This window comes from Tsukamurella sp. M9C, assembly GCF_020169415.1.
Lineage (GTDB): Bacteria > Actinomycetota > Actinomycetes > Mycobacteriales > Mycobacteriaceae > Tsukamurella.
This window is the reverse complement of record NZ_JAIULG010000021.1, coordinates 1-56,431: the sequence shown is the minus strand read 5'-3', so window position 1 is coordinate 56,431 and position 56,431 is coordinate 1. Positions and strand designations below refer to the sequence as shown.

Sequence of the window (56,431 nt, the reverse complement as noted above, 5' to 3'; positions counted from 1 at the left end):
TCATGGGGTCTCCTGGGCTGAATCGAGCAGGGCGGGAAGCGCGGTGAGGAAGCGGTCGGCCTGCTCGTCGGTGAGGACGAGGGGCGGGGCCAGGCGGACCACGTCGGGCTGGGCGGCGTTGAGCAGGAATCCGGCGTCGCGGGCGCCGGTCTCGATCGCCTTGGCGACCGGCTGCGCGAGAGTGATCCCGAGGAGCAGGCCGGAGCCGCGGACGCCGGTGACGAGCGGGTGGCCGTACCCCTCGACGGTGGCCGCGATGTGCTTGCCGAGCGCGTCGGCGCGCTCGGCGAGGCCCTCGGCCTCGATCACGTCGAGGACGGCGTTCGCGGCGGCCGCGGCGACGGGGTTGCCGCCGAAGGTGGTGCCGTGCTGGCCCGGGGTCAGCAGCTCTCCGGCGGCGCCGACGGCCACCGTCGCGCCGATGGGCAGGCCGCCGCCGAGCCCCTTGGCGAGGGTGAAGACGTCCGGGGTCACGCCGGCCCGCTGGTAGGCGAAGAGCGTTCCGGTGCGGGCGATCCCGGTCTGCACCTCGTCGAAGACGAGGAGAGCGCCGGCCTCGGTCGCGGCGGCGCGGGCCTCCGCGAGGTAGCCCGCGGGCGCGACGACGACGCCGCCCTCCCCCATGATCGGCTCGAGGAAGATCGCTGCCGCACCCTCGGCGGCGGCGCGCAGGGAGGCCGCGTCGCCGTACGGCACGTGGGTGACCGACTCGATGAGCGGCGCGAAGGGCTCCCGCTTGGCGGGCTGGCCGGTCAGCGCCAGCGAGCCCATGGTGCGGCCGTGGAAGGCGCCCTCGGCGGCGACCATCGCGGTGCGGCCGGTGCGCCGGCCGATCTTGATGGCGGCCTCGTTGGCCTCGGCGCCCGAGTTGCTGAAGAAGACCCGGGTGCCGGGCACGCCGACGGCCTCGGTGAGCCGCTCGGCGAGGCGCACGACGGGCTCGCTGATGTACAGGTTGGAGACGTGCCCCAGCGTCGAGACCTGCTGCGTCACGGCCTCGACGATCTTCGGGTGGGCGTGGCCGAGGGCGTTGACGGCGATGCCGCCGAGCAGGTCGACGTACTCCTTGCCGTCGGCGTCGGTCACGGTCGCGCCGCGGCCGGACACCAGCGCGATGGGCGGGGTTCCGTAGGTGTCCATCACCGCGGCGTTCCACCGCGACTGCATTGCTTCGTTGCTCATGTGTGTCAAATCCAGGTCTCTGAAGGAGGTTTCGGCGGGGTCACCATCGTTCCGATGCCCTTGCTCGTGAACAGCTCGAGAAGCACGGAGTGCGGCACCCGCCCGTCGATGACGTGCGCGGTGGGGACGCCCCCGTGCACGGCTCGCAGGCACGCCTCCATCTTGGGGACCATGCCGGAGTCGAGGCTGGGCAATAGCGCGGTCAGCGCGTCGGTGTCGATCTCCGAGGTCAGGGACGAGCGGTCGGGCCAATTCGTGTACAGGCCCTCGACATCCGTGAGCACCACCAGCTTCTCGGCGCCGAGGGCCTCGGCCAGCGCCGCGGCCGCGGTGTCGGCGTTGATGTTGTGCACCACCCCGTCCGCGTCCGGCGCGATCGTCGAGATCACGGGAATGCGGCCGGCGGCGATGAGATCGTTGACCGCCTCCGGGTTCACCGCGGTCACGTCGCCGACGAGCCCGATGTCGGTCGGCGCACCGTCGACCACGACCTGCCGCCGCGTCGCGGTGAACAGGTGCGCGTCCTCGCCGGACATGCCGACGGCGAAGGGCCCGTACGAGTTGATCAGGCCGACCAACTCGCGCCCGACCTGACCGAAGAGCACCATCCGCACGACGTCCATCACCTCGGGCGTGGTCACCCGGAAGCCGCCGCGGAACTCGCCCTCCATGCCGAGCCGCTTGAGCATGGCGTTGATCTGCGGGCCGCCGCCGTGCACCACGACGGGGTGCAGGCCACACGTCCGCAGGAAGACCATGTCCTGCGCGAAGGAGCGCTTGAGCTCGTCGTCGATCATGGCGTTGCCGCCGTACTTCACCACCACGGTCTTGCCGTGGAAGTCCAGCAGCCAGGGCAGCGCCTCGGCGAGCACGCCCGCCTTGTCGAGCGGCGTGAGATCGGGTGCGCTCATGAGGAGTACGCCGAGTTCTCTTCGACGTAGGCGTGCGAGAGGTCCGTGGTGCGGATCGTCGCGGTGCCCCGCCCGAGGCCCAGGTCGACGGTGACGTCGATCTCCGGCCCGGAGAGGTCCACGTCGCGCGCACCCGGTACGCCGCAGCCGTTCTCGGCGATGGGCTGCCCGTTGAACGAGACCGTCAGTTTGTCGTGCACCAGCTCGATGGGCGCGATGCCGATCGCGGCCATGACGCGGCCCCAGTTGGGGTCGCTGCCGAACAGCGCGGTCTTGACCAGGCTGTCGCGGGCGATGGCGCGGGCGCCGATGAGCGCCTCCTCCTCCGAGGCGGCGCCGGTCACGGTGATGAGGATCCGCTTGGTGACGCCCTCGGCGTCGCCCTGCAGCTGGGCGGCGAGGTCGTCGCAGACCTCGCGCACGGCGGCGTTGAGTTCCTCCTGCGTGCAGGTCTTCTCGCTCGCGCCGCTGCTGAGCAGGAGCACGGTGTCGTTGGTCGAGGTGGAGCCGTCGACGTCGAGCCGGTCGAAGGTGTAGCTCGTGGCGTACCGCAGGGCCTCGTCGAGCTGCTCCGGGGTGGCGTGCACGTCCGTGGTGAGCACGACGAGCATCGTCGCGAGCGAGGGTGCCATCATGCCGGCGCCCTTGGCCATGCCGCCCACGTTCCAGCCGCCGGAGTGGTGCAGGGCGGTCTCCTTGGGCACGGTGTCGGTGGTCATGATGGCGTGCGCGGCGTCGGTGCCGCCGGTGAGGCCGCCGCCCATCTCGTGCACGATCTCGGTGACGCCGGCGAGCAGCTTGTCCATCGGCAGGCGGTCGCCGATGAGGCCGGTCGAGCACACGGCGACCTCACCGGCACCGGTCTCGGTCCCCCAGTGGCTCAGCGTCTCCGCGACCTTCTCGGCCGTGGCGTGGGTGTCCCGGAAGCCGCCGGGGCCGGTGCAGGCGTTGGCGCCGCCCGAGTTGAGGATCACCGCGCGCAGGTGTCCGTCCTTGATCACCTGCTCGCTCCAGAGCACCGGCGCGGCCCTAACCTTGTTGCGGGTGAACACGGCCGCCGCCGCGTAGTGCGGTCCCTCGTTGAAGACCAGGGCCAGATCCGGCTTGCCGGAGGCCTTGATCCCCGCCGCGATACCCGCGGCCTTGAAGCCCAGCGGCGCCGTGACGCCCTGGTTCCGAACGAGTTTGAAGCTCGCTGTGTTGGACGTGTTCGCTTCGCTCACGGTGCGACTCCTACGGTGGACAGGCCGGCGGTCTCGGGGAAGCCGAGCGCGAGGTTCATGGACTGGACGGCGGCGCCGCCGGTCCCCTTGGTCAGGTTGTCGATCGCCGCGGTGGCGATGAGGCGCCCGGCGCGCTCGTCGACGGCCACCTGCACCTGCACGGCGTTGCTGCCGACCACCGACTTGGTCTGCGGCTGCAGGCCTTCGGGGAGCAGGTGCACGAAGGGCTCGTCGGCGTACGCCTGCGCATAGACCTCCCGGGCCTGCGCAGCGGTCACCGTCGTCGGGGCGGAGACGGTGGCGAGGATGCCCCGGGCCATGGGCACGAGGATCGGCGTGAACGACACCGTCACCGGCGAATTCGCGGCCGCCGAGAGGTTCTGGGTGATCTCCGGGGTGTGCCGGTGGGTGGTCACGCCGTAGGCCCGCGCGGAGCCGATGGCCTCGGAGGCGAGCAGGTCGGTCCGAAGGGACTTCCCGGCGCCGGACGTACCGCTCACGGCGACGACGGTGACCTCGGGCGCGACGATGCCGGCCGCGACGGCGGGCAGGAAGGCGAGGGTCGACACCGTCGGGTAGCAGCCCGGGACGGCGATCCGGGACGCGCCGGCGAGCACGTCGCGGTTGCCCGGGAGCTCCGGCAGGCCGTAGGGCCAGGTGCCGGCGTGGGCGCTGCCGTAGTAGTGCTCCCACTCGGCGGCGTCCTTGAGCCGGTAGTCGGCGCCGCAGTCGATGATGAGGGTCGACGGGGGCAGCGCTTCGGCGATCTCGGCGGACTTGCCGTGCGGCAGGCCGAGGAAGACGACATCGTGGCCGCGCAGCGTGTCCGGGGTGGTCTCCTGCAGGACCCGGTCCGCCAGCGGCAGCAGGTGGGGGTGGTGCTCGAAGAGCGTGCTGCCGGCGTTGCCGCCGGCGGTGAGCGCGCCGATCGTCAGCTCGCCGGAGAGGTACTGCGGGTGGCCGAGCAGCAGCCGGAGGATCTCGCCCCCGGCGTAGCCACTGGCGCCCGCGATCGCCACGGAAACAGTCATGCGATGATTATGCACCATCATGCAAGCCTATTCACACGGTGCCCGGGAAATCCGCGCCACGAACACCCACAGGTTCCGCCCAGCCGCTCATCAGGAGCCGTGGGCACCCTGGGTAGCAGTAACGAACCGATCCCGGCACCCGAAAGACCTCATATGCGCAACGAACTTCCGACCTCGAACCCCGACGCCCTGACGCAGCCGCTGTCGCTGCCTCGCCGCGACCGCGGCGTGCGGGGCACCGTCAACCGCGTCCTCGACGGCTTCGCGCCGCGGGTGGAGAACCGCGCCATGCTGGTGAAGATGGGCCGCGGCCGCCCCAGCCTGGTGGGCGATCACCGGCGCGGCAACCACATCACGCAGGCCTTCCACCTGGGCTGACACGCCCCACCAGGTCAGGCGAAGCGCGCGAGCCGCGCCGCGGCGGCGTCGGTCCCGCCCATGCGCGCGATGGTCCGCCGCTCGTCGTCGAGCTGCTCGCCGTAGGTGCGGGCGTACGACGCGCGCACGAGCCGCCGCGCCTCGCCGAGCGCGGGGTGCGGGCCCGCGAGCAGTCGTTCGACGGCGTCGGCGACCTCGGCCTCCAGCTCCTCGCCGGGGACGGCCCGATCGATCAGGTCCCACGCGGCGGCGGTCGGCGCATCGATCCGCTCGCCGTGCAGGAGCATCCGCAGCGCGCGCCGCATCCCGACGGCCTTCGGCAGGAGTGCCGAGACGCCGCAGTCCGGGCTCAGGCCGACGCCCGCGTATGCGGTGGAGAAGTGCGCGGACTCGGTCGCGATCGCGACGTCGGCCGCGAGCACGAGGCCGAGGCCGCCGCCGGCGACGGGGCCCTGGATCGCCGCGACCACCGGCACCGCGAGACCGTTCAGGCCATCGAGCGCGTGATGGATCGTGCCCGCGAGTCGGTCGAGCATCGCGCCGCGATCGTCGGCCACGACCATCGCCTTGACGTCGCCGCCAGCGCAGAAGAACCGCCCCTCGGCGCGCAGCACGACGACACGCACGTCGTCGCTCGCGGCGATGGACTCCACGATCCCGACGAGCGCGTCGGCCAGGGGCTGGTGCAGCGCGTTCGCGGCGTTCGGCCGCTGCAGAGTGATCGTGGCGACGCCCCGCTCGTCGACGCCGAAGCCCAGTCCCGCGTCGTCCGCCGCCGCGCCGCTGCCGATGTCATCCGCCACTGGATCCTTCTTCCGCCGTGAGAACCGTTCGCGCCCAGATTCTCACAGCGCCGATGGGGCCGGCCGCTCGCGTGCGAGAGTTCGTGCATGACCCACGAAGACTCCGGTGTCCGCGTCACCGTCGACGGCGCCGTCGCCACTCTCACCCTCGACCGGCCCGAGATCCGAAACGCGCAGGACCCCGTCCTGTGGGCGGCGATGGCGGAGGCGATCCGTTCCTTCGGCGACGACGTCCGCGTGGTCGTCGTGCGCGGCGCGGGCGGGACCTTCTCCGCCGGCCTGAACCTGCGCCTGCTCGACCCGGCGCGCACCGGCGAGCCCGGCAACCTGGTGGACGTCGTCGCCCTGTCCGACGAGGGCGCCCGGCACGCGATCGGCGTCTTCCAGGAGCCCTTCGCGCTCCTCGCCGACGGCCCTTTCCTCACGGTCGCCGTCGTGGAGGGCCACGCGATCGGCGCGGGCTTCCAGCTGGCACTCGCCTGCGACCTGCGCCTCGCCGCCGACACCGCGCGGTTCTGCATGAAGGAGCCCGCGCTCGGCCTGGTGCCCGACCTGGCCGGGACGAAGCCGCTGGTCGAGGCCGTGGGGTACGCGCGGGCCCTGGAGATCTGCGCGACCGCGCGCACCGTCGAGGCCGACGAGGCCCTGGCCCTCGGCCTCGTCCAGCAGTGCGTGCCCGCGGCGGAGGTCGACGACGCCCTCGCCGCGCTCGTCGGAGCGCTCACGGCGCACGACGCCGTCGCCGTCCGGGAGACTCGGGAGCTGCTGCGGGCGGCGCCCGGGCGGAACGCGCGCGAGCAGCGGCTGGCGGAGCGGACCGCACAGGTCCCGCTCCTGCGGCGCGCGGTGCAGCGGCTGGGTTAAGCCAGGTCGCGGAAGCCCACGGTGTGCCGGAACTCGCCCCGCGGTAGGCACGCGGAGCCGACCTGCACGCGGGCCTGTTCGATGACGGGCGTGACCGGGTCGAGCACCGAGAGGTACTGGCGGTGCTCGGCGAGCGATTCGACGGCCCGCTCGGTGTAGCCGGTGACGTCGACGATGTACTGCGGCTCCGGGGCGGTCTGGTAGGCGGTGACGCCCGCGGCCGCGGCCGCCTCGGCGACCGCGCGGGTGAACTCCATGTGATCGCTCTGGTTCGGTGCGCCGGGCGCCCACTCGGGCCCGCCCCACAGCGTGAGCACGATGTCGGGCTCGTACCGGGCGATGGACTTGCGGATCGACTCCCGCAGTTCGGGCGTGTTGGTGACCTGCGAGTCCGGGTAGCCCCAGAACCTGACCTCGTCGACACCGACGACGGCGGCGGACCGCCGTTGCTCCTCCTCGCGCACGGGCCCCGCGGTGCCGGGCGACATGCCCTCGATCCCGGCCTCACCGGACGTCGCGAGACCGTAGGCCACCGTCCTGCCCTGGGAGGTCCAGCGGGCGACGGCCGCCGCCATCCCGTACTCGGGGTCGTCCGGGTGCGCCACCAGGACGAGCGCCGTGGTCCAGTCCTCGGGGAAGATCTGCGGCTCGCTCACGGAGTCCACGCTAGAGGCCGGGACGGGTCAGCGCAGCAACTCGACCGACACGCCGTCGGCGAACCGGTAGGGCTGCGCTGCGATCACCCCCGACAGCACCCGGCGCAGCCGCGAGATCTCCGCGCGCACGGTGACCACCCGGCCGGGATCGCCGAACAGCGCGTCGGCGAGCTGCGCGGCGGAGTGCCCGGCACCGTCGGCGAGGAGCGCGAGGATCTGCGCGTGCCGGGGCGAGGGCTGGTACCGCCACGATCCCCCGCCTCCCGCGACCGCGACCTCCGGTGCACGGCCGGGCCGCAGGTCCAGGGTCACCCGGGTGACGGTGCCCGGACCGTCGCCCGGGTCCGGTTGCAGCAGCCAGCCGCCGGGCAGCGGGTCGACGGTGCACAGCCCCAGCTCGGGGAGCCGGACCGACGGCCCGGTCAGGTCGGCGGGCAGCGCGATGCGCGAGCGCGCCGGCAGGTCGCCGACGGCGGCGACCCAGCCGTTGACGTCGACGGCGAGACCCGGGCGGCCGAGGCCCGCGAGCATCGGTGCGGCCACGGACCGCAGGCGCTCGAGCCCGGCGAGGTGCACCTCGCGCAGCCGGGCCTCGGCGAGCTTGGCCACGGTGGAGACCAGCGCCAGCGTCGTCGGATGCACCGTCGCGGCCGGACCGGAGACGTCGACCACGCCCAGGATGTGGCCCGTGTGCACGTCGCGGATCGGCGCGCCGGCGCAGGTCCACGCGTGGTGGCTGCGGGCGAAGTGCTCCGCGGAGAAGATCTGCACGGGCGTGCGGGAGGCGATCGCCGTGCCGATGGCGTTGGTCCCCACCTGGTCCTCGGCCCAGCCCGCGCCCTCGACGAAGCCCAGCCGATCGGCGTGCGAGAGCACCCGCGTCGAACCGGAGCGCCACAGCACCCGCCCGAACCGGTCGGCGACCACGAGGATGTTGTCGCCGTCGGCGGTGAGCGGGGCGAGGCCCGCGGTGAGCTCCTCGAGCACGGGGCCGAGCCCCGATTCCTGTCGGCCCAGCTCGACGTCCATCCAGCCGAGCGCCGGCCCGGCGTCGGCGTCGGGCGCGAGCCCGGCGGCGCGCACCCGCTCCCAGGAGTCGCCGATCACGCCGCGCGGCCGGGCCGGCGGGCGCGAGCCGCTCATGGTCGCGTCGTACACCTCGGACAGCAGGCGCGCGTAGCGCCGGGGGTCCTCGCCCGCCGACATCGCCGGTTCGCTCACGCTCGTCCCCTTCCGCGCCCGGATCAGCGGTAGACCAGGCCGCCGTCGATGAGCACGGCCTGCCCCGTCATGTAGTCGGAGTCGGGCGAGGCGAGGTGGGAGACGAACGCGGCGACGTCCTCGGGTGTCTGCGCCCGGCCGAGGGCGATGCCGCCGACGAACTGGTCGTACGTCGCGCCGACCTCGGCGCCGGTCAGGTCGGCGAAGCGGCGGTCGATCTCGACCCACATGTCCGTGCCCACCACGCCGGGACAGTAGGCGTTGACGGTGATGCCGTGCGTCGCGTACTCCTTCGCGGCGGCCTGCGTGAAGCCGCGGACCGCGAACTTGGTGGCGCTGTAGGCGCCGAGCATGGCGAAGCCCTCGTGCCCGGCGATCGAGGCGGCGTTGACGATCTTGCCGCGCACGCCGCGCTCGATGAACGATTCCGCGGCCGCCTGGATGCCCCAGAGCACACCGTCGACGTTGACCGAGAACAGCCGCCGCAGCTCCTCGGGGGTGACGTCCGCGACGGGCCCGACGAGTGCCACGCCGGCGTTGTTGATCATCACGTCGAGCCCGCCCAGCGTTTCGACGGTCGCGGCGACGACGCCGAACACCGCGTCGCGGTCGGCGACGTCGGCCGTGAGCGCGACGGCGCGGCGGCCCGTCGACCGGATCTCCTCCGCGACGGCCTCGACGCCGTCGACGGTGAGGTCGACCAGGGCCAGGTCGAAGCCGTCCGCGGCGAGCCGCCGCGCGATGCCCGCGCCGATCCCTCGTCCCGCTCCCGTCACCAGCGCGATGCGCTCCATCGTGTGTCCCTTCGTCGACGTGGTCGGACTCCGGTCTATGTGCCCCGGGACACACACGGCAAAGGTTGCGCGGGGTTGCGGCCCTGCGACGGGCTCAGCGCAGGGTCTCGAGCACCACCGCGTCGGCGAAGCGGTAGGGCTGGGCGGCGATCAGCCCGGACAGCACCCGGCGCAGCCGCGAGATCTCCGCGCGCACCGTGACCACGCGTGCGGGGTCGCCGAACAACGACGCCGCGACCTGTGCGGCGGTGTGCCCGCGACCGTCGGCCAACAGCTCGAGGATTTGGGCGTGCCGCGGCGTCAGCTGGTGCCGCCACTCCCCCGTCGCCCCGGCGACGGTGACCGACGGGGACTTCCCGGACCGCAGGTCGAGCGTCACCCGGGTGGCGCCGTCGCGGGGCTCGTCGGCGACGGGCCGCAGCAGCCACCCGCCGGGCAGGGGTTCGACGGTGCACTGCCCCAGCTCCGGCAGCCACAGGTGCGCCGAGTCCACGGCGCTCGGGAGGGTGACCCGGGTGCAGGGCGCGAGTTGTCCGACGGCGGCGACCCAGCCGTGGGAGTCGACGACCAGGCCCGGGCCGGCGAGGCCCGCGAGCAGCGGGGCGGCGACGGTGCGCAGCTGGTCGAGTCCGGCCAGGTGGGACTCGCGCAGCGTCGCCTCGGCGAGGCCGGCCACGGCCGCGACCAGCGCGAGCGTCGTGGGATGCACCGTCGACACCGGACCGCTGACGTCGACGACGCCGAGCACGCGACCCGTGCGACGGTCGCGGATCGGTGCGGCCGAACAGGTCCAGGGGTGCTGGTTGCGGGCGAAGTGCTCGGCGGAGAAGGTCTGCACGGCGGCGCGCGAGGCCAGCGCGGTGCCGATGGCGTTGGTGCCCACGTCGCTCTCCGACCAGGCAGCGCCCTCGACGAAACCTAGCCGGTCGGCCTCGCGGAGCACCCGCGTCGACCCGCTGCGCCACAGCAGCCGGCCGTCGGCGTCGGAGACGACCATGATGCTCGATCCGGCGTCGGTGATCGGCGCGAGGCCCGCCGTGAAGTCGTCGATGAGGCCCGCGAGCCCGGACTCGCGGCGCAGCCGGGACAGGTCGGCGGAGTGGATCGCGGGGCCGGCGCCGGAATCGGGGCGCAGGCCTGCGGCGATGACGCGTTCCCAGGAGTCGCCGATCACCTCGCGCGGACGCGCGGGCGGCCGCTCCCCGGCCATCGTCGCGTCGTACACCTCGGCCAGCAGGCGCGCGTAGGTCCGGGGGTCCTCTCCGTGCGCCACCGCCGGCTCCACTGCGTGTGCCACCCCTCGATTCTGCATCGCCGCCCGTCGCGGCAGGGGCGATCGCCGAGAACGGTGCAACGGGACGCAACCCTTGTAACCCCCGTCACACGAGGCGTGTGATTCACACCACAGCACCACACCGAACGTGAAGGAGCACCACATGACCGCGATCGCGGAATCGGCACAGGACGTCGCCACCGGCCCCCAGGACCGGGTCGACGCCTGGCTCGCGAAGTTCGAGGCGGCGCTCGCCGCCCGTGACGTCGCCGCGGCGGCGGACCTGTTCGAGCCCTGCGGCTTCTGGCGCGACCTGGTGTCGTTCACCTGGAACCTGAACACCAGCGAGGGCCGCGACCAGATCGCGGCGATGCTCACCGAGCGCCTGGACGGGACGGCGCCCAGCGCCTTCGCGACCACCGACCCCGCGTCAGGCGACGACGTGGCCGAGGCGTTCATCGGCTTCGAGACCGGGGTCGGCCGCGGCAAGGGCCACGTCCGGATCCGGCGGGACGAGGACGGCGTCGACCGCGCCTGGACGCTGCTCACCACACTGCGCGAGCTGAAGGGCCACGAGGAGTCATTCGGCACCCGCCGCCCGATGGGCGCGGTGCACGGCGCCCACGTCGAGGCCCCGACCTGGGCCGAGCGGCGCGAGCGGGAGGAGGCCGAGCTGGGCCGCTCGGTCCAGCCCGACACCCTCGTCATCGGCGGCGGCCAGGGCGGCATCGCCCTCGGCGCCCGCCTGCGGCAGCTCGGCGTGCCCGCGCTCGTCGTCGACAAGTACGACCGCCCCGGCGACCAGTGGCGCGGCCGGTACAAGTCGCTGTGCCTGCACGACCCCGTCTGGTACGACCACCTGCCGTACCTGCCGTTCCCCGCCAACTGGCCCGTCTTCGCGCCGAAGGACAAGATCGGCGACTGGCTGGAGATGTACACCCGCGTCATGGAGGTGCCGTACTGGTCGCGCACCGAGGCTCTGTCCGCGTCGTACGACGAGGCGAAGGGCGAGTGGACCGTCGAGGTGAACAAGGACGGCGAGCGCCTGACCCTGCACCCGAAGCAGCTGGTGCTCGCGACGGGCATGTCCGGCAAGCCGAACATCCCCGACTTCGAGGGGATGGACGTCTTCCAGGGCGAGCAGCACCACTCCAGCAAGCACCCCGGCCCGGACGCGTACGCCGGGAAGAAGGTCGTCGTGATCGGCGCCAACAACTCGGCGCTCGACATCAGCAAGGCGCTCATCGAGGCCGGGGCCGAGGTGACCATGGTGCAGCGCAGCTCCACCCACATCATCAAGTCCGAGTCGCTCATGGAGCACGGCCTGGGCGACCTGTACAGCGAGCGCGCCCTGGCCAACGGCGTGACCACCGACAAGGCCGACATGATCTTCGCCTCGCTGCCCTACAAGATCATGAACGAGTTCCAGAAGCCGATCTACGACAAGGTCCGCGAGATCGACGCCGACTTCTACAAGGGCCTCGAGGACGCGGGCTACGAGCTCGACTTCGGCGACGACGACTCGGGCCTGTTCATGAAGTACCTGCGCCGCGGCTCGGGCTACTACATCGACGTCGGCGCCGCAGGGCTCATCATCGACGGCTCGATCAAGCTGGCCAAGGGCGGCGTGGACCACCTGACGGAGGACGCCGTCGTGCTCAAGGACGGCACGGTGCTGCCCGCCGACCTGGTGGTCTACGCGACCGGCTACGGCTCGATGAACGGCTGGGCAGCCGATCTGATGGGCCAGGAGACCGCCGATACGTTGGGCAAGTGCTGGGGCCTCGGCTCCGCGACCACCAAGGACCCCGGCCCCTGGGAGGGCGAGCAGCGCAACATGTGGAAGCCCACGCAGGTGCCCGGCCTGTGGATGATGGGCGGCAACCTGCACCAGTCGCGGCACTACTCGCTGTACCTGGCGCTGCAGCTCAAGGCCCGCTACGAGGGCATCGACACCCCCGTCTACCAGCTGGCCGAGGTGCACCACACCAGCTAGGCGGGCCCACCGACTCCGGCCCCGGCGGCAGCACGCGATGCGCCGCCGGGGCCGGCTCCATGTCCGAGGGTCGACGGTGCGTTCAGCGCGCGTAGGCGGCGAGGAAGACGTCGACGCCGGCGGCGACGATGCGCTCCTCCTCGGCGGGCTCGGCGGTGCGCCCCGCGCCGCTCACGCCGCCGACCGCGCCGGCCGTGAGGTTGATCAGGTGCACCGCCGCGAGCTCGCCGTCGCCGATGCGCAGTCGCCCGTCCCGGTCGAGCGCGACGAGCATCTCGCCGATCGCGGCCCGGACCCGGTCCGGGCCGGCGGCGCGCCACCCGGCGAGGACGTCGGGCGCGATGTGGTCGACGTCGGCGTTGATCTGGGCGATCATCCGGAAGTGGTCGCGACTGTCGGGGTCGCGCACCGACCAGGCACGACCGAATGCGATGAGGTCCGCGCGCAGGTCCGCGACCCGGCCGAGGTACTTCTCGGCGACGGAGATCTGCCGCTCGGCCACGCGGGTCGCGCTGTCCAGCACGACGGCGCGGAACAGGTCCTCCTTGTTGCCGTACTGGTTGTAGATGGTCCGCGTCGAGACGCCGGCCTCCGCGGCGAGGCTCTGGATGCTCGCTCGGCTGTAGCCGTCGGCAGCGAAGACCCGCACCGCGCCGCGCAGCAGATCCTGTCGCTTGTCCTCACGCATGACCACACCCTTCCATAGGTACAATCATCATTGTATCTAGTGCAATGTTCGTTGTACATTGAGGTCATGGACACCACACCGCACACCGAGCTTCCCCGCATCGCCGTCATCACCGGGTCCACCCGCCCCGGGCGCCGCACCGATCAGGTCGCCGCGTGGGTGCACCGCGCCGCGACCGCGCACCTGCGGGGCCGGGCCGTCGTCGCCACCGTCGACCTGGCCGACCAGGACCTGCCGCTGCTCGACGAGCCCCTCCCCGCCGCCTTCGGCGAGTACCTGCACCCGCACACGCGTCGCTGGGCCGAGGTCATCGGGTCCTTCGACGGCTTCGTCTTCGTGGTCCCCGAGTACAACCACTCCGCTCCGGCGGCCGTGAAGAACGCGATCGACTACCTCTACGCCGAGTGGAACGACCGAGCGGCGGGCTTCGTCACCTTCGGGATCCACGGCGGCGTCCGCGCCGCCGAGCACCTCCGGCTCGTGCTCGCCGAGACGAAGACCGCCTGTGTCCGGACCACGGTGGCCCTGAACCTGTTCACGGACTTCGACCTGCCCGACATCCGGCAGGAGGGCGTGTTCGCCCCGGCCGAGTTCCACGAGCCGGCGCTGGTCCGGATGCTCGACGAGGTGCTCGCGTGGTCGGAGGCCCTGCGCCCCCTCCGCGCGACGGCGTCGTGACCGCCACCGCCGCGCGCAGCGGCGACCGGATCGACGGCCGCACCTGGCGGCTGTGCGGCGTGATCGCCGCGGGTGCCTTCGCCAGCGGGCTCGATGCGACCATCGTCAACGTGGGCCTCGCCTCGATCGGCGACGCCCTGGACACGCCCCTCTCACGCACCCAGTGGGTCGCCAGCGCCTACCTGCTCGCCCTCGCCGTCTCGCTGCCCCTGGCGGCGCGTCTCGGGAACCACTGGGGCGTCCGGCGACTCTGGCTGACCGCGCTGGCCGGCTTCACCCTCGCCTCCGTCCTGTGCGCGGCGGCACCGACCGTCGAGACGCTCATCGCGGCCCGCGTGGTGCAGGGCCTCGCCGGCGGGGTCCTCATCCCGACGGGGCAGACGATCCTGGGCCTGGCGGTGGGGCCGGAGCGGCTGGGACGCGTGATGGGCACCCTCGGCCTGGCCGTCGCCGCGGCGCCCGCGGCCGGCGGCCTCATCGGCGGCCATGTCCTCGCGGCCGCGCCCTGGCCGTGGTTGTTCCTCATCAACGTCCCGATCGGGATCGCCGCGGGGGTCCTCGGCTTCCGGATGATCCCGCGTTTCCCCACGAAGCCGCCGGCGCCGCTGCACCGGACCGGGCTCGTGCTGATCACCGTCGGGCTGCCCGTCCTGGTCTTCGCCGCCACACGGTGGGGCGAGACGGGCCGCCCCACCCCCGGCGTGCTGGCCCTCGCGGCCGTCGCGCTGCTCGCTCTGGCCTGGTTCGGCGCCGCGAGCCTCCGGACGGACCATCCCCTGCTCGACCTTCGCCTGTTCACCGACCCCGACTTCCGCGCGAGCGCCGTCGGCGCCTTCTTCGCCGGCACCCTGATCTTCGGCAGCGGGATCCTGTTCGCGCTCTACTTCCAGCTCGGGCGCGGCCAGTCGCCGCTCGACGCGGGCACGAGCCTGCTCGGCCTCGCCGGCGCGACGTGCGTGATCTCCCCGTTCACGGGGCGGTGGGTCGACCGGTTCGGCCCCGCGCCGGTGGTCCTCGTGGGATCGGCCGTCGCGACGGCCTCCGTCGCGCCGTTCGCGGCACTCCCGACCGCCGCGCCGATCTGGCTGGTCCAGGCACTGCTCGTGGTGTTCGGCGCGTCGATCAGCCTCGTCGCGACGCCCGTGACGGTGGCCGCGTACCGCGCGGCGGGCGCGGACCGGCTCCCCGGCGCCATCACGCAGGTCAACATCCTGCAGCGGATCGGCGGCTCGCTGGGCGGAGCCCTGTGCGCGGTCCTCGTCGCCTCCGCGGCGGGCGGCCCGGCGTCCGGGTTCCACCTCGCCGCGATCCCGCTCGTGCTCAGCGCGATCGGGTGCGGCGCCGCGGGCCTGCCCCTGTACCGCCGGCGCGGATCAGCGCAGGACGGCGCCCACGACCTCTGACGCCTTCGCCACCGCGGCGTCGCGGGCCGCGGAGGCCTCGTCCTCGGTCAGCGTGCGGTCGCCCGCGCGGAAGCGCAGCGAGAAGGCCATCGACTTGCGGCCCTCCCCCACCTGCGCGCCGGTGAAGACGTCGAACAGCGCGATCGCCTCCAGCAGCTCGCCGGCACCGTCCGCCAGGGCGGCCCTGACGTCCTCGGCGGGGACGGCGGCGTCGACCACGACGGCGACGTCCTGCAGGACCGCCGGGAACGGCGAGATCACCGGCGCGGGGAGGTTCTCAGCCAACGGGATCGCGTCGAGGTCGAGCTCGACGGCGGTGGTGCGCTCCGGCAGGCCCGCACGCTCCAGCACCGCGGGATGCAGCTCGCCCGCGTGCCCGACGACCGTCTCGCCGACCAGGACCTCGGCGCAGCGGCCGGGGTGGAAGGGCGCGAACTGCGCGGACCGCAGGGTCAGCTCGACGTTGCTCGCGCGGCCGATCTCGCGGACCGCCTCGAAGGCGTCCGCCGCGTCGGCGGCGCGGCCCGGTCCCGACGGCCCGGCGAGGATCCGCTGGCCGGTGAAGACGAGCGCGATGTGCTCGGGCTGGCTCGGCAGCGAGGCGTTGAGCTCGGCGACCTGCTCGGCGGTCGGGCGACGGTCGACGGGGATCGGGTCGACGGCGACGGTCGCCGCCGACGGCAGCACCACCTGGGCGATCGTGTACAGCGCGAGGTCGCGCTGACCGCGGGAGACGTTGCGCGCCAGGATCTCCAGCAGGCCGGGCAGCAGCGTGGTGGCGAGCGACGGCCGGTCGGCCTCCAGCGGGTTGAGCACCTTCGTCGTGTTCCGGCGCGGGTCGTCGGCCTCGAGACCCCAGGTGTCGAAGACACCGGCGGGCAGGAACGGGCTGGTGAGGACCTCGACGTGGCCGGTGTGCGCGAGCGAGCGGCTCACGGTGCGGCGGCGACGCTGCCGGGCGCTGAGCCCCCGGCCGCCGGGGGCGGCGGGCAGCACCGGCGGGATCTGCTCCAGCCCCTCGAGCCGCAGCACCTCCTCGACCAGGTCGGCGACCATGTTCAGGTCGGGCCGCCACGTCGGCGGGGTCACCGTCAGGCTGCTCTCCCCCTCGACCTCGCAGCCGATCTGGGTGAGGCGGCGCACCGTCGTGCCCGGGGCGTAGGTGATGCCCGCGACGCGGTCCGGACGGTCCGCGGCGATGGTCACCTGCGGGCGATCGGTGTAGCCGCCGAGGTCGGTGAGCTCGCCCACGACGGTGCCGCCGGCGATCTCGGTGAGCAGGCGGGCCGCCTCGCGGACCGTCCACACGGAGATCGCGGGGTCGACGGTGCGCTCGTAGCGCTTCGCGGCGTCCGAGCTCAGCTTGTGCCGCTTGCCGGTGCGGAACACCTTCACGGCGTTCCAGATGGCGCCCTCGAGGATCACGTTGACGGTGTCGTCGCCGACCTCGGTGGTCGCGCCGCCCATGACGCCCGCGAGCGAGACGGGCCCGGAGTCGTCGACGATGACCGCGTCCTCGGGATCGAGCTTCCGCTCGACGTGGTCGAGGGTCTCCAGGACCTCGCCGGGGCGCGACGCGCGCACGACGAGGCCGCCGCGCACCTTGTCGGCGTCGAAGGCGTGCAGCGGCTGGCCGCTGAGCAGCATGAGGTAGTTGGTCACGTCGACCGCGGCGCTGATCGGGCGCACGCCGGAGGTGAGCAGGCGGCGCTGCAGCCACCACGGGCTGACCGCCTTCGGGTCGATGCCCTCGACGCGCAGCGCGGTGAAGCGGGTGCAACCCGACTCGGGCTCGACGGTGACGTCCACGCCGCCGGGGCCGCGCCCGGCCTTCTCCGACGGGGTGGTGATGTCGGTGAAAGGCAGGTCGTAGCCGCAGGCCAGCTCGCGGGCGAGGCCGCGGACCGAGAAGGCGTATCCGCGGTCGGGGGTCACGTTGAGCTCGATGACGGTGTCGTCCATGCCGAGCACCTGCTTGGCGTCGTCGCCGGGCTCCGCGGTCCCCGCGGGCAGTACGAGGATGCCGGAGTGGTCGGTGCCGAGGCCGAGCTCGGAGACCGAGCAGATCATGCCGTCCGAGGTGTGGTCGTACGTCTGGCGCGTGGCGATCCCGAAGCCGCCGGGCAGCACGGCGCCGGGCAGCGCCGCGACGATCAGATCACCCTCGGCGAAGTTGCGGGCGCCGCAGACGATGTCGCGCGGCTCGGCCTCGCCCACGTCGACCTGGCAGAACCGGATCGGCTTGCGGAAGTTCGTGAGCTCCTCGATCGCCACGACGCGGCCGATCTTCAGCGGGCCGGTCACGGTGTCGAGCGAGTCGAGCTCCTCGACCTCGAAGCCGACGCGCACGAACCCCGCGTCCAGCTCGTCGGCGGTGACGCCCCAGTCCGGGGTGTCGCGGCGGAGGATCTCGGTGAGCCATGACTGTGCAACGCGCACGGTGGAAGTCCTTCTCCTGGTGTGGCTGTGGAAGCGTGGGGCGGTCTAGCCGCGGACGCCGAAGGGCAGGGTGAAGCGGACGTCGCCCTCGACGATGTCGCGCATGTCCGACAGGCCGGTGCGGAACTGGAGGGTGCGCTCGAGGCCCATGCCGAACGCGAAGCCCGAGTACTCCTCGGGGTCGATGCCGCAGGCGCGCAGCACGTTCGGGTTGACCATGCCGCAGCCGCCCCATTCGATCCAGCCGGCGCCGCCCTTCTTGTTCGGGAACCACACGTCGACCTCGGCCGACGGCTCCGTGAACGGGAAGTAGTTCGGCCGCATGCGGGTGGTGGTCTCGGGGCCGAACATCGCCTTGGCGAAGGCCTCGAGAGTGCCGCGCAGGTGCGCCATCGTCAGGCCCTTGTCGACCGCGAGGCCCTCGACCTGGCTGAACACCGGGGTGTGGGTGGCGTCCAGCTCGTCGGTGCGGAACGTGCGGCCGGGGCAGGCCACGTAGATCGGCACGTCGCGCGTGAGCATCGAGCGCACCTGCACCGGGGAGGTGTGCGTGCGCAGGACCTGCCGCGAGCCCTCGGGCGCGACGTAGAAGGTGTCCTGCATGGAGCGGGCCGGGTGGTCCGGGAGGAAGTTGAGCGCGTCGAAGTTGAAGTGCTCGGTCTCGACCTCGGGGCCCTCGGCGATCTCCCAGCCGATACCCACGAAGAAGTCGGCCACCTCGTCGGCGATGATGCTGACGGGGTGGCGGGCGCCCTGCGGCGCGCGCGCCGACGGCAGCGTGACGTCGATCGACTCGGAGACGAGCACCGCGGCGTCGCGCTCGGCGTCGAGGACGGCCTTGCGCTGCTCGTAGGCGGCGCGCGCACGGCCCTGCGCGACGTTGACCCGCTTGCCGGCGTCCTTGCGCTCCTCCTTGGGGATGGAGCCGAGGGCGCGCTTGCTCAGCGCGAGCGGCGACTTCTCCCCCAGGTGCGCCAGCCGGGCGGTGTTCAGAGCCTCCAGGTCGGCCGCGGCGTCGAACGCCTGCGCGGCCTCCGCGGCGAACGCGTCGAGCGCGGCTTCGCTGAGGTCGTCGACGGGGGCGATCTGGTCTTCCGACACTGCTCTGGGCTCCTCGGTGAGGGTGGGACGGTACCCGACCAGACTAGTCGACGGGATTCCGCGGACGGAATCGCATTACCGCTGGTACGCGCCCACCAGGTCGGCCAGTGCTCGACGGTGCGCGGCGCGGCGGCCCGCGGCGACGGCGCGGTCGACGACCATCCCCCAGGCCGTCGCGACCGCCGCGACGGCGCGGCCCGGGTCGCCGGCGGCGCGCGCCACACAGAAGCACCCGATCGTCGTCGCGACGATGGCCTCGCCCTCGGCTGCGACGTCGACGCCGTCGCCGAGGTCGCCCGCGTCCCGCGCGGCGGCGAACAGCGCCGCGAAGACCTCGCTCCACTCGTTGACGGGTCGCGACCACGGCGCCAGTTCGGGATGGGGGCGGTCGACGACGACGCCGAAGGCGGCTCGGAACCGCACGTCGTCGACGGTGGCCGTCAGCGCCTGCAGCGTGATCTCGGCCGCGTGCAGGACAGGCATCCCCGGGATCGTCGGCGACACGAGGGTCGGCGCGAACTGTTCCTCGACCAGGGCGCCCACGAGCGCCGCCTTGGATGGGAAGTGGTGGTACATCGCCCCCTTGGTGACGCCGGCGCGAGCGAGCACGTCGGCGAGCGAGGCGCCGTCGTATCCGCGGGCGTCCACGATGTCCGCCACCGCGTCGAGGAGCGCCTCCCGCGTCCGTGCGGCCCGTTCCTGCATGACTCCCCCTCTTGACAGTGCGCACTCACTCCGTGAAACATACCAACCGGTTTGAATTTTTGGAGGTGGAATGTCCCGCACCGCGGTTCTCCTTCTCGCGGCGGCCATCGCCTGCGAGGTGGCCAGCACCCTCGCGCTCCGTGCGACGGACGGCTACAAGAATCTCTGGCCGCTCGCCATCGTGGTTCCCGGCTACCTCGGCGCTTTCGCCTTCCTCGGACTGTCGCTACGCGAGATCTCGGTCGGCGTCGCGTACGCGGTCTGGTCCGCGGCGGGCACCGTTCTCGTCACCGCAGCCGCTGCACTCCTGTTCGGCGATCGGGTCTCCGCGACCACGATCGTCGGAATGGCCGTGACGGTGGTCGGCGTCGCGATCATCAACTTGTCGACGGCGGCCGAATGAGAGGCGCGAAAGTGCTCCTGCTCCTCGTCGACGTCGCCCTTACCGCTTACTGGGCGGCGATCATCGCCGGCGCGATCCCTGAGCAATGGCGATTCCGCGACTACACGAACCCCGTGGTCCAGGCATGGAACTGGTCGTTCCTTCCGCTCGACGTGCTCGCCGTCGGATTCGGCGCAGCGGGCCTGCGGCTCGTCCGCACCCGACCCGCGACCGGCCGGATCGTGCTCACCATCGGTTGCACTCTGACCTTCTGCGCGGGCCTCATGGCGATCTCGTTCTGGGCGTTCGCAGGTGACGTCGACTTCGCGTGGTGGGGACCGAACATCGGCCTGATGGTCGTCGCCATGATCGTCACCGCTGACCTCGTCCGGGCGCCTTCCGACGTCAGTGGGCGCGCCCCGCGAGCCACGCCTTGACCACGGTCTTCGGGGCGCAGGCGCACCAGGCGTCCTCGATGACCTCGGCCAGCTCGGCCCGGGTGATCTCCCCGAGGCGCGACGCCCGGATCAGGACGGCGTTGTAGCCGTCGAAGTGGGGCGTGGTGAAGAACGGCCCGTCGGCCTGGACCAGCGCGAGCTTGTCGGATTCGTCGGGCGTGCGGATCAGGATCACGTCATCGAGCCGGACGCCGTCCGCATCGACCGCGTCGGGCCGCGGAGACCGGTTCCCGCAGAACACCTTCTTGCTGACCTGCCAGGCCGGGCGGCCACCCCACGCCGCAACCTCCACGACGCGGGGCAGGGCGAGCGCGATCGCGGCCACGTCCTCGATCCGCGCCGCCCTCGTCACGGATCGACGGTACGCCCGCTCAGCGACAGTTCGCGACGTACGGCATCGAGCCGTACGGACCCCAGATCTTCGTCTCGGCATTGGCACGCGCCGCCGCACGATTCGGTCCGGTGCCGTGCACCGTGCCCGCGAACGACGAGAACTGGTTGCCGAACTGCTGCGCGTAGACGTCACAGGTGACGGTGACGGGCGCGCCGGGCGCGGCCTGTACCGCCGCGGCGGGTGCCGCGACCACGCCCAGTCCGACGATTCCCGCGATGACGATTCGCTTCATCTCGATCTCCCTCCACATTATTCGACACCTTGTATTTATCACATCACACGTCGCTGTTCGTCGCCGCGCATCCGCAGCACGCATGCGGTGTGATGAACGCATGACTGACGTGACCCGCATGCTGGCCGTGATCGCCGACGAGATTGTGCCGCTGACCCGCTCCGGCGTCGCGGCCGGGAACAAGCTGTTCGGTGCGGCGATCCTCCGCAGGAGCGACCTGAGCACCGTGATCGCGGCGACCAACGACGAAACGTCGAACCCGCTCTGGCACGGAGAGATCCACGCGATCAAGAAGTTCTACGAGCTCGACGACCGCCCTGCGCCCGCCGACTGCGTCTTCCTCGCCACGCACGAACCGTGCTCCCTGTGCCTGTCGGGCATCGCGTGGTCGGGTTTCGACAACTTCTCGTACCTGTTCAGCCACAGCGACTCCGAGAAGTCCTTCGCGATTCCGCACGACATCCGGATCCTGACCGAGGTCTACGCGGTCCCCGACCCGGACCGTGCGGCGCCGGCGCCCGGGCGTGATCTGTACAACCGGAGCAACGCGTTCTTCCGCGCGACCGACCTCATGCCGCTCGCGCAGGAGGAGTGCCCCGGTCTCCTGGAACGCCTGATCGCTGCCTACGACGAGCTGTCCCGGACCTACCAGGCGAGCAAGAACGCGGACGGCACCGCATCGGGCAACATCGCCCTGGCGTGATGCAACACCGCCGTCACATCGAGGCAATCGATCAGCGGATCGGGCTGCCTACCGTCGGGCCATGGCGATCACGACGACGGACGGCGGCACGCCGCACCAACGACCGGAGGACGAGTACCTGGGCGTCGGAAAGACCCTCGGCTACGGAATCCAGCACATCCTCGCGATGTTCGGCGGTGTCATCGCCGTCCCGCTGATCGTGGGCGGCGCGGCCGGGCTGGACACGGCGCAGAAGGCACTGCTCGTCGCGAGCGGCCTGTTCGTCAGCGGCCTGGCGACCATGCTCCAGACGCTCGCCGTGCCGTTTTTCGGCAGCCGGTTGCCGTTGGTGCAGGGCACCAGCTTCGCGACCGTCTCGACCATCCTCACGATCCTCGCCGGCGACCCCGAAAACGGGCTCCGAGTCGTGTTCGGTTCGCTTCTCGTCGCCGCGGCGATCGGTCTGGCGATCACCCCGTTCTTCGCCCGCGTGATCCGCTTCTTCCCGCCCGTCGTGACCGGCTCGATCATCACGGTGATCGGGCTCTCGCTCATGCCGGTCGCGGCGGGGTGGATCACCGGGCAGCCGACGATCACGGTCGACGGGCAGAAGGTCGCCAATCCGGACTTCGCCGCGCTCCCCGGTATCGGGCTCGCGATGTTCACGTTCCTCGCGGTCGTCCTGCTCAGCAAGGTCCGTATGCTCTCCCGGCTGTCCGTGCTGCTGGGGCTGGTGGTCGGCACCGTCGTCGCGCTGATCTTCGGCCGCGCCGACGTCGGCGCCGTGGGGTCCGCCCCGGTGTTCTCCGTCCCCCACCCCTTCGCCTTCGGCGGGCCGATGTTCGAGATCGGCGCGATCGTCTCGCTCACCGTGGTCATCCTGGTGACGATGGTCGAGACCACCGCGGACATCCTGGCGGTCGGTGAGGTCGTCGGCACGAAGGTCGACTCGCGGCGGGTCGCAGACGGACTGCGGGCCGATATGGCGTCCTCTCTGCTGGCTCCCGTGTTCAATTCGTTCCCCGCCACGGCGTTCGCGCAGAACGTCGGGCTGGTCGCGCTCACCGGGATCAAGAGCCGGTTCGCCGTGGCGGCGGGCGGCGCGATCCTCCTGGTGTTGGGGCTGTCGCCGATGGCGGCGGCCGTGTTCAGCGTGATCCCCGGGCCGGTTCTCGGGGGCGCCGGGATCGTCCTGTTCGGCACCGTCGCGGCCAGTGGGATCCGCACCCTCGCCAAGGTCGACTACCAGGGCAACAACAACCTGCTCATCGTCGCGGCGGCGATCGCCTTCGGGCTCATCCCCGTGGTCTCCACCGACTTCTGGCACGCGTTCCCCGCCTGGTTCGTGGTGATCTTCCATTCGGGCATCAGCGCGGCGGCGATCGTCGCGGTGCTCCTCAACCTGCTGTTCAACGTCCTCTTCCCGGGTGCGCCCGCGCAACCGTCGATCGTGGCAGCCGGGCCCGCGATCGGGGTCCCCGACGAGGTCGAGCGCAGCGGTCAGGCGTCCGACGGTGCCGTCGCGGCACCGTCGGCCACGGAGGCGCGGGGCACGCGCACGTCCGCCTGAGCCCGCGCCGCGAGGAGCGCGACCAGGAAGACTGCGAGGGCCTGCCACCCCGTCGACGAGCCGAGCCCCTCCTTGGCCATGAGCAGCACTGCCACCCCGGCGACGCACACGAGGCAGCCGGCGAGAGCGCCGCGCGCCCCGCGGGTCGTCACGCGGGCGTCCCACCAGGGCAGTCGCCGGTGCTCGAGCGGCGAGAGGAGGACGAACAGCGTGAACATCACGACCGCGAAGACCGCGGCCCGCAGCGCCATGAGCCCCCAGAAGCCCGCCTGCGCCGGATCGACGGCGTCGACGCCCACCGCGTGCAGCGCGAAGGCCGCGACGGCGATCGCAGGGATGTGCCAGAGGTAGAGCGTCATCGCTCCGCCGTTGCCCACCGCCACCGGGTACCAGACCCGCGGGTTCCGGGCCCAGCGCCCGATCGCGGGCGCCGCCACGACGAACAGCAGGCTCACCCACACGCAGTGCAGGCCCAGCAGGAACGTGGGCGGCGTGGTGTTGGAGAAGGTCTCGGCGCCGGTCACGACGAGCGGCACGTCGTACGGGCCGAGGACGACCGCGGCGACGGCCGCGACGAACGCCGCCGCGGCGACGACCAGCGCGAACCGGACCGGAATCATCTGGCGGGCGTACGCGACGCCGATGACCACGGGGATCAGCCACACCACCAGGAAGTTCGGGAAGCCCCACCCGATCGATCCCGTGGCGAGGCGCGCACCGTCGAACAGTGCGGACGCGAGCAGCAGCGCCACGACGATCCCGGCGAGCGCGGCGCCGCCGCACCGCATCAGCGCGGGCACGAACGCCAGCACCAGCAGATACACGCCGATGAACCAGAGCAACGCCACGGACTCGCCGCCGAGCCGCTCGGCGCTCGCCTCCCCGAGGATCACTCGCGTCGCGCCCAGGGCGAGCGACCAGAACGCCAGGTACCAGAACACGGGGCGGGCGAGCCGCTGCGCCCGACCGACGAGCCACGCGCCCCACGCGGTCCCCGGCTTCAGCCCGTAGGCGGACGAGGCCGCGCCAGCGAGGAAGAAGAGCGGCATCACCTGCAGCACCCAGGTGATCGGCTGCAGGGACGGCTGCGCGCCGAGGGTGTTGCCGACCCACACGCCCGACGGGGTGACGGTGGCGAGGAGGAGCACGCAGTGCCCGACCATGACGACCAGCAGGCTCGCCAGGCGGGCGACGTCGATCGCGCGGTCGCGGGTGTCCGGGGTGCCGTCGAGGACGGCGGAGCGGGCGGGCAGGAGTCTCATGGTCACCATGCTTCCGGCGCGGGCACCGTCAGGGATGAGTAGTCCTACCCGGAACCGGTGAGGACCTATCCCCGATTCTGCACGCGCGAGCTCGCGTACAGGCAGATCGACGCGGCGGTGGCGAGGTTGAGCGACTCGGCGCGGCCGCGGATCGGGATGGCCACGCGATGGTCCGCGAGATCCTGCAGGGCGCGCGGCAGGCCGTGGGCCTCGTTGCCGAACAGCCAGGCGGTGGGCCCGGCGAGCAGCTCGTCGGCGTCGTCGAGCGAGACCTCGCCGTGGGCGGCGGTGGCCAGCACCGTGAGCCCGGAGTCCTTGAGCCGCGCGATCGCCGCGGCGGCGTCGCGCTCCTGCACGACGGGCAGGTGGAAGACGGATCCGGCGGAGGCGCGCACGACCTTACCGTTCATCGGGTCGACGGCGTCGCCGGCGAGGAGCACGGCGTCGGCGCCGACCGCATCGGCAACGCGGATGACGGTGCCGGCGTTGCCGGGCTCCGCGACGTCGACGGGCACGGCGACCAGCCGCGCACCGTCGGGCACGGACGCCTCGGGCAGGGCCCGGCAGACGGCGACGATGCCGGGCGGGGTGACGGTGTCCGAGAGGCCCCGCATGGCCCGCTCCGTCACGTACGCCTCGCGGCCCGTGAGCAGCTCGGGGTAGCGCGCGGCGCCCTCCTCGGTGACGAAGAGTTCGTCGACGAGCCCGGCCTCGAGCGCGGAGGTGACGGCGTTCGACCCCTCCGCGAGGAACAGGCCCGCCTTCCGGCGACCGGCGGCGCGGAGGAGCTTGGAAGCAGCAACGACCCGCGGGGTCCGCTCCGTGAAGAGCTGGTCCGCGGGTCGTTGCGAGTGCTGCGTCAAATTACGCGACGGGCGCGTTCACGTCGGCGGGGAGCGCCTTGCGGGCGACCTCGACGAGCGCGGTGAAGGCGGCCGGATCGGAGACGGCGATCTCGGCGAGGTTCTTGCGGTCCACCTCGACGCCGGCCAGGCTCAGGCCCTGGATCAGGCGGTTGTAGGTGAGGTCGTTGGCCCGCGCCGCAGCGTTGATGCGGGTGATCCACAGCTTGCGGAAGTCGCCCTTGCGCGCACGGCGGTCGCGGTACGCGTAGGTGAGCGAGTGAAGCTGCTGCTCCTTGGCCTTGCGGTACAGGCGCGACCGCTGGCCGCGGTAGCCCTTCGACGCCTCGAGGATGGAACGACGCTTCTTCTGAGCGTTTACTGCGCGCTTGACGCGTGCCATAAGTCTTCGTCCTTACGTGTGAAAAGTTCTAGCGGGTACCGGGAGCGGCTTACTTGCCGAGCAGCTTCTTGATGCGACGCACGTCGGCGGGCGCGACCTCGGCCACACCGTCGAGGCGACGGGTCACGCGCGAGCTCTTGTGCTCCAGGAGGTGGCGACGGCCGGCCTTCTGGCGCAGCACCTTGCCGCTGCCCGAGATCTTGAAGCGCTTCGAGGTACCGCTGTGGGTCTTGTTCTTCGGCATGTTCGTCTCTCTATCGTTGTGTTCAGGCCGGGCGCGAGGAACTCGCTACTCGGCCGGAGCCTCGGGCGCGGCGGGGCGCGCGACCGGGGCTTCCTTGTCCTGCTGCGCCTTGGCGCGGGTCTTCGCGCCCTTGTGCGGGGCGAGGACCATGGTCATGTTGCGGCCGTCCTGCTTCGCGGACGTCTCGACGAAGCCGTACTCGGCGACGTCGGCGCCCAGGCGCTGCAGAAGACGGAAACCCAGCTCCGGACGCGACTGCTCGCGACCGCGGAACATGATCGTGACCTTGACCTTGGAGCCCTGCTCCAGGAACCGGACGACGTGACCCTTCTTGGTCTCGTAGTCGTGGTCGTCGATCTTCGGGCGGAGCTTCTGCTCCTTGATCACGGTCAGTTGCTGGTTCTTCCGGGACTCGCGCAGCTTCTGTGCGGCCTCGTACTTGAACTTGCCGTAGTCCATGATCTTGCACACGGGCGGGCGGGCGTTCGGCGCGACCTCGACCAGGTCGAGATCCGCCTCGTACGCCAGCTTGAGCGCATCCTCAACTCGCACGATCCCGACCTGCTCGCCGCCGGGGCCGACGAGTCGGACCTCGGGAACGCGGATCTGACCGTTGGTGCGTGTCTCAGTGCTGATGGGGCCTCCTTGAATAGGTGCTCGTGTCTCGTTGCGAGCGGTCTTCACTCGTTGACCGCCGCGCAGCCGACGAGGCCCACCCAGTTCCCACAGCGAAAAGGCCCCGACCAGGCTTTTCGCCTGACGGGGCCCACACCGACCGATTCGGGCCCCGACGGCGTACGCCGACGATCGACCCCTCCTCCAACGAGGAGACCGCAGCGGAAATTCCTCACGGAATCCGCGGCGGCGACCGGACCAGCCGACCATGAGTCGGCGTGGTGGGAGTGGACTCCACTTGCTGCCCCGGACATAGCCGGAGCGGTCGCACATGACAGTGTAGCAGTCGTGAGTGAGAATCCGAATTCGTCCCCCGAGCCCGACACACTGGAACGCCTGGTCGCGGACTCGCCGTCGATCGAGGTCATCTCCAGCGCCTGGATGCTGCTGATGAGCGCCGCGGCCGAGAAGCTGGGCCTGACGGGCGCGGACGGCGACGCGACGACGGCCTTCGACCCGCGCGAGAGCCCGCACTTCGACCTCGACGAGGCCCGGCGACTGATCACCGCGCTCGCCGGCCTGACCACGGCGTCCGTCGAATATCTCGGTCCGCACGCGGGCCCCTACCGCGACGGACTGAAGTCGCTGCAGCTCGCCTTCCGCGAATACAGTAGTTACCCTGACGAACCGGGCCACGGTCCGGGCGAGAAGTACACGGGACCGGTGTACAGCTAACCCTCAGGGTTATCCCCCAAAAACACCCTGACCTGTGTAAATAGGTCTAGTGTTCCAGGTCACACGAGGCGTACCGTCACGGCATGACAAGGATGAGAGCGCTTGCGGCCGGCGTACTGGTCGCTGCAGGAGTAATGGCACCCCTGGGAACGGTGGCCGCCACGACGGCGGCCGCCGCTCCGACCCCCGCGGTATCGCACCCCGGGCACGGATGGTGCGAACCGGGCCGCTGGGTGGGCGGCTACTGGACCCAGGGCCGCTGGCACCCGGGCTGGTGGGAGCGCGGCTACTGGCGGCCGGGCTGGGTGGATCGGTGGGGCTGGCACCCGGGCTACTGGGTCCAGCCGCGCTGGCACAACGGCTGGTACGAGCAGGGCCGGTGGGTTCCCGGCCGGTGGGAGCCCGGCCGCTGCTACCCGCACCGCTGAGTCGATAATCGAACAACCCTCCACGGCCGAACGAACGGGCCCGCAGCCGCTTCCCCGCGGCTGGGGGTCCGTTCGGCTTTCACCACGTCACCCGAAGACGCGGACGGGCCCTCAGTCGCATCCCCGCGACTGAGGGCCCGTTCGGCCGTGTCCGTGCTTCGCGCTACGCGCTGGCGACGGCCGCCGACGCCAGCGACTTGATCCGGTCGGGACGGAAGCCGGACCAGTGGTCGGCGCCGTCGACCACGACGACAGGCGCCTGGAGGTAGCCGAGCGCCAGGACGTACTCCCGCGCCTCCTCGTCGAGGCTGATGTCGACCGAGGTGTACTCGACGCCCGCCTTGTCGAGCGCACGGTAGGTCGCCGTGCACTGCACGCACGCGGGCTTGGTGTAGACGATCACGTTGCTGCTCATGCTCTCAATACTACATCTAGTGTCACACGCGTGCAATTTACACAAGATACTGTGGATTGCGCTCCACAGCCGTCCCCAGGCGATCCACCGTCCGTCCACAGCCGCATCCCCAGGGCGGCGGCCCTCCTACGTGGCCAGAACCTCCTTGAGGAAGGTTCCTGTGTAGGAATCCGGCACCGCGGCCACGTCCTCGGGGGTGCCCTGGGCGACGACGGTGCCGCCCCCGTGACCGCCCTCCGGCCCCATGTCGATGACCCAGTCGGCGGTCTTGATGACGTCCAGGTTGTGCTCGATCACGAGCACCGAGTTGCCCTTGTCGACCAACCCATCGATCACCTGCAGCAGCTTCGCGATGTCCTCGAAGTGCAGGCCGGTGGTCGGCTCGTCGAGGATGTAGACGGTGCGGCCGTTGGACCGCTTCTGCAGCTCGGCCGCGAGCTTCACGCGCTGCGCCTCGCCGCCCGACAGCGTGGTGGCCGGCTGGCCCAACCGGACGTAACCGAGGCCGACCTCGACGAGCGTCTTGAGGTAGCGGTGGATCGACGTGACCGCCTCGAAGAACTCCGCGGCCTCCTCGATCGGCATGTCCAGCACCTCGGCGATGTTCTTGCCCTTGTAGTGCACTTCCAGGGTCTCGCGGTTGTAGCGCGCGCCGTGGCACACCTCGCACGGGACGTAGACGTCCGGCAGGAAGTTCATCTCGATCTTGATGGTGCCGTCGCCCGAGCACGCCTCGCACCGGCCGCCCTTGACGTTGAACGAGAAGCGTCCGGGCTGGTAGCCACGCACCTTCGCCTCGGTGGTGGCGGCGAACAGCGTGCGGATCTTGTCGAAGACGCCCGTGTACGTGGCGGGGTTGGACCGCGGCGTGCGGCCGATCGGCGACTGGTCGACCTGCACCAGCTTGTCGAGGTCGTCGAGCCCGGTGACGCGGCTGTGGCGCCCCGGCACCTGGCGCGCGCCGTTGAGCTTGTTCGCGAGCACCGTCGCGAGGATGTCGTTGACGAGGGTCGACTTGCCCGAACCCGAGACGCCGGTGACCGCCGTCAGCACGCCCAGAGGGAAGGCGACGTCGATGTTCTTGAGGTTGTGTTCGCGCGCCCCGACGACCTTGAGCTGGCGCTTCTTGTCGATCGGACGGCGCACCGCCGGCACGGGCAGCGCGCGCCGGCCCGAGAGGTAGGCGCCGGTCAGCGAGTCCTTGTTCTTGAGCAGCGCCTTGTAGGTGCCGCTGTGCACGACCTTGCCGCCGTGCTCGCCCGCGTACGGGCCGATGTCGACGACCCAGTCGGCGGTGCGGATCGTGTCCTCGTCGTGCTCGACGACGATGAGCGTGTTGCCCAGGTCGCGCAGCCGCACGAGGGTGTCGATCAGCCGGCGGTTGTCGCGCTGGTGCAGGCCGATCGACGGCTCGTCGAGCACGTACAGCACGCCGGCGAGGCCGGAGCCGATCTGCGTGGCGAGCCGGATGCGCTGCGCCTCGCCGCCCGACAGCGAGCCCGCGGCGCGCGACAAGGAGAGGTACTCCAGGCCCACGTCCAGCAGGAACGCGATGCGGGCCTGCACCTCCTTGAGCACGCGGCCGGCGATCGCGGCCTCGCGCGCGCCGAGCTTGAGGTCGGAGAGGTAGTCGGAGCACTCCCCCACGGACATCGCCGCGACGTCCGCGATCGACTTCTCGCCGAACCGCGGATGGTCGAGCGTCACGGCGAGGATCTCGGGCCGCAGCCGCGCCCCGGAGCACGCCGGGCACGGCACGTCGCGCATGTAGCCCTCGTACCGCTCCTTCATCTGCTCCGACTCGGTCGACTCGAGGCGGCGGTGCAGGAAGGGCATGACGCCCTCGAACTCGGCGTAGTACGAGCGGGTGCGGCCGTACCGGTTGCGGTACTTCACGTGCACCTGGTGCTCGGAGCCCTCCATCACCGCCTTACGGGCCTTCGCCGGCAGGTCCTTCCACGGGGTGTCCAGGTCGAAGCCCATCGCATCGCCCAGTCCGGACAGCAGGCGGAGGAAGTACTCGGCGCTCTGCCCCACCGACCACGGTGCGATCGCGCCCTCGTTGAGCGTCATCGTGGGGTCCTGGATCACGAGCTCCGGGTCGACCTCCTTGCGAACGCCGAGGCCGTCGCACTCCGGGCACGCACCGTAGGGCGAGTTGAAGGAGAAGGAGCGCGGCTCCAGATCGTCGACCGCGATGGGGTGGCCGTTCGGGCACGCCATCTTCTCGGAGAAGCGCCGCTCCCGCTCGGGGTCGTTCTCCTCCCGGTCCACGAAATCGAGCACGACGATGCCGTCGGCCAGCCGCAGGGCCGTCTCGATGGAATCGGTGAGGCGCTGCTTGGCGGTCGCCTTCACCGCCAGGCGGTCGATCACCACCTCGATGTCGTGCTTCTCCTGCTTCTTCAGCTTCGGCGGCTCCGCGAGCTGGTAGACCACGCCATCGATCCGGGCGCGGGAGTAGCCCTGCGTCTGCAGCTGGTTGAACAGGTCGACGAACTCGCCCTTGCGGGTGCGGACGACGGGCGCGAGCACCTGGAAGCGGGTGCCCTGCTCCATGTCGAGCACCTGGTCGACGATCTGTTGCGGGGTCTGCCGCGCGATCACCGAGCCGCACTCGGGACAGTGCGGCGTGCCGGCCCGCGCGTAGAGCAGGCGCAGGTAGTCGTAGACCTCGGTGATGGTGCCGACGGTCGACCGCGGGTTGCGGTTGGTCGACTTCTGGTCGATCGACACCGCGGGCGAGAGGCCCTCGATGAAGTCGACGTCGGGCTTGTCCATCTGCCCGAGGAACTGGCGCGCGTACGCCGAGAGCGACTCGACGTAGCGCCGCTGCCCCTCGGCGAAGATCGTGTCGAACGCGAGGCTGGACTTGCCGGAGCCCGAGAGCCCCGTGAACACGATCAGGCTGTCGCGCGGGAGATCCACATCGATACCCCGCAGGTTGTGCTCGCGCGCGCCGCGCACGATCAAACGATCGACCACCGTGATCCCCTCATCTGACTCATTGCAGGCCCACAGCGCGGGCCCTCGTCAATGCTAGGCAACCGCACCGACAAGTTTTCGCCGCGCGGTAGCGTCGAGGCCGTGACCACCACGATCAAGCAGATTTCCGTCGGCGGTATGGACAACAACGTCTACCTGGTGAGTGATTCCTCCGGGCGCACGCTCCTCATCGACGCCGCCAATGAGGCCGAGAAGATCCTCGAGGTCGCGCGGGAGACCGGCGGCGTCGAGCTGATCGTCACCACCCACCGCCACCTGGACCATTGGTACGCGCTGACCGAGGTCCGCGAGGGTCTCGGCGTGCCCGCGGCGGCCGGCGTCAACGACGCCGTGGGCATCGACGCTCCCACCGACCGCACTCTGTCGGACGGCGAGGTGCTCACCGTGGGCGATCTCACCTTCGACGTCATCGAGCTCGTCGGCCACACCCCCGGTTCCATCGCGCTCGCCCTGCGCCCCGAGTTCGACGGTGCCCCCGTCCACCTGTTCACCGGCGACTGCCTCTTCCCGGGCGGCGTGGGCAAGACCTGGCAGCCCGGCGACTTCGACCGTCTCTACGCCGACGTCACCACGAAGCTCTTCGACCGCTTCGACGACGACACCGTCGTGCACCCCGGCCACGGCAAGGGCACGACAATCGGTGCCGAGCGCCCGCACCTGGCGGAGTGGCGCGAGCGGGGCTGGTAGTCGATCAGGGGTAGCCGCCCTCCGGCGGCACCATCTCGCCGCGCACGCCCAACAGCCGTACCGGGCGATCGTCGTCGAGGGCCCGGTACAGCGCCTCGGCGGTGTCGGCGATGCTCGCCGGATCGAACGTCGGCTCGGGCAGCTTGCGCACGCGGTTGACGGTGAAGAACGGCGCGAACCGCACCTTCAGGTGCACGCGCATGCACGGGCGGGCCTCCGCGCGCAGGTCCGCCACGACTGCGCCCGCGAGCTCGTCCAGCGCGCCGCGGACCTGCTCGGGTGTCACCAGATCCTCCTGGAAGGTCCGCTCGTGCCCGTGGGCGCGCGCGACCCACGGCGTCTCGTCCACCCGGTCGGGACCCGCGCCGCGCCCCAACCCCAGGAGGTAGGGGCCGGTGCGCGGCCCGAACTCCGCTGCCAGGGCGGTCGCGTCGGCGGCGGCCAGGTCCGCCACCGTGCTGATGCCCAGGCCGGCCAGCCGCTGGGACAAGCGTGATCCGATCCCCCACAGCTCGCGCGTGGGCCGCTCGCCCATCACCGCGAGCCAGTTCCCCCTGGTGAGCCGGAAGACGCCGCGCGGCTTGCCGAGGTCGGTGGCGTTCTTCGCTCGCACGGTGGTGTCGCCGATCCCGATCGAGCAGTGCAGGCCGGTCGCGCTGAGCACCGCGCGCTGGATGGCGGCGGCCGCCGCGGCCGGGTCCTCCGTGTCCAGCCCGACGAAGGCCTCGTCCCACCCCAGGACCTGCACGGACGCGTCGGGGAGGGCCCGTAGCGTGCGCATCACCTCGGCGGACACCTGTTCGTAGACCGGGAAATCCACGGGGAGGAAGACGGCGTCGGGACATCGCTTGGCCGCGGTGCGCAGCGGCATGCCGGACCGGATGCCGAACGCGCGGGCCTCGTACGACGCCGTGGACACGACGGCCCGCTCGGTCGGGTCGCCGCGTCCGCCGACGACCACGGGGAGACCCATGAGCTCGGGGCGGCGCTGCATCTCGATCGCGGCCAGGAACTGGTCCATGTCGACGTGCAGCACCCACCGAGTCATGCGTCCAGTGTGCAGCGCGGAGGGTTTGATCCGCCCCGAGATCCGCCGACGTCACGCCACGCGATCACCATGCGCCGCGAGCACTGCGGCGAGCCCCTCCCGCAGGTCCTGAACGTACAGATCGGGCACCTCGAGGGAAGGGAAGTGCCCTCCGTGTTCCGGTGACCACCACCGAACGATGCGCCGGTAGCGCTGCTCCGACCACGGGCGCGGGTATTTCTCGATGTCGCGCGGGTAGATGGTGATCGCCGCCGGTACGTCGACGCGGAGCGCCGGATCGAGCGCCGCGTGGCTCTCGGCGTAGATGCGCGCGGCGGAGGCGCCGGATCGCGTCAGCCAGTACAGCGTGACGTCGTCCAGCACCCGGTCGCGCGAGATCGTCTCGAACGGGCTGTCCTCGGTGTCCGACCATTCGGCGAACTTGTCGAGGATCCACGCGAGGAGCCCCACCGGGGAGTCGACGAGCGAGTACCCGATGGTCTGCGGGCGCGTTGCCTGCTGCTTCGCGTAGCCGGCGCGGTTCGCCCAGAAGTCCGCGGTCTCCGCGGCCCATGCGCGCTCCACCGGCGTGAGGCCCTCGGTGGTCAGGCCGGGCGGCCCCTCCGCGAAGGTGGTGTGGATGCCGAGGACGTGGTCCGGGAAGCGGCCCGCGAGCACCGTCGTGATGTTCCCGCCCCAGTCCCCGCCGTGCGCCAGGAACCGCGGGTACCCGAGCCGGCCCATGAGCTCGACCCATGCGGCCGCGATCCGCTCGGTCCCCCACCCGGGCGCCGAGGGCTTGTCGCTGAAGCCGAACCCCGGGAGCGACGGGATCACGACGTGGAACGCGGGCGCCCCGTCGTCGACGGGGTCGGTCAGTGCGGCCACGACGTCGACGAACTCCGCGACGCTGCCCGGCCAACCGTGGGTCAGGATCAGCGGTGTCGCGTCCGGCCGAGCGGAACGCCGGTGCAGGAAGTGGATTCCGAGGCCGTCGACGATCGTGCGGAATTGACCGATGCGGCGCAGGCGGTCCTCGAACAGCCGCCAGTCGTACTCGGTGCGCCAGTAGTCGACGAGGTCCACGAGGTCGGCGAGCGGGACGCCCTGGGCCCACCGACCGCGCCCCGGCGGTGCGCCGCAGACGGTCTCCGGCTCGGGGAGCCGCGCCGCGGCGAGCCGTGCGCGGAGGTCGCCGAGCTCGGCCTCGCCGGCGTGCGTGTCGAAGGATTCGATTCCGTCGGAGCGGGGCATGACAGACCTCCTGACCGTTGCCCGACCCGGCTTCCTTCTGAACCGGCAATGACGGTTCTAGCACGGTGAGTCCCCGAGTGACAACCGGCTATGGTGGTTCCATGCGACCGTTCCCCGACTTCCGTCTCGGCAGCGAGCTCGCCACCGGCTTCACCGCGACGCTCACGGAACGCTGCGGCGATCCGCTCGAGCGGATCCCCACGCCGCAGCGCCTCGCTGACTGGTTCACCGTCGTCGGGCTCGCCGTCTTCGCGTGCACGGACGACGACCTCGCCCGCGCCGTCGAGCTGCGCGAGGCGATCCACCGCGCCGCAACCGCCGCCGCCCGCGACGAGCCCCTCCCGCCGCGCGCAGTCCGCGTCCTCAACGACTGCAGCGCGCGGGGCCGGGCCGCGCTGGTCCTGACCCCGCAGCGGCAGGGACGATGGGACCTCACCGCGGGTGACGAGACCACGGACGCCCTCGGGGTGATCGCCCGCGACGCGATCACGCTCCTCGCCGGCGAGCGGCCCGGTCGCTGGGCGCTGTGCGCCTCGCCGACCTGCCGGGCGGCGTTCTTCGACACCAGCCGCAGTCGTAGCCGCCGCTGGTGCGAGATGAACACCTGCGGCAACAAGGAGAAGAAGGCGCGCTTCAGCGCCGCGCACGAATCGCCCGCTCAGGGGGCCGGACACGCGAGCCCCGGCCGGTAGACGGCGTACCGTCGGCCCTCGGGATCGAAGGCGAATCCGAGATAGTTCTTGTAGAACGTGAAGTGCGCGGTGAAGCCGCCGTGGACGTTCATCAGCTTGTCCCCGCCGACGTCGTACTCCGAGTACGTCCCCAGCGGCGCGGCGTGCACCGCCGCCTGGGACGCGTCCGCGAGCGCCGCGGCGTAGGACGCCTGGTTGGCGCGGCAGAAGGCGTGCTTGAGGAACTTGAAGGCGACCGACACCGTCGAGCTGCGGGGCCGGAACGGGGTGAACCCGGGGACCCCGGTGAGGAGCTGGTTGAGCAGGTCCACGTCGTCGTCCACCACCGCGTCGAGCTTGAGCACCACGTCGCCGCCGAGCCCGGATCCGGTGTAGCCCTTGGCCTGCTCGACGGCCCACAAGGTGTGGTGTACCACCTTCGGGAAGGCGCAGCCCCACAACCACGACACCCCGTCGGCGGCGAACGCCTTGCGGAACAGGTCCAGCTGCGTCGCGTCGGTCGTCGGGGGCTGGAAGTCCAGCCGGGGCCGGGCGTCCCTGTCGTCCGGATCCCGCATCGTGCCCGTCAGCGGCACCGTCATCGTCGACGGTGCGCCGAACAGGTTCGGGATGGTCAGCTCGATGGTGCGGTCGTCGTCGCTGTTGACCAGGATCGGGCCGCCCATCCAACCGTGGCTGAAGATGCTCAGCTCGGTCAGCGTGCCGGGAGCGGCGGCACCGATGTCCTGCACCCGTCGGTACACCTCGGGCATGCCCATCACGGTCCACTGCCCGGGCTTGAACCGCGTGTGCCCGCCGACCGTCGTGTAGCTCGCGCGGCCCACCGGGGTGAAGGGCTTCGAGCTGGTGACGGCCTCCGTGCGCTTGCCGCCGGGGAACGTGATGTCGCGGACCTCGATCTCCCCCGCCCGCACGTCCATCGTCACGAAGCGCAGGTCGGCCCGCGCGGTGTTGCGGCGCTCGAGGAGGCGGCGACGGTTGTCCGCCAGTTGGCGGAAGTCGACGCCCTTGAACTCGTAGTCGACCCCCGCGACCAACACGACCTGTTTCATCTCGGCGCTCCCGCCCGCTCAGTCGACCGGCTGCCAGTCCTCGCCGACCTTCGTCCACGACGGCAGGTCGTCGTTCGGACGGAGCTTGGCGAGGGTCGTCGGGAGGTGCACGAGCCACGGCTCGCCCTGGGGCACCTCGTTGCCGGGCGCGCCGGTGGCCTCCTGGATCTCCTTGATGATCGGGACGTACAGCGGATCGGTGACGTCGGGCGCCGGTCCGCCGCTCCAGATCTCGCCGGTCTCCAGGTAGTGGAGCACCGCCGCCTCGAAACCGGGGCGGACGGGGAAGACCACGCGCGCGGCGCCGGCCCGGAGGAAGTCCGCGAAGAGCGGATCGACGTCGTCGAGCAGCATGCGGTGCGACCAGCCGGGCTTCCAGCCCCAGAAGTACGGGTAGAAGAAGTACACGAGGTGCTCCCACTCGAAGGCCTGCTCGAAGAACCGCACGTACGGCATCTGCGCGGCGGCCCGCGCGAGGTGCGGCTGGGGATAGCCCTCGGCGGAGAGGCTCAGCGCGCCGAACGCGTCGAAGTGCTGCGCGGTGATCATGGTCAGGCACTGCTTGCGCAGTTCCGTGGTCGTGATGCGCTGGTTCCACCCGGGGTTGCGGCCGGAGATGACCACGCCGGCCTTGGCCGCCGCCTCCGCGAGCGCGGACTCGTACGCCTGCACCTTCGCGAGATAGCCCTGGGTGATGGCCGCGTGGGCCTTGAGCTGCCACGCCTTGTAGGCGCGCGGCGTCCGCTCGCAGAAGATCTCGACGGTGGCGGCCAGGTTCCGCATGCCGTGGCCGAAGTAGGCGACCAAGACCGAGCCGACCTCGCCCGCCATGTCGACGTAGCCGACGCCGTTGATGGCGTCGACCCAGTTGCTGCCGATCATGACGTGCCACGCCGCCGAGTTCGGGTAGTACCAGAAGCCGCACTGGAACAGCGCGTACTTGGCGACGTAGCCGTCGTCGATGGCCAGGTCCTGGGACTTGGAGCTCTCGTACGGCGACTGGTTGACCACGGCGTCGAAGGCCTTGGCCACGGTGCGGATCGGCGGGGGCGGCGCCTCCAGGCCGGTCACGTCGTACCGGTGCGCCCATGTCGTGTAGTTGGCCTCGGTGATCTGGTCCGCGGTGAGGGTGAACGGGACGGGCTTGCTGAGCTGCTCCCCCTCCGCGGGGTTCGCGTTCTGCGCGGTGATGAAAGCGGTCCCCGGCTCCGGCACCGTCACGTCGAACAACAAGCGCTTGCCGTAGTTGTAGACCTGGGCCTGCATCACCTTGTCGACCCACTGGTACACACCGCTGACGTTGCCGCCGCCGGTCGTGTTGTCGAAGCCGTGGCTGTACTTCTCCTCGAACTCGTTGATCGTCGTCGTGGAACGGCGCTCGAGCACCCGCTCGATCACCTTGCTCACCGACCGGGCGACGACGTCCTTGCTGAACTCGGACGCCTGCTTGGCGGACTCCTCGCTGGAACTCTTGGTGCTGTAGTCGGCGTTGGCCTTGACCTCGACGAACGGGCCGTACTTCGCGTCGACGGAGACCCCGGCCTTGAACTCTGTGTCCTGCTTGAGCGTCTGGCTGGTCTCACGCTTGAGGGAGAACCGGTCCGTCGACTGCACGTCGCGCTCGTCCTCCCGGGTGGTCTCCGACTCGGTGAGGATCATCGTCTCGGTGCGGTCCAGGCGGCGCGTCTCGCGGTTGAGGCGCTCGGTCTTGAGGACGTTCTCGATGTGGCCGACCTCGCCGCCCTCGTACCGCAGGACGTGCTGGCGGACCAGGAGCAGATCGCCGATGCCGACGGGCCGGATGGAGCCGTGCCCGGTCGGCATCGCGGTGGCGGGCGCCCCGACGTAGTCGGAGGACGCCGCGGTCCCGAGGAGCGACGATCCGATCGCGACGATCGTCTTCGACGCCGTGGTCAATCGGACGTCCGCGGCGGTCAGCAGCTCGGTGCGGGCCTCGTGCAGCCTGCTCATCACCGCCGGCAGCGCGTCCGTGGCGAGGTCCAGGTCCAGGCTCGCGATCGTCGCGCGGGCGGCGGACGAGATCCGCCCGACGGTGGTCTCCGACAGCTGCCACGGGGACCGCAGCTCCGCGGACCGTGGGGACGGTCGGTTGACCTGCTCACGCGTCGGTTCCCTGCCCTCGCGGGTCTCGGGCCGCGCGGCACGCGCCTCGCGGACGTCACCCGCCGCGGGGGCGTCGCGAGGCACCTCGCGCTCGATGAGGAAGTCGCCCGCGCGCAGGCGGCCCAACTCGGCCAGCGCCGCGTCCAGGCGCTGGACCTCCGCGGTCGCCGGGTCGGGTTCGGTGACCGACGGCGCGGTGGGCGCAGCGGGCGCGGCGGGCCCCGTCGTCGCGGCGTGCGGTCGGTCGACCGGGGCCGCCGGTTCGCGCTCGCCGGCGTCAGCGTGATTCCGTTCGCCCCAGGCCGGCATCGCCAAGGGCCGCAGCGCCACCGGGTCCGCGCCGTCGGCCAGCGCGCGGAGGGCGTCGTAGCCGCGGGCGGCGGTGGCAAGGGCCCGCGCATCGGTCCCCGAGGAGTCCGAGACCAGTTTCGTCGCGACCAGGACGTCGGCGAGACGGCCCTCGTCGCGGGCGAAGGCGTCGTCGGCGACGATCTCGGACACCGGGGTTCCGGTGATCGCCTCGACGACGGCGCGGACGGCTTCCGCCGGCCGCGGGCCGCGGGCCAGCTCGGCGGCGACGGCGAGGGCGGCGCCCGCGTGGGCGAGGTCGTCGGTGCGACGCAGCGCATCGTCCCGACGCAGGAGTTGGACGGCCCGGCGGCGCGCGACGCCGGCGCCGCGCGCGGTGTCGAGGGACGGCGGGGCCAGGGTCTTGACCTCCGTGGCATCCGGAGCGTCGGCGGGACGCAGCAGTACGAAGCGGAACAGATCGTCCACGATCGGCCCCTTTCTCAGAGGATGGGATGGTCCGAGTCACGCTACGATCGGCGCCGACGAACCACACGAGTAGCGGAGTACCCGAATCCCCCACCGGCGTACTCGGTTCGGTGTCCGCCGATCGCGGTTCCGCGTCGACTCCAGCCGCGCGCCACTACGATCGACACCGTTGTTTCCGCGAACGACCGAGGAGACCCCATGACCGCACCCAGGGTGTTGATCGCCGGCGCGAGCATCGCCGGACCCGCTCTCGCGCACTGGCTCGCGAGCTACGGCGCGGAGGTCACCGTCGTCGAACGGGCTCCGGGTCTCCGGCCGGGCGGGCAGGCGGTCGACGCGCGCGGGGTGGCGCGGGAGGTGATCCGCCGGATGGGGCTCGACCAGGCCGTCCGCGCGGCGCGCACGGAGACCGCGGGCGCGCACTTCGTGGACGAGAACGGCACCGTCCTGCAGACTTTCGGCGCGGAGGACGACGGCGGCGACGGCTTCATCGCCGACATCGAAATCCTCCGCGGCGACCTCTCCCAGGTGCTGCACGACGCCACCCGCGACCGGGTGGAGTACGTGTTCGGCGACCGGATCGCGACGCTCACCCAGGACCCGGACGGTGTCAATGTCACCTTCGCGGGCGGTGCCGCGCGCCGGTTCGACCTCGTGATCGGCGCCGACGGCCTGCACTCCTCGCTCCGCGCGCTCGCCTTCGGGCCGCACGAGCGGTACCTGCGCCACCTCGGGCACGCGATGGCCTTCTACACCGTCCCCAACGAGTTCGGGCTCGACCGCTGGCTGCTCGACTGCGTGGTCCCGGGACGGTCCGCGGGCCTGCGCCCGATCCGCGACGCCACGCTGGGGATGGCACTGTTCTCGTTCGCCGCCACCGAGTCGGAGCTCACCGTCCGCGACCCCTCCGCCCAGAAGGATCTGCTCCGCGAGAAGATGGCCGGCCTCGGCTGGCTCACCCCGCAGATCCTCGCGCACGCCGACGCCGCCGAGGACTTCTACCTCGACGCCGTCGCGCAGGTCGTGATGGACGCCTGGTCGACGGGGCGCGTGGCGCTCCTCGGCGACGCGGCGTTCTGCTCGTCGCCGATGTCCGGACAGGGCACCAGCCTCGCGCTGGTGGGCGCCTACGTGCTCGCCGGAGAGCTCGCCGCCGCGAACTGGCGGCCGGAGCCGGCGTTCGCCGCGTACGAGCGCCTGCTGCGGCCGATGGTCGAGGCCAACCAACAGGTCGGGCGGTGGAACGCCGCCAGCCGCACCGTCCCCGCGCCCGGCGAGCCACCCGCCACCTCGCCCGAGGACTGGGACATGGCCGTCATCGAGCGCGCGATCAACGGCATCGACCTGCCCGACTACTGACCGTCCCGGGTTGCGGCGGCGCCGTGCTCGCGGATCGTGGACAATGGACGGTCTGATTCATCGCTGCCGCACACGAGGAGTCCCGTGACCACCGACGCCGTCGATCCCCTGCTCGCCGAGGAGCAGGCCCACCTCGATCGCGTGTACGCCCGGATCGACGCCATGCGCGACACCGCGAATCGGCGCCGGGCCGACAACCTGCAGGAGGTGGGCGAGAACCCGCAGGAGATCTCCGAGCGGGACTCGTACCACCAGCTCTACACCGACGACATCGCGAAGTACGACGCCGCCGAACAGAACCTGTACTTCGGCCGCCTCGACATGGGCGACGCCGACGAGGAATCGGCCGACGCGGTGCGCCGCATCGGAAGGATCGGCGTCCTCGACGACGACGAGGACCTGAGCACGCTCCTCCTCGACTGGCGCGCGCCGCTCGCCCGCCCGTTCTACCTCGCCACTCCCGCGCAGCCGGAGGGCGTCGCGGTGCGCCGCCACGTCCGCACTCGGGGCCGCGACCTCACGGGGGTGGTCGCCGAGCGCCTCACCCTCACCGACGCCGGGTTCGACGGTGCCGACGCCGGGCACGGCCTGGGCTCGAACGTCGCGGACGAGTCCGCGCTGGTGGAGGCCCTGAACCGGGCCCGCACCGGGCACATGGCCGACATCGTGGAGACGATCCAGCGCGAGCAGGACGCGATCATCCGGTCCGAGCACCGCGGCGTCCTCGTGGTGCAGGGCGGACCCGGCACCGGGAAGACCGCGGTGGCCCTGCACCGCGCCGCCTACCTGCTGTACACCTACCGGCAGAACCTCTCCCGCACGGGCGTGCTCATCGTGGGCCCCAACGAGACCTTCCTCAACTACATCAGCCAGGTGCTCCCGAGCCTCGGCGAGACCGGCGTCCTGCTGAGCACGATCGGCGACCTGTTCCCCGGTGTCACTGCGACGCTGGAGGACACGGCCGCGGCGGCCCGGCTCAAGGGCTCGACCGCCATGGTCGAGGTCGTCAAGCAGGCCGTCCGGGGCTGGCAAACGGTGCCCGACGAGCCGATCGTGCTGAAGTTCGACGGCTACCCGCTGACGATCGACAAGAAGCTCGCCACCCGCGCCCGAGGACGCGCCCGCTCGTCGCGGCGCGCGCACAACACGGCCCGCGCGATCTTCCGGCAGTCCGCGCTCGACGCCCTGGCCGCGCAGCACGCGGCCACGATCGGCTCCTCCGTGGTGGACAACACGATGCTGCTCTCCCGCACCGACATCTCCGACATCCGCGACGAACTGGCGCAGGACCGCGAGGTGCTCGGAGCGCTCGATCAGCTGTGGCCCGCCCTGACTCCGCAGCGCGTGCTGACGGAGCTGCTGCGCGACGAGGACCGGCTCACCGAGGCCGCGCCCGACCTCACGGAGGCGGATCGCGCCGAGCTCCGCCGGGACGCGGTCACGGGTGCGGACGGCAAGCCCGCCTTCTCCCCCGCCGACGCGCCGCTGCTCGACGAGATCGCCGAGCTCCTGGGCGACGACGACCCGGACGCCGACGAGGCCGAGCGCCAGTGGCGGCAGCGTCTCGAGGAGGCGCAGGAGGCGCTCGACATCCTGACCGGTTCCGCGCCACAGGATCTGGACGACGAGTTCGACGCCGAGATCCTCATGGCGTACGACCTGATCGATGCGGAACAGCTCGCGCAGCGGCAGACGGTGCGCGAGTTCAACTCCACCGCCGACCGCGCCCGCGACGACCGCACGTGGACCTTCGGGCACGTCATCGTCGATGAGGCGCAGGAGCTCTCGGCGATGGCCTGGCGAATGCTGATGCGGCGCAGCCCGAACCGGTGGATGACGCTGGTGGGCGACACCGCGCAGACCGGCGACGCGGCCGGGATGACCAGCTGGGGCGAGGCACTGGACCCGTACGTCCCCGGCCGGTTCACAGTGGCCGAGCTGACGGTGAACTACCGCACGCCCGAGGAGATCATGGATCTCGCGGCGGACGTGCTGGCCGATATCGATCCCGCGCTGTCGCCGCCGGCGTCGGTGCGCGCGGGCGCGGAGCCCCCGCGCCTGGTGCGGGTCGACGGGGACCGGCCGCTCGCCGAGGCCGTACGCGCCGAATTGCCGCCCGACGAGGACCGCCTGACGGCCGTGCTGGCGCCGTCGAGCCTGGTGGCCCCGCTGCGGCGCCTGACGGCCCCGAACGTGCGCGTGATGAGCGTCCGCGACGCGAAGGGGCTGGAGTTCGACCACGTGATCGTGGTGGAGCCGGGCCGGATCGTGGGCGAGCCCGCCGAGGTCGAGTTCGACCGGGGGCTGCGCGATCTGTACGTGGCCCTGACGCGAGCGACCCAGACGTTGACCGTGGTCACGTCCGGGTCGCTGCCGCGCGCGCTGCGCGCCCTGGAGGCCTGACGGCCCCCGGCTGTCAGATGGTGCTGCCTACGTGGTGTGGACGATGAGGATGTCCACGGAGGTCTTGCGGGCGGCGTCGGAGGGCACCGAGCCCAGCAGCCGGCCGGTGAGGGAGTTCATGCCCTTGTTGCCCACGACCAGAAGCGCCGGCTCGGGCAGCGACTTGACCAGGTCCAGCAGCGCGTCGACCGGCTGGCCCTTGATGGCCCGCTTCTCGACGTTCTTCGCGCCGGCGGCGACCGCGCGGCCCTCGGCGGTGCGGAGCATGTCGTTGACGGGGTTCGCACCCTGCAGCTGGTACGCGTCGGCGCCCAGGATGTCGGAGGCGGCCGGATCGGCGCCCTCGCTCGGCAGGAAGGCGCAGGCGATCACCAGCTTGCCGTCGCCGGTCAGCGCAGCGGCGCGCTCCACGGCGCGCAGCGACGACTCCGAGCCGTCGGTGCCGACGACGATCGTGCTGTAGCCACTCATCGAGTCTCCTCTTTCTCTACGTTTCTCCAGCGGAGGTCTGCCATGGGAACGCCCTAGCATTACTTCTCCGACACAATAGCCTCATCGTCCCCGGGAACAGGCCGTTTGCGGCGGGGAACACACCGGATCGACCGATGCCACCCGATTCGCAGGCCTTCGCAGGTCATTGCAAACCGGCGGCGTCCATGCCGCGAAGCTCCTTCTTCAGGTCCGCGATCTCGTCCCGGATCCGGCCCGCGAGCTCGAACTGCAGCTCCCGCGCCGCGTTCATCATCTGGTCGGTGAGTTCGGAGATCAGGTCCGCGAGCTCGGCCCGCGGCATCGACTTCACGTCCTCGCCCTCGTACATGCCCGCGCTCACCGCCGACGCCGACCGAAGCTCCCCCTGGGCCCGGCGGCCCCGGGAGGCGTTGCGGCCGGAGCCGCCGATCGCCTGCTCCGTGTCGTCCGCCTCCGTGTACACCTGGTCGAGGATGTCGGCGATCTTCTTGCGCAACGGCTTCGGATCGACGCCCATCTTCGTGTTGTAGGCGATCTGCTTCTCGCGGCGGCGGTCCGTCTCCTCGATCGCCACGCGCATCGATTCGGTCACCTTGTCGGCGTACATGTGCACCTCGCCGGAGACGTTGCGGGCCGCGCGGCCGATCGTCTGGATCAGGGAGGTGGTCGACCGGAGGAAGCCCTCCTTGTCGGCGTCCAGGATCGCCACGAGCGAGACCTCCGGCAGGTCGAGGCCCTCGCGGAGCAGGTTGATGCCGACCAGCACGTCGTACTCGCCGAGCCGCAGCTGCCGGAGCAGTTCCACCCGGCGCAGGGTGTCGATGTCGCTGTGCAGGTACCGGACCCGGATGCCCGCCTCCAGCAGGTAGTCGGTGAGGTCCTCCGCCATCTTCTTGGTGAGCGTGGTGACGAGCACGCGCTCGTCCCGCTCCGTGCGGTCGCGGATCTCGTGGATCAGGTCGTCGATCTGGCCCTTGGTCGGCTTGATCACGACCTGCGGGTCCACCAGGCCCGTGGGGCGGATCACCTGCTCGACGAACTCGCCTCCGGTCTGCCCCAGTTCGTACTGGCCGGGGGTGGCCGAGAGGTACACCGTCTGCCCGATGCGTCCGGCGAACTCCTCCCAGGTGAGCGGGCGGTTGTCGACCGCCGACGGGAGCCGGAAGCCGAAGTCCACGAGGTTGCGCTTGCGCGAGGCGTCGCCCTCGAACATCGCGCCGATCTGCGGGACCGTGACGTGCGACTCGTCGATCACCAAGAGGAAGTCCTCCGGGAAGTAGTCGATGAGCGTGGCGGGCGCCGAGCCCGCGGCGCGACCGTCGATGTGCCGGCTGTAGTTCTCGATGCCGGAGCAGAATCCGACCTGCCGCATCATCTCCAGGTCGTACTGGGTGCGCATCCGCAGCCGCTGGGCCTCGAGCAGCTTGCCCTGCCGCTCGAACTCCGCGAGCCGCTCCTCCAGCTCGGCCTCGATCCCCTCGATGGCGCGGGCCATCCGCTCCGGCCCCGCGACGTAGTGCGTCGCGGGGAAGATCCGCAGATCCTCGACCTGGCGCACGATGTCGCCGGTGAGCGGGTGCAGGTAGTACAGGGCCTCGATCTCGTCGCCGAAGAACTCGATCCGGATCGCGAGCTCCTCGTAGGAGGGGATGATCTCGACGGTGTCCCCGCGGACCCGGAACGAGCCGCGGGTGAAGGCGGTGTCGTTTCGGCTGTACTGCACGTCGACGAGCAGGCGCAGCAGCGCGTCCCGGTCGACCTCCATGCCGACTTCGAGCTGCACCGACCGGTCGAGGTAGCTCTGCGGGGTGCCGAGGCCGTAGATGCACGAGACGGACGCGACCACCACCACGTCGCGCCGCGACAGCAGCGACGACGTCGCCGAGTGCCGCAGCCGCTCCACGTCGTCGTTGATGGACGAGTCCTTCTCGATGTACGTATCGGACTGCGCGATGTACGCCTCGGGTTGGTAGTAGTCGTAGTACGAGACGAAGTACTCGACCGCGTTGTGCGGCAGCATCGCCCGGAGCTCGTTGGCGAGCTGTGCGGCCAGCGTCTTGTTCGGGGCCATGATGAGCGTGGGCCGCTGCACCTTCTCGATCAGCCAGGCCGTGGTGGCCGACTTGCCGGTGCCGGTGGCGCCGAGGAGCACCACGTCCCGCTCGCCGGAGCGCAGCCTGCGCTCGAGGTCGGCGATGGCGGTGGGCTGGTCGCCCGCCGGCTCGTACTCGCTGACCACCGTGAACTCCGCCGGGGCCCGCTCGATCTCCCCGATGGGCCGGTGCTCGGAGTGCGCCACCACCGGTTGTTCTGCCGCGAATGCCATGGGACCAGGGTAGGCCGACCCACCGACAAGTTTTCCGCGAGCAGCGGCGACGGTTCAGTCGCGCCGAGCGACGATCACGTCCCGCGTGATCGCCCGGTCCACCCGGTGCCGCAGGTCGTCGTACCCGGGCCCGTCCAGCACCGTCAGGCCGGCGGACTCCAGGACCTCCGCGACCCGCCCCCGGGGCGCGACCCGGGTGTTCCACGCGAGCCCCATCGCGCCGCCGGTGCGCAGGCGGGTCGCCCAGCCCGGGAGGGCGGCGTTCAGCAGGTCGAGGGGGTCGCGCACCAGGCCGCGGGGGCCGCGGCTGCCGTGCTGCACGCCGTAGGGCAGGTCGCCGACCACCACGTCGACGGTGCCGGGCTTGATCAGCTGGGAGGTCAGCAGGGTGTCGGCGGCGTAGCAGGTGAGCGTCTGCTTCTCCCCCGCGAGGTAGTCGGCCTTCTCGGCGGCGAAGGCGGCCTCGTACTTCTTGGCGATCACCGACTTCTCGCGGCGCACCGGGGTGGTCGCGGCGGCGTGCTTGAACCGGTGGTCCTTGAGCCAGGTGGTGAAGAAGGAGCTGTAGAGCTCGAAGTCCTTGGTGTCCACGTCGATGCCCACCGCGTCGAGGCCGTACATGACGGCCTGACTGAGGGTGGTGCCGCGGCCGCACACCGGGTCGAGCACGCGGAGCGTCCGGTCGAGCACACCGTCGGGCCGCGCGGTCGACGCGGCCGTGATGTTGAGTACGAGCCGCGTGAACTGCTCGTTCGTCTTGCCCTGGTACTTGAGGATCGTCAGCAGGTCGGACGGATAGCGGTCGGGCGAGGGCACTGCCACGGGCCGCAGCAGCTCGCCGTCGGCCTCGAAGAGCGCGTAGAACGCGGACGCGAGGCCCAGGAAGGCGAGGTCGCGCTCGGTCAGCGCGTCGGCCTCGAAGGAGAGGTACTCGACGCCCGCGACGGTCGCGGTCTCGACGGGGCCGACCCGCCCCGCGAGGGAGGCCCGGCTGAGCACCGTCAGCTCGGCGCGCACCATGGACGCCGCGGCCTCGGCGTAGACGCGATTGGCGGCGGGGGCTGTCAGGAGCAGGTACTGGGGCACGGCAGAGATCGTACGTGGGGTCTCCGGACCGAACGCCCCACGTGGTCCCGGTGACGCCGCCACCCGGGAAACCTCACGAGGCGTCGTATCGTGGACGAATGGACGCGGACGTGACCTTCGAGCTCACCGTCGACGGGGCGGCGGCGATCGGCGCGGTGGGCGGCGGCTGGCTGGACCTGACGGTGCTCGACGCGGCGGAGGACGCCGTGCCCGCGCTGCTCGACGCGGCCCGCGAGCGGGCGGCGGGGCTCGACGGGATCCTCGTCCGCACCCACGACGACGCGCTCGGCGCGCTGCTGCGGCGCCACGGCTTCCGCCCCTCCGGCGCGGTTGCCGGCCGCCCCCGGGGGCACACCGAGGTCACGCTGGTGCTGCGCCTCGCCGCCGATGCCGCGGTCGACGACGGCGCCGTGCACCCGCCCAAGCGCGAGGTCTTCGATCCGCCGGCGATGACCAACACCGATCCCAAGGGCTTCGTCCGCGAGGTCGAGGAGTTCCGGGAGACGCCCTTCGGGCTGTACGTCTTCCGGGGCGCGGACCACCCGAAGTTCGACGCGGTCGAGTCGTGGCTGCTCCCCGCGTTCGACCTGCGCGCGACGATCTTCCACTTCACGCCGGGCCACGAGCGCGATCAGCGCGTGTACCTCGACGTCGCCCGGATCCACCGGGACGGGAACGTCTGGCACACCGAGGACTGGTACCTCGACCTCGTCGAGCACCCGGGCAGGCCGATCGAGCTGATCGACGTCGACGAGCTGCTCGCCGCCTCCGCGGCGGACCTGCTCAGCGCTGCGGACGCCGAGCGGGCACTGCACGCGGCCGTCCGCGCCGTCACCGGCACGGCGACGCACGGACACAGCGTGGACGCCTGGCTGGCCGCGGAGGGCGCGCCGATCACCTGGCGCTGACCGCTACCCGTCCCGCAGGCCGGGGATCCGCGATTCCAGGCCGTCGAGCAGCACCTGCAGGCCCAGCTCGAAGCCGGCATCCGGATCGCCGGGCGCGCTGTAGTACTCGCCGACGACGGTGCCGACGCGGCCCGCGATCGGGTACTTCCCGGGCGGCATGAGCGCGGCGAGCTCCGGCCCGACGACCTCCCACCACTGCGCGTCGGTCATCGGCCGCGACGCGGCGCCGCGCGCCCCGGAACTGCGGGCGGCGCCCGCGGCGAAGCTCTCCAACAGCACGATCAGCCAGTCCCGCTCGAGGTCGCCGATCGGGAGGCCCTCGAGGAGCGCGAGCTGCGCCTCGTACTGCCCGATCTTCCCCGGCCCGAGCACGTCCCGCCACGAGGGCGCGTCGAGCAGCCACGTGTGCGCGAGGTACTCGTCGCGGCGCGCGCGGACGGCCGCGACCAGGGAGGCGCGCAGCGTGGCGAGTCGCTCGGCCGGCGGCTGCGCGAGCGCGACCGCGTCGACCATGAGCGCGACCAGCACGTCGCGGGTCGGCACGTAGGTGTACACGCTCATCGGCCCGACGCCGAGGCGCGCGGCGAGCGCCCGCATGGTCACCGCCGCGAGGCCCTCCGCATCGGCGAGTTCGATCGCGGACGCGACCACCTCGTCGACGGTGAGCCGCTGCTTGGGCCCCTTGCGACCCGGCGCCGGCTCCCCGGCCTCCGCCCGCCACAGCAGCCGGACCAGCGCGCGGCCCTCGTCCTCGGGATTCATCGACATCTTTCTCCGTACTGTGTACACTGTTCGAGTACTCCGTACAACGTACTCTATTCGAATCCCGCGAAGGACGCGCCCTGAGCCTCGAAGCCACGTACCTCCCCGACCTCCACCAGTTCGCCCTCTGGTCCTCGCACGACCTCGACGACCCCGCCCGCGCCACGGTTCTCCCGCTCGTCGTTCCGGTCGACGGTGCGCTCGCCGTCGCGGACGTGCGCTGCGACGTCGTCGCCGTCACGGCCCTGCCCGGCGCCGCGCGGCCGTCCGCCTCGCTCACCGCCTGGTCCGATCGGACCCGGGGCGAGGAGGCGCCGCTGCCGATCGCCGCCCACGCCGAGCCGGACCCGACGGGGACCGCCGTCACCTCCGCCGCCTACGCGACCACCGCCTTCGCCGACACCGTCGCGACGGCCGCGTCCCTCGACGGCGTCCTCGACGCGAAGCCGCGGCCCTACCAGGCGGCCGGCGTGGCCTGGTTGCTCCGCACCCTCCACGATCACGGCGGGGCGCTGCTCGCCGACGAGATGGGTCTCGGCAAGACGCTGCAGGCGATCGGCGCCCTCACTCGACTGGGCCCGGGCCCGCACCTGGTCGTGTGCCCCACCAGCCTCGCCACCAACTGGCGGCGCGAGATCGCCCGGTTCGCGCCGGCCCTCCAGGACGAGGTCACCGTCGTCTCCTACGCCCGGCTCCGCCTCTCGGCGGCGGAGCTCGGCCGGACCCGGTGGACCGCCGTCGTCTTCGACGAGGCGCACGCGCTGAAGAACCCGCGGACCCAGGTCTCCCGCGCCGCGCGCGAGCTCGACGCGGACTTCCGCATCGCTCTCACCGGCACGCCGATCGAGAACTCGCTCGACGACCTCTGGGCGATCCTGCGCGTGGTCGCGCCGCGGATGTTCCCGGTGAAGGCGGTCTTCCGCCGCCGATTCACCCGGGCCGTCGAGTCCGGGGACGACGGTGCGCTGCGCCGCCTGCGCGCGGCCGTCGCGCCCGTGATGCTGGCCCGCACCAAGGACCGGGCGGCCGGGGCGCTGCCGCCGAAGATCGACAACCCGGTGCTGTGCGACCTCACCGACGAGCAGGCCCGCCGCTACGACGCCTGCCTCGCCCGGGCCGCGGACGACGGCTTCGGCAGCGGGCTGGAGCGGCACGGCCGGCTGCTCGCGGTGCTCACCGCACTCAAGCAGATCTGCAACCACCCGGGCCTGGCCGACGGTGCCGCGCCCTCCTGGGAGCCGGGCAGGTCCGGCAAGCTCGACGTGGCGATGGAGATCCTCGAGGCGAACCTCGCCGCGCACCGGCCGACCCTCGTGTTCACCCAGTACCGGGACACGGGCGAGTTGCTCGCCTCGGCGGCCTCGTCACTCCTAGGCCGCGCGGTCCCGTTCTTCCACGGCGGGATGCCGGTCGCCGAGCGGTCCGCGATCGCCGACGCCTTCCAAGCGGGCACCGGCCCGGAGGTCCTGGTCATGAGCCTCAAGGCGGGCGGCACCGGCCTCACCCTCACCCGCGCGAGTGAGGTGCTGCACTACGACCGCTGGTGGAACCCCGCGGTCGAGGCGCAGGCCACGGACCGCGCCCACCGCATCGGGCAGAGCCGCCCGGTCACGGTGACCACCCTGACGACGGCGACCACGATCGAGGAGCACATCGACGAGATGCACCGCCGCAAGGCACTTCTCGGCGTGCACGCCGACGACGGATCGATCGTGACCGAACTCGCTTCGCTCGACGACGAGCGCCTGATGGACGTCCTGCGCCGGAACCGGGAGAACTGACATGGCCACCAACCCCTTCGGATTCACCACCTGGGGCGCCGACCTCGTCCGCATCGCCGAGCCGACCACCGCGAGCACCCCGAACACGCACGCCCCGCGGGCCCGGATGCTCGCCCGCAACGGCGGCGTCACACTGCAGTTCGACGGTGGGCGGGTCGCCGCGCTCGTGCACAGCGGCGCGAGCGCATCCGCGGCGCACCTCGAGTTCGCCGCGATGGCGCCGGCGACCGCGACGGCCCTGCGGGAGGAGCTGGGCTCCCGCACCGAGCCCGACGACGCGATCCACGCGGCGCTGATCGCCCGGGGGCTGCGGCCCGGGCCGGTCCTCGACGCCGCCGACTGCTCCTGCAAGGCGCGCAGCACGATGTGCGTGCACGTGCTCGCCGCGGTGTACGCGCTCGCGACGCTCGTCGACCACGAGCCCGTGACCGCGCTGACGATCCAGGCGTACGGCACCTCTGCGCCCGCGGGTGACGACGAGGACGACCGGCCGGCGCCGCGGTGGACGCCGCTCGCCGCGCTGCACGTGCGGGACTACTACGCGGTGCCCTGAGTCGTGACCCGCACCGCCGCCGCGCGGCCCGGATCGGAGCTCGCGAACTCCCCCGGCCCCGTGGGCGCGAAGCCCGCCGCCGCCAGCTTCGCCGCGACCGCGTCGATGGCCACGCCGTCGGCGAGCACGACGAGCGCCTCGGCACCGTCGACCGTGACCGCGGAGGCGTCGGCACCGAGGGTGACCCAGAGCCGCCCGACGAGCCGCTCGTCGTAGGCCGGGTCGTCCACCCGCGGGGCGCCGGTGGCCGGACGGTGCGCGGCGACGTTCGCGGCGAACGGGGCGATGCGATCCGCCCACAGCGCCCGGACGGCGGCGCGCGTCGCGTCCTCGGTGCCGGTGTTCTCCAGCCAGACGTCGGCGACGGCGCGACGCTGCTCGTCGGTGGCCTGGGCGGCGATGCGGGCGCGGGCGTCGTCCTCGGCCATGCCGCGCGAGCCCACGAGCCGGCCGACCCGCTCCTCGGCGTCGACCCAGACGATGATCACGAGGTGGAACATCGGCGCCACCTTGTTCTCCACGAGGAGCGGGATGTCCTGCACGATCACGGCATCGGGGCCGGCCGCCTCGATCAGCTCCGCGGACCGCGCGCCCACCAGCGGGTGGGTGATCGCGTTGAGCTTGGCGCGGGACTCGTCGTCGGAGAAGGCGATCGCGGCGAGGGCAGGCCGGTCGAGGCTGCCGTCCGCGGCGAGGATGCCCTCCCCGAAGGCCTCGGCCAAGGCGGCGAGCCCGGGCGTCCCGGGCTCGACGACCTCGCGGGCGATCTTGTCGCCGTCCACGATCACCGCGCCGAGCGCGGCGAGTTCCTTCGCCACCGTCGACTTGCCCGCGCCGATGCCGCCCGTCAGTCCGATCCGCAACATGCCCTCAGACTAGTGAGTGGTGCCGACCCCGGTGACGCCCGACACCTCGTCCGGCGTGTGCTCGAGGGTGCCGCGACGCAGCTCCTTGCCGGTGGGGACGTCGATCGCGACGACGGACTTGGCCGACGGGTCGGTGACGTAGGCGGTCGAACCCATCGTGAAGACCGCGGGGCGCGGCTCCTGCCAGTTCGCGTCCTCGGTCCACGGCGCCGTGACCTTGACCTCGCGGACGGTGGCGCCGGTGTTCGGATCGAGGACGCGCAGGACGCCGTCGGTGCCGAGCACGAGCGCCTCGCCGAACTGGCCTCGCGCGAGGGAGCGGAAGCTGTAGGAGGCGGGCAGATCGACGAGCTTGACCGCGCCGGTGCGGGTGTCGATGAGGCTGACCCGCGTGGGCCGCTCGGGCTTCGCGGCCTTGTCCACCTTGTAGTCGCCGAGGACGACGGCGTGCGCCTCGGTGGCGGAGACGTTGCCCGTGCGTGCGTACCCAGGCGTCGGGGCCGCGGTCTTGACGATCTCGTTGCCGCGCACCACGAGCACGCCGTCCTCGCAACCGAAGATGACGGCGCCGCCCTCGGCGGCGCCCTCGCCGTGCACGCCCGGGCACTGCTCGTTGCGCGTGATCTCCTTGCGGTCCTTGTCGAGGATCGCCACGCCCGTGCGGGTCTTCTCGTCGCCGAGGGTGATGAGCATCGAACCGTCCGCCCGCTCCACGGCGACGCCGTGGTGCGGCTTCGGCGCGGTGTAGGTCGCGCGGTGCGCGGTGGGGTCGCCCACCTTGTCCGAGGCGATCGACGTGACGGTACCGGTGCCGTCGGAGAAGAACACGGTGCGGCCGTCGTGCCGGACCACGTGGCCCGGCTCGGGCGCCGGGATCGTGATGTCGGTGCGACGGGGCGCGGCGGTGTAGAAGTGCTGGTGGTCGCCGTGGGGCACGGACCAGGAACCGAGGTCCAGCAGGCGGAAGCCGGCGCCCTCGGAGATGACGGCGTGGCGGCCGTCACCGGCGGGATTCACCCGGAGGTAGCCCTCGCCCGGGAAGTCCGCGACGCGCTCGAGCGTGGCGGCGTCGAGGATCTGCACCCCGCCCTCGTAGGTGATGGCGAGACGCGGCGCCGCGCGGCGCTGTTCGGTCGCGCCGCCGGGCGCGTCGGCGTCCGAGCCGGAGGCCGTCGCCGACGACGGTGCCGGATCCGGCTGGGCGGAGCCGCATCCGGCGGCCAGCAGGGCGGCGGCGAGGAGGGGCGCGGCGAGGTGCAGGTTCTTGGGCATGACGACAGGTGTAATCGTTGATGAAAATCATTGTCAAAGATCACCATGGCGATACGTGCATGGGCGCGCCGGCGGTCTGGGAGGATCGCGGCCATGCCTCTCGTCGCCGGTATCGACTCGTCCACGCAGTCCTGCAAGGTCGTGGTGTGCGATGCGGATTCGGGCGAGGTCGTCCGTTCCGGCGCCGCTCCGCACCCGCCGGGCACCGAGGTCGCGCCCAACGCGTGGCTCGACGCGCTCGCCGCAGCGGCCCGGGACGCGGGCGGACTCGACGACGTCGCCGCCGCCTCGGTGGGTGCGCAGCAGCACGGGATGGTGTGCCTGGACCGCGCCGGCGCCGTGGTGCGGGACGCCCTGCTGTGGAACGACACTCGATCGGCCGCCGCGGCGGAGCAGCTCAAGGCGGACCTCGGAGGGCCGGACCGGTGGGCCGACGCGGTGGGCGTGGTCCCGGTCGCGGCGGTGACCGCCGCGAAGCTGCGCTGGCTCGCCGATGCGGAACCCGCGCACGCGGACGCGACCGCGGCCGTCTGCCTCCCGCACGACTGGTTGACGTGGCGGCTCGGCGGGGGCGGGCTCGACGCCCTCGCGACGGATCGCTCGGACGCCTCCGGCACCGGCTACTTCAGCGCAGCGACGGGCGAGTACCGCACGGACCTCCTCGAACTCGCGCTGCGCGGGCGGCGGCCCGCGCTCCCCCGGGTGCTCGGCCCCGCGGAGTCGACACCGGTTCTCGACGACGCCGGCCCGCTCCGCCGGGGCACCCCGCTCGGCGCGGGCGCGGGCGACAACGCAGGCGCCGCACTCGGGCTCGACGCCCGGCCCGGCGACTGCATCGTCTCCCTCGGGACGTCGGGCGTGGTCAGCGCCGTGACGGCGACAGCGCCGCGCGACCCGTCGGGCATCGTCGCCGGGTTCGCCGACGCCACCGGGCACCAGCTGCCGCTGGTCTGCACCCTCAACGGCGCCCCCGTTCTGGCGGCGACCGCGCGGATGCTCGGAGCGGACCTCGAGGAGTTCGCGCGACTCGCGCTGACAGCGCCTCCCGGCGCGGAGGGCCTGGTCCTGGTCCCGTTCTTCGCGGGTGAGCGCTCCCCCAACCTGCCGAACGCCACCGGATCGCTGCAGGGGGTGACCGGCGCCAACCTCACCCGCGAGAACATCGCGCGCGCCGCCGTCGAGGGCCTGCTCTGCTCGCTCCAGTTCTGCCTCGACGCGATCGCCGACCAGGGCACGGCCGTCGAGCGGATCCTGGTGGTCGGCGGCGGCGGCCGGTCCGGCGCGGTCCGCGCGATCGCACCCGCGGTCTTCGGCCGCGCCGTGGACTTCCCCGCGGACGGCGAGTACGTCGCCCGCGGGGCCGCGCGACAGGCGGCGTGGGCGCTCCGCGGGGACGGCTCGGCGCCGACCTGGCCGCGCCCCGTCGCCGAATCCCGCACGGCCGCCGCCACGCCGGAGGTCTACGCGCGCTACCGCGAGGCGGCCGAGCTGGTGCTCGACCGCCCCTGAAGACGCGTTGCCCTAGCGCGCGAGCAGCTCCCGGAGCAGGGCGCGCGCGCCGTTCTCCCGCAGCGCGGTCAGCGCCGCCAGGTAGGGCTCGGTGAACCCCGGGCGGTCGGCGAGATCGCCGAAGAGGTCCGGCGCCGTCACGAAGGCGAGCGGCTCCGTCCTGGATCGAACGGCCCGCTCCGTGAGCGCGTCCGCCGCGCGGTCGCCCTGCACGATCGGCGCGCCGGCGTCGTCGACGCCCTCGCAGCCACGGGTCCAAGCCGCGACGACGGCCGCCGCGAGCGGCGCCGCGGCACCGGCGTCGAGACGCGAGACGATGACGGGCACCAGCCATTTCGGAATGCGATCGGAGGCGTCCTGACACAGTCGCGCGACGGTGTCGGCGATCGCGGGGTTGGAGAACCGCTCGAGCAGGGTGGCGATGTAGTCGTCGAGGTCGATGCCGGGCACGGGACGCAGCGTGGGCCGCCCCTCCTCCTGCATGTACCGGCGGAGCAGCTCGCGCACGTCCGGGTCCGCCGCGGCGTCGTGGACGTACTCGTAGCCCAGTAGGCGGGCGAAGTGCCCCAGGGCCTGGTGCCCCGCGTTGAGCAGGCGCAGCTTCATGAGCTCGTACGGAGCCACGTCGTCGACCACCTGCACGCCCGCGTCCTCGAACCGCGGGCGGCCCGCACCGAAGGCGTCCTCGAGCACCCACTGGGTGTAGGGCTCGGCGACGACGGGCCACCGGTCGTCGACGCCCACGCGTGCCGCGACCTCGGCGCGCAGCCCGCCGGGGGTCGCGGGCGTGATCCGGTCCACCATCGAATTGGGGAAGCGCACGTGCTCGGCGATCCAGTCGGCGAGTGCGGGATCGGCCAGGCGGGCGAACGCGGTGAAGGTGCGCTGTGCGACGTGCCCGTTGCCCTCGATGTTGTCGCACGACATGACCGTGAAGGCGGGGACGCCGCGGTCGCGGCGCCGGCGCAGAGCCTCGGCGACGAACCCGAAGACGGTGCGGGGCGTCGCACCCGGCTCCAGATCGTGCCGGACGTCCGGATTCTCGGCGTCGAACTCGCCGGTGGTCGCGGAGAAGTTGTAGCCGCCCTCGGTGATGGTGAGGGAGACGATGCGCGTCTGCGGCGCCGCGAGCCGCTCGATCACCGCCTCGGGATCGTCGGGGGCGTACAGGTAGTCGACGATCGACCCGACGACGGAGGTCTGAACGGCACCGTCGGGATGCTTGAGGGTGAGCGTGTAGAGCCCGCCCTGCGGGACGAGCGCATCGCGCATCGCGGCGTCCGCGGGCCGGAGCCCGACGCCGCAGATGCCCCAGCCCGCCGCGCCGGGGCCGGCCGTGAGCAGCCGGTCGACGTAGACCGCCTGGTGGGCGCGATGGAAACCCCCGACGCCGAAGTGGACGATGCCGGCCCGCACCGCGCCGCGGTCGTAGGCCGGCAGGGAGGCGTCCGTGATCGCGGTCAGGGCGGTCGGGCTCAGGTCGATCGGTGCGGTCATCGCTGCTCCTCGGTGTGCGGTTCGGTGCCGGCGCCGTCGAGTCGGACGACGGCCTTGATGCTGCCCGGCTCCCGATCGGCGTTGAGCGCCTCCTCGGCGCGATCGAGCGGGAACCGCCCGGTGACCATGCCGTCGAGGTCGACGCGCCCCTCGGCCGCCAGCGCGATCGCCGTGGGCCAGGTGTTCGCGTAGCGGAAGACGCCGGTGAGAACCAGCTCCCGGGCCTGGATCAGCGAGACGGGCAGCTCGAGATCGTCGGCGCCCATGCCCACCAGCACGATCCGGCCGCCGGGGCGGACGGCGGGAATGCCCGCGCGGATCGCGGGCGGCGCCCCGGACGCGTCGACGAAGGCGTCGAAGCCGTCGCCCACCGCGGACGCGTCCGCACCGGGATCGACGGTCCGCGTGGCGCCGAACCGCCCGGCCGCCGCGCGCCGCACGGGATCGGGGTCGGTCACCACGATCCGGGTGAGGCCGGACGCCCGCGCGACCTGCGCGCACAGCAGGCCGATCGGCCCCGCGCCGGCGATGAGGACGGACCCGCCGAGGCCGACGGCCGCCTTGCGGAGCGCGGCGATCCCCACGGACAGCGGCTCGAACAGGGCCGCGGCCTCGTCGGACACCGAATCCGGGACGGCGTGCGCGAACGCGGATCCGATGGTCACGTATTCGGCGAGGGCGCCGTCGACCGGCGGGGTGGCGTAGAACCGCATGGCCGGGCAGAGGTTGTACTCGCCGCGGAGGGACTCGGGGCTGTGCGGGTCGGGACGTTGCGGCTCGATGGAGACGCGCTCGCCGATCCGCTCGGCGGGGACGCCCTCGCCGACGGCCACGATCCGCCCGGACGCCTCGTGCCCGAGCACGATCGGCGCGGTCACCACGAACTCGCCGAGGACCTCGGTGTCGATGTACGCGCCCTCGAAGAGGGTGGTCGAGGTGGAGGCGGAGCCGACGCCGAAGAGCATCACCTCGGCGGAACGGGCGGCCGCGAGCGCCTGGGAGACGATGGAA

54 protein-coding genes (1 of these 54 cut by a window edge) are annotated in these 56,431 nt (G+C 72.0%); 19 read left to right on the top strand and 35 right to left on the bottom strand.

What is annotated here, in order from left to right; all coding sequences use genetic code 11:
- Positions 1–4: the beginning of an ornithine carbamoyltransferase gene (gene argF, locus LB823_RS12260; RefSeq protein WP_224647488.1), read on the bottom strand. Its footprint begins 935 nt before the window's first position; 4 of the gene's 939 nt are visible here — the first part of the coding sequence; it begins with the start codon at positions 2–4; the stop codon falls past the left edge of the window.
- Positions 1–1,182, bottom strand: coding sequence for an acetylornithine transaminase (locus LB823_RS12255; RefSeq protein WP_224647486.1), 1,182 nt, complete (start codon positions 1,180–1,182; stop codon positions 1–3). Before LB823_RS12255 ends, argF begins: the two co-directional genes overlap by 4 nt.
- Positions 1,183–1,187: 5 nt before the next feature.
- Positions 1,188–2,093: an acetylglutamate kinase gene (argB, locus tag LB823_RS12250; RefSeq protein ID WP_224647484.1), complete on the bottom strand. Its 906-nt coding sequence runs from the start codon at positions 2,091–2,093 to the stop codon at positions 1,188–1,190.
- Complete coding sequence (gene argJ, locus LB823_RS12245; protein WP_224647482.1) at positions 2,090–3,316, bottom strand: bifunctional glutamate N-acetyltransferase/amino-acid acetyltransferase ArgJ; 1,227 nt, start codon at positions 3,314–3,316, stop codon at positions 2,090–2,092. Before argJ ends, argB begins: the two co-directional genes overlap by 4 nt.
- Positions 3,313–4,347 (bottom strand): N-acetyl-gamma-glutamyl-phosphate reductase, encoded by a 1,035-nt coding sequence (argC, locus tag LB823_RS12240; RefSeq protein WP_224647480.1) that lies wholly within the window; start codon positions 4,345–4,347, stop codon positions 3,313–3,315. Before argC ends, argJ begins: the two co-directional genes overlap by 4 nt.
- A 153-nt stretch (positions 4,348–4,500) precedes the next feature.
- On the opposite strand from argC, the gene LB823_RS12235 reads away from it, so the two are divergent.
- The gene (locus tag LB823_RS12235) at positions 4,501–4,725 is read left to right on the top strand and encodes a hypothetical protein (RefSeq protein WP_224647478.1); all 225 of its coding nucleotides are present in this window, start codon (positions 4,501–4,503) and stop codon (positions 4,723–4,725) included.
- A 14-nt stretch (positions 4,726–4,739) separates the two neighbouring features.
- On the opposite strand, the gene LB823_RS12230 is transcribed toward LB823_RS12235, so the two are convergent.
- Positions 4,740–5,528 carry an enoyl-CoA hydratase/isomerase family protein gene (locus LB823_RS12230; protein ID WP_224647476.1) on the bottom strand — a complete coding sequence of 263 codons (789 nt, stop codon included), beginning with the start codon at positions 5,526–5,528 and terminating at the stop codon, positions 4,740–4,742.
- An 87-nt stretch (positions 5,529–5,615) separates the two neighbouring features.
- Between LB823_RS12230 and LB823_RS12225 the strand changes: the two genes are divergently transcribed.
- Positions 5,616–6,392: an enoyl-CoA hydratase/isomerase family protein gene (locus LB823_RS12225; RefSeq protein WP_224647475.1), complete on the top strand. Its 777-nt coding sequence runs from the start codon at positions 5,616–5,618 to the stop codon at positions 6,390–6,392.
- On the opposite strand, the gene LB823_RS12220 is transcribed toward LB823_RS12225, so the two are convergent.
- From LB823_RS12220 to LB823_RS12205, 4 genes are all read right to left on the bottom strand, one after another.
- Complete coding sequence (locus tag LB823_RS12220; protein WP_224647473.1) at positions 6,389–7,048, bottom strand: PIG-L deacetylase family protein; 660 nt, start codon at positions 7,046–7,048, stop codon at positions 6,389–6,391. The genes LB823_RS12225 and LB823_RS12220 overlap by 4 nt on opposite strands.
- A gap of 27 nt (positions 7,049–7,075) precedes the next feature.
- Complete coding sequence (locus LB823_RS12215; protein ID WP_224647510.1) at positions 7,076–8,254, bottom strand: GAF domain-containing protein; 1,179 nt, start codon at positions 8,252–8,254, stop codon at positions 7,076–7,078.
- A 38-nt stretch (positions 8,255–8,292) separates the two neighbouring features.
- Positions 8,293–9,063: an acetoin reductase gene (locus LB823_RS12210; protein WP_224647471.1), complete on the bottom strand. Its 771-nt coding sequence runs from the start codon at positions 9,061–9,063 to the stop codon at positions 8,293–8,295.
- Between the two features lie 94 nt (positions 9,064–9,157).
- Entirely contained in the window at positions 9,158–10,360 is a 1,203-nt protein-coding gene (locus tag LB823_RS12205; protein ID WP_224647469.1) for a GAF domain-containing protein, read from the bottom strand.
- A 139-nt stretch (positions 10,361–10,499) separates the two neighbouring features.
- Here LB823_RS12205 and LB823_RS12200 point away from each other — a divergent pair, with 139 nt between their 5' ends.
- Entirely contained in the window at positions 10,500–12,332 is a 1,833-nt protein-coding gene (locus LB823_RS12200) for an NAD(P)/FAD-dependent oxidoreductase (protein WP_224647468.1), read from the top strand.
- Positions 12,333–12,414: 82 nt separating this feature from the next.
- Here the strand turns inward: LB823_RS12200 and LB823_RS12195 are convergent, their stop codons facing one another.
- Positions 12,415–13,020: a TetR/AcrR family transcriptional regulator gene (locus tag LB823_RS12195; RefSeq protein WP_224647467.1), complete on the bottom strand. Its 606-nt coding sequence runs from the start codon at positions 13,018–13,020 to the stop codon at positions 12,415–12,417.
- Between the two features lie 66 nt (positions 13,021–13,086).
- Here LB823_RS12195 and LB823_RS12190 point away from each other — a divergent pair, with 66 nt between their 5' ends.
- Both LB823_RS12190 and LB823_RS12185 read left to right on the top strand, forming a co-directional pair.
- Positions 13,087–13,698: an NADPH-dependent FMN reductase gene (locus LB823_RS12190; protein ID WP_224647466.1), complete on the top strand. Its 612-nt coding sequence runs from the start codon at positions 13,087–13,089 to the stop codon at positions 13,696–13,698.
- Positions 13,695–15,101 (top strand): DHA2 family efflux MFS transporter permease subunit, encoded by a 1,407-nt coding sequence (locus LB823_RS12185; protein WP_224647465.1) that lies wholly within the window; start codon positions 13,695–13,697, stop codon positions 15,099–15,101. The genes LB823_RS12190 and LB823_RS12185 overlap by 4 nt, the downstream gene beginning before the upstream one ends.
- Here the strand turns inward: LB823_RS12185 and pheT are convergent.
- The 3 genes from pheT to LB823_RS12170 form a co-directional block, all read right to left on the bottom strand.
- Positions 15,072–17,540: a phenylalanine--tRNA ligase subunit beta gene (pheT, locus tag LB823_RS12180; RefSeq protein ID WP_224647464.1), complete on the bottom strand. Its 2,469-nt coding sequence runs from the start codon at positions 17,538–17,540 to the stop codon at positions 15,072–15,074. The two genes, LB823_RS12185 and pheT, sit on opposite strands and share 30 nt — an antisense overlap.
- A gap of 45 nt (positions 17,541–17,585) precedes the next feature.
- A complete protein-coding gene (gene pheS, locus LB823_RS12175) occupies positions 17,586–18,641 on the bottom strand; it encodes a phenylalanine--tRNA ligase subunit alpha (protein ID WP_224647463.1) in 1,056 nt (351 codons plus the stop codon).
- Between the two features lie 75 nt (positions 18,642–18,716).
- Positions 18,717–19,346: a TetR/AcrR family transcriptional regulator gene (locus tag LB823_RS12170; RefSeq protein WP_224647462.1), complete on the bottom strand. Its 630-nt coding sequence runs from the start codon at positions 19,344–19,346 to the stop codon at positions 18,717–18,719.
- 70 nt (positions 19,347–19,416) lie between these two features.
- Between LB823_RS12170 and LB823_RS12165 the strand changes: the two genes are divergently transcribed.
- Positions 19,417–19,749, top strand: coding sequence for a multidrug efflux SMR transporter (locus tag LB823_RS12165; protein ID WP_224647461.1), 333 nt, complete (start codon positions 19,417–19,419; stop codon positions 19,747–19,749).
- An 11-nt stretch (positions 19,750–19,760) separates the two neighbouring features.
- Positions 19,761–20,165: a DUF5360 family protein gene (locus LB823_RS12160; protein WP_308011451.1), complete on the top strand. Its 405-nt coding sequence runs from the start codon at positions 19,761–19,763 to the stop codon at positions 20,163–20,165.
- On the opposite strand, the gene LB823_RS12155 is transcribed toward LB823_RS12160, so the two are convergent.
- Positions 20,134–20,538: an MmcQ/YjbR family DNA-binding protein gene (locus LB823_RS12155; RefSeq protein ID WP_224647458.1), complete on the bottom strand. Its 405-nt coding sequence runs from the start codon at positions 20,536–20,538 to the stop codon at positions 20,134–20,136. The two genes, LB823_RS12160 and LB823_RS12155, sit on opposite strands and share 32 nt — an antisense overlap.
- Before the next feature lie 19 nt (positions 20,539–20,557).
- Positions 20,558–20,812, bottom strand: coding sequence for a hypothetical protein (locus tag LB823_RS12150; protein WP_224647455.1), 255 nt, complete (start codon positions 20,810–20,812; stop codon positions 20,558–20,560).
- Positions 20,813–20,912: 100 nt separating this feature from the next.
- Here LB823_RS12150 and LB823_RS12145 point away from each other — a divergent pair, with 100 nt between their 5' ends.
- Both LB823_RS12145 and LB823_RS12140 read left to right on the top strand, forming a co-directional pair.
- On the top strand, positions 20,913–21,515 hold the full coding sequence (locus LB823_RS12145; protein ID WP_224647453.1) for a nucleoside deaminase: 603 nt from the start codon (positions 20,913–20,915) through the stop codon (positions 21,513–21,515).
- A gap of 61 nt (positions 21,516–21,576) precedes the next feature.
- On the top strand, positions 21,577–23,064 hold the full coding sequence (locus LB823_RS12140; protein ID WP_224647450.1) for a nucleobase:cation symporter-2 family protein: 1,488 nt from the start codon (positions 21,577–21,579) through the stop codon (positions 23,062–23,064).
- Here the strand turns inward: LB823_RS12140 and LB823_RS12135 are convergent.
- From LB823_RS12135 to infC, 5 genes are read right to left on the bottom strand one after another with little or no spacing between them, the layout of a single operon-like run.
- Positions 22,995–24,335 (bottom strand): acyltransferase, encoded by a 1,341-nt coding sequence (locus tag LB823_RS12135; protein WP_224647448.1) that lies wholly within the window; start codon positions 24,333–24,335, stop codon positions 22,995–22,997. The genes LB823_RS12140 and LB823_RS12135 overlap by 70 nt on opposite strands.
- 56 nt (positions 24,336–24,391) lie before the next feature.
- Positions 24,392–25,189 carry an RNA methyltransferase gene (locus LB823_RS12130; RefSeq protein WP_224647446.1) on the bottom strand — a complete coding sequence of 266 codons (798 nt, stop codon included), beginning with the start codon at positions 25,187–25,189 and terminating at the stop codon, positions 24,392–24,394.
- A 1-nt stretch (position 25,190) separates the two neighbouring features.
- Entirely contained in the window at positions 25,191–25,571 is a 381-nt protein-coding gene (gene rplT / locus LB823_RS12125) for a 50S ribosomal protein L20 (protein ID WP_224647444.1), read from the bottom strand.
- 49 nt (positions 25,572–25,620) lie between these two features.
- Positions 25,621–25,815 (bottom strand): 50S ribosomal protein L35, encoded by a 195-nt coding sequence (gene rpmI / locus LB823_RS12120; RefSeq protein WP_224647442.1) that lies wholly within the window; start codon positions 25,813–25,815, stop codon positions 25,621–25,623.
- A 45-nt stretch (positions 25,816–25,860) separates the two neighbouring features.
- Positions 25,861–26,499, bottom strand: a complete 639-nt coding sequence (infC, locus tag LB823_RS12115) for a translation initiation factor IF-3 (protein WP_146437343.1) — start codon at positions 26,497–26,499, stop codon at positions 25,861–25,863.
- A gap of 279 nt (positions 26,500–26,778) precedes the next feature.
- On the opposite strand from infC, the gene LB823_RS12110 reads away from it, so the two are divergent.
- Entirely contained in the window at positions 26,779–27,165 is a 387-nt protein-coding gene (locus LB823_RS12110; RefSeq protein ID WP_224647440.1) for a recombinase RecA, read from the top strand.
- A gap of 83 nt (positions 27,166–27,248) precedes the next feature.
- On the top strand, positions 27,249–27,593 hold the full coding sequence (locus tag LB823_RS12105) for a hypothetical protein (RefSeq protein WP_224647437.1): 345 nt from the start codon (positions 27,249–27,251) through the stop codon (positions 27,591–27,593).
- A gap of 163 nt (positions 27,594–27,756) precedes the next feature.
- On the opposite strand, the gene nrdH is transcribed toward LB823_RS12105, so the two are convergent.
- Together nrdH and uvrA are read right to left on the bottom strand one after the other, a co-directional pair.
- Complete coding sequence (nrdH, locus tag LB823_RS12100) at positions 27,757–28,008, bottom strand: glutaredoxin-like protein NrdH (protein ID WP_224647435.1); 252 nt, start codon at positions 28,006–28,008, stop codon at positions 27,757–27,759.
- Positions 28,009–28,134: 126 nt separating this feature from the next.
- Positions 28,135–30,993 (bottom strand): excinuclease ABC subunit UvrA, encoded by a 2,859-nt coding sequence (gene uvrA, locus LB823_RS12095; protein ID WP_224647433.1) that lies wholly within the window; start codon positions 30,991–30,993, stop codon positions 28,135–28,137.
- Between the two features lie 51 nt (positions 30,994–31,044).
- On the opposite strand from uvrA, the gene LB823_RS12090 reads away from it, so the two are divergent.
- Positions 31,045–31,701 carry an MBL fold metallo-hydrolase gene (locus tag LB823_RS12090; protein ID WP_224647431.1) on the top strand — a complete coding sequence of 219 codons (657 nt, stop codon included), beginning with the start codon at positions 31,045–31,047 and terminating at the stop codon, positions 31,699–31,701.
- A 4-nt stretch (positions 31,702–31,705) separates the two neighbouring features.
- Here the strand turns inward: LB823_RS12090 and LB823_RS12085 are convergent, their stop codons facing one another.
- Together LB823_RS12085 and LB823_RS12080 are read right to left on the bottom strand one after the other, a co-directional pair.
- Entirely contained in the window at positions 31,706–32,749 is a 1,044-nt protein-coding gene (locus tag LB823_RS12085; protein ID WP_224647429.1) for a DNA polymerase IV, read from the bottom strand.
- Positions 32,750–32,800: 51 nt separating this feature from the next.
- Positions 32,801–33,982: an epoxide hydrolase family protein gene (locus LB823_RS12080; protein WP_224647427.1), complete on the bottom strand. Its 1,182-nt coding sequence runs from the start codon at positions 33,980–33,982 to the stop codon at positions 32,801–32,803.
- A 101-nt stretch (positions 33,983–34,083) separates the two neighbouring features.
- Here LB823_RS12080 and LB823_RS12075 point away from each other — a divergent pair, with 101 nt between their 5' ends.
- Entirely contained in the window at positions 34,084–34,674 is a 591-nt protein-coding gene (locus tag LB823_RS12075) for an ABATE domain-containing protein (RefSeq protein WP_224647424.1), read from the top strand.
- On the opposite strand, the gene LB823_RS12070 is transcribed toward LB823_RS12075, so the two are convergent.
- Both LB823_RS12070 and LB823_RS12065 read right to left on the bottom strand, forming a co-directional pair.
- Positions 34,641–35,726 carry a hypothetical protein gene (locus tag LB823_RS12070; protein ID WP_224647422.1) on the bottom strand — a complete coding sequence of 362 codons (1,086 nt, stop codon included), beginning with the start codon at positions 35,724–35,726 and terminating at the stop codon, positions 34,641–34,643. The two genes, LB823_RS12075 and LB823_RS12070, sit on opposite strands and share 34 nt — an antisense overlap.
- 18 nt (positions 35,727–35,744) lie before the next feature.
- Entirely contained in the window at positions 35,745–38,627 is a 2,883-nt protein-coding gene (locus tag LB823_RS12065; protein ID WP_224647420.1) for a hypothetical protein, read from the bottom strand.
- Between the two features lie 198 nt (positions 38,628–38,825).
- On the opposite strand from LB823_RS12065, the gene LB823_RS12060 reads away from it, so the two are divergent.
- On the top strand, positions 38,826–39,986 hold the full coding sequence (locus tag LB823_RS12060) for an FAD-dependent monooxygenase (protein WP_224647418.1): 1,161 nt from the start codon (positions 38,826–38,828) through the stop codon (positions 39,984–39,986).
- Positions 39,987–40,148: 162 nt separating this feature from the next.
- Positions 40,149–42,389: a 3'-5' exonuclease gene (locus LB823_RS12055; protein WP_255603541.1), complete on the top strand. Its 2,241-nt coding sequence runs from the start codon at positions 40,149–40,151 to the stop codon at positions 42,387–42,389.
- Between the two features lie 27 nt (positions 42,390–42,416).
- Here LB823_RS12055 and LB823_RS12050 read toward each other — a convergent pair whose 3' ends face one another.
- The 3 genes from LB823_RS12050 to LB823_RS12040 all read right to left on the bottom strand — a co-directional run bounded on the left by LB823_RS12050 (position 42,417) and on the right by LB823_RS12040 (position 46,272).
- Positions 42,417–42,860 (bottom strand): universal stress protein, encoded by a 444-nt coding sequence (locus LB823_RS12050; protein WP_224647414.1) that lies wholly within the window; start codon positions 42,858–42,860, stop codon positions 42,417–42,419.
- Between the two features lie 163 nt (positions 42,861–43,023).
- On the bottom strand, positions 43,024–45,186 hold the full coding sequence (gene uvrB / locus LB823_RS12045) for an excinuclease ABC subunit UvrB (RefSeq protein WP_224647412.1): 2,163 nt from the start codon (positions 45,184–45,186) through the stop codon (positions 43,024–43,026).
- A 54-nt stretch (positions 45,187–45,240) separates the two neighbouring features.
- Positions 45,241–46,272, bottom strand: coding sequence for a TRM11 family methyltransferase (locus LB823_RS12040; RefSeq protein WP_224647411.1), 1,032 nt, complete (start codon positions 46,270–46,272; stop codon positions 45,241–45,243).
- Between the two features lie 449 nt (positions 46,273–46,721).
- On the opposite strand from LB823_RS12040, the gene LB823_RS12035 reads away from it, so the two are divergent.
- Positions 46,722–47,180: a DUF402 domain-containing protein gene (locus LB823_RS12035; RefSeq protein ID WP_224647509.1), complete on the top strand. Its 459-nt coding sequence runs from the start codon at positions 46,722–46,724 to the stop codon at positions 47,178–47,180.
- Positions 47,181–47,183: 3 nt separating this feature from the next.
- Here LB823_RS12035 and LB823_RS12030 read toward each other — a convergent pair whose 3' ends face one another.
- Positions 47,184–47,942, bottom strand: a complete 759-nt coding sequence (locus LB823_RS12030; protein ID WP_224647408.1) for a TetR/AcrR family transcriptional regulator — start codon at positions 47,940–47,942, stop codon at positions 47,184–47,186.
- Between the two features lie 215 nt (positions 47,943–48,157).
- Here LB823_RS12030 and LB823_RS12025 point away from each other — a divergent pair, with 215 nt between their 5' ends.
- Both LB823_RS12025 and LB823_RS12020 read left to right on the top strand, forming a co-directional pair.
- Positions 48,158–49,723 (top strand): DEAD/DEAH box helicase, encoded by a 1,566-nt coding sequence (locus LB823_RS12025; protein ID WP_224647407.1) that lies wholly within the window; start codon positions 48,158–48,160, stop codon positions 49,721–49,723.
- 1 nt (position 49,724) lies between these two features.
- Complete coding sequence (locus LB823_RS12020) at positions 49,725–50,276, top strand: SWIM zinc finger family protein (protein WP_224647405.1); 552 nt, start codon at positions 49,725–49,727, stop codon at positions 50,274–50,276.
- Here the strand turns inward: LB823_RS12020 and coaE are convergent.
- Together coaE and aztD are read right to left on the bottom strand one after the other, a co-directional pair.
- Positions 50,261–51,142, bottom strand: coding sequence for a dephospho-CoA kinase (gene coaE / locus LB823_RS12015; protein WP_224647404.1), 882 nt, complete (start codon positions 51,140–51,142; stop codon positions 50,261–50,263). The two genes, LB823_RS12020 and coaE, sit on opposite strands and share 16 nt — an antisense overlap.
- A gap of 9 nt (positions 51,143–51,151) precedes the next feature.
- On the bottom strand, positions 51,152–52,414 hold the full coding sequence (gene aztD, locus LB823_RS12010) for a zinc metallochaperone AztD (protein WP_224647403.1): 1,263 nt from the start codon (positions 52,412–52,414) through the stop codon (positions 51,152–51,154).
- Between the two features lie 93 nt (positions 52,415–52,507).
- On the opposite strand from aztD, the gene LB823_RS12005 reads away from it, so the two are divergent.
- Positions 52,508–53,923: an FGGY family carbohydrate kinase gene (locus LB823_RS12005; RefSeq protein WP_224647402.1), complete on the top strand. Its 1,416-nt coding sequence runs from the start codon at positions 52,508–52,510 to the stop codon at positions 53,921–53,923.
- A gap of 12 nt (positions 53,924–53,935) precedes the next feature.
- Here LB823_RS12005 and LB823_RS12000 read toward each other — a convergent pair whose 3' ends face one another.
- A complete protein-coding gene (locus tag LB823_RS12000) occupies positions 53,936–55,420 on the bottom strand; it encodes a mannitol dehydrogenase family protein (RefSeq protein WP_224647401.1) in 1,485 nt (494 codons plus the stop codon).
- Positions 55,417–56,427, bottom strand: a complete 1,011-nt coding sequence (locus tag LB823_RS11995) for an NAD(P)-dependent alcohol dehydrogenase (RefSeq protein WP_224647508.1) — start codon at positions 56,425–56,427, stop codon at positions 55,417–55,419. Before LB823_RS11995 ends, LB823_RS12000 begins: the two co-directional genes overlap by 4 nt.
- Between the last annotated feature and the right edge of the window lie 4 nt (positions 56,428–56,431).

Bases quoted from the DNA above. Each gene is read 5' to 3' on its own strand.
- LB823_RS12210 (WP_224647471.1), bottom strand. From the start codon at position 9,063: ATGGAGCGCATCGCGCTGGTGACGGGAGCGGGACGAGGGATCGGCGCG.
- uvrB (WP_224647412.1), bottom strand. From the start codon at position 45,186: ATGGCATTCGCGGCAGAACAACCGGTGGTGGCGCACTCCGAGCACCGG.
- argC (WP_224647480.1), bottom strand. From the start codon at position 4,347: ATGACTGTTTCCGTGGCGATCGCGGGCGCCAGTGGCTACGCCGGGGGC.
- aztD (WP_224647403.1), bottom strand. From the start codon at position 52,414: ATGCCCAAGAACCTGCACCTCGCCGCGCCCCTCCTCGCCGCCGCCCTG.
- LB823_RS12055 (WP_255603541.1), top strand. From the start codon at position 40,149: ATGCGCGACACCGCGAATCGGCGCCGGGCCGACAACCTGCAGGAGGTG.
- LB823_RS12050 (WP_224647414.1), bottom strand. From the start codon at position 42,860: ATGAGTGGCTACAGCACGATCGTCGTCGGCACCGACGGCTCGGAGTCG.
- LB823_RS12060 (WP_224647418.1), top strand. From the start codon at position 38,826: ATGACCGCACCCAGGGTGTTGATCGCCGGCGCGAGCATCGCCGGACCC.
- LB823_RS12255 (WP_224647486.1), bottom strand. From the start codon at position 1,182: ATGAGCAACGAAGCAATGCAGTCGCGGTGGAACGCCGCGGTGATGGAC.
- LB823_RS12070 (WP_224647422.1), bottom strand. From the start codon at position 35,726: ATGAAACAGGTCGTGTTGGTCGCGGGGGTCGACTACGAGTTCAAGGGC.
- LB823_RS12170 (WP_224647462.1), bottom strand. From the start codon at position 19,346: ATGCAGGAACGGGCCGCACGGACGCGGGAGGCGCTCCTCGACGCGGTG.
- rpmI (WP_224647442.1), bottom strand. From the start codon at position 25,815: ATGCCGAAGAACAAGACCCACAGCGGTACCTCGAAGCGCTTCAAGATC.
- LB823_RS12215 (WP_224647510.1), bottom strand. From the start codon at position 8,254: ATGTCGGCGGGCGAGGACCCCCGGCGCTACGCGCGCCTGCTGTCCGAG.
- LB823_RS12200 (WP_224647468.1), top strand. From the start codon at position 10,500: ATGACCGCGATCGCGGAATCGGCACAGGACGTCGCCACCGGCCCCCAG.
- LB823_RS12080 (WP_224647427.1), bottom strand. From the start codon at position 33,982: ATGCCCCGCTCCGACGGAATCGAATCCTTCGACACGCACGCCGGCGAG.
- nrdH (WP_224647435.1), bottom strand. From the start codon at position 28,008: ATGAGCAGCAACGTGATCGTCTACACCAAGCCCGCGTGCGTGCAGTGC.
- LB823_RS12225 (WP_224647475.1), top strand. From the start codon at position 5,616: ATGACCCACGAAGACTCCGGTGTCCGCGTCACCGTCGACGGCGCCGTC.
- LB823_RS12035 (WP_224647509.1), top strand. From the start codon at position 46,722: ATGACCAACACCGATCCCAAGGGCTTCGTCCGCGAGGTCGAGGAGTTC.
- LB823_RS12075 (WP_224647424.1), top strand. From the start codon at position 34,084: ATGCGACCGTTCCCCGACTTCCGTCTCGGCAGCGAGCTCGCCACCGGC.
- LB823_RS12235 (WP_224647478.1), top strand. From the start codon at position 4,501: ATGCGCAACGAACTTCCGACCTCGAACCCCGACGCCCTGACGCAGCCG.
- LB823_RS12005 (WP_224647402.1), top strand. From the start codon at position 52,508: ATGCCTCTCGTCGCCGGTATCGACTCGTCCACGCAGTCCTGCAAGGTC.
- LB823_RS12030 (WP_224647408.1), bottom strand. From the start codon at position 47,942: ATGAATCCCGAGGACGAGGGCCGCGCGCTGGTCCGGCTGCTGTGGCGG.
- LB823_RS12135 (WP_224647448.1), bottom strand. From the start codon at position 24,335: ATGGTGACCATGAGACTCCTGCCCGCCCGCTCCGCCGTCCTCGACGGC.
- LB823_RS12090 (WP_224647431.1), top strand. From the start codon at position 31,045: ATGCTAGGCAACCGCACCGACAAGTTTTCGCCGCGCGGTAGCGTCGAG.
- argB (WP_224647484.1), bottom strand. From the start codon at position 2,093: ATGAGCGCACCCGATCTCACGCCGCTCGACAAGGCGGGCGTGCTCGCC.
- LB823_RS12190 (WP_224647466.1), top strand. From the start codon at position 13,087: ATGGACACCACACCGCACACCGAGCTTCCCCGCATCGCCGTCATCACC.
- rplT (WP_224647444.1), bottom strand. From the start codon at position 25,571: ATGGCACGCGTCAAGCGCGCAGTAAACGCTCAGAAGAAGCGTCGTTCC.
- LB823_RS12165 (WP_224647461.1), top strand. From the start codon at position 19,417: ATGTCCCGCACCGCGGTTCTCCTTCTCGCGGCGGCCATCGCCTGCGAG.
- coaE (WP_224647404.1), bottom strand. From the start codon at position 51,142: ATGTTGCGGATCGGACTGACGGGCGGCATCGGCGCGGGCAAGTCGACG.
- LB823_RS12020 (WP_224647405.1), top strand. From the start codon at position 49,725: ATGGCCACCAACCCCTTCGGATTCACCACCTGGGGCGCCGACCTCGTC.
- LB823_RS12085 (WP_224647429.1), bottom strand. From the start codon at position 32,749: ATGACTCGGTGGGTGCTGCACGTCGACATGGACCAGTTCCTGGCCGCG.
- LB823_RS12105 (WP_224647437.1), top strand. From the start codon at position 27,249: ATGACAAGGATGAGAGCGCTTGCGGCCGGCGTACTGGTCGCTGCAGGA.
- LB823_RS12150 (WP_224647455.1), bottom strand. From the start codon at position 20,812: ATGAAGCGAATCGTCATCGCGGGAATCGTCGGACTGGGCGTGGTCGCG.
- LB823_RS12000 (WP_224647401.1), bottom strand. From the start codon at position 55,420: ATGACCGCACCGATCGACCTGAGCCCGACCGCCCTGACCGCGATCACG.
- LB823_RS12195 (WP_224647467.1), bottom strand. From the start codon at position 13,020: ATGCGTGAGGACAAGCGACAGGATCTGCTGCGCGGCGCGGTGCGGGTC.
- LB823_RS12140 (WP_224647450.1), top strand. From the start codon at position 21,577: ATGGCGATCACGACGACGGACGGCGGCACGCCGCACCAACGACCGGAG.
- LB823_RS12145 (WP_224647453.1), top strand. From the start codon at position 20,913: ATGACTGACGTGACCCGCATGCTGGCCGTGATCGCCGACGAGATTGTG.